The organism is Citrobacter sp. RHB20-C16 (assembly GCF_013890155.1).
GTDB classification, from domain to species: Bacteria; Pseudomonadota; Gammaproteobacteria; order Enterobacterales; family Enterobacteriaceae; genus Citrobacter_A; species Citrobacter_A amalonaticus.
The window spans coordinates 4,718,110-4,775,780 of the sequence record NZ_CP057630.1 but is presented as its reverse complement, the minus strand read 5'-3'; the positions used below and the strand labels follow the sequence as shown (position 1 = coordinate 4,775,780).

Below are 57,671 nucleotides of genomic sequence, written 5' to 3'. Positions count from 1 at the left end.
CCGCGCCATCTGCCGAAAAATATCGATGTTGATGATGTGAACCGTCTGTTGGATATCGACCTTAACGATCCGCTCGCCGTGCGCGACCGTGCGATGCTGGAGGTGATGTACGGTGCGGGTCTGCGTTTGTCGGAGCTGGTGGGGCTGGACATCAAACATCTGGATCTCGACAGCGGTGAAGTGTGGGTGATGGGGAAAGGCAGCAAAGAGCGTCGCCTGCCCATTGGTCGCAATGCGGTGGCGTGGATTGAGCACTGGCTGGATCTGCGCGGGTTGTTTGGCAGCGAGGAAGACGCGCTGTTCCTGTCGAAGCTGGGCAACCGTATTTCCGCGCGCAACGTGCAAAAGCGTTTTGCCGAGTGGGGCATTAAGCAGGGGTTAAACAGCCACGTGCATCCGCATAAGCTGCGCCACTCGTTTGCCACGCATATGCTGGAATCGAGCGGTGACCTGCGAGGCGTACAGGAACTGCTGGGACACGCCAACCTCTCGACCACGCAAATCTATACTCATCTTGATTTTCAACACCTGGCCTCGGTGTACGATGCGGCGCATCCACGCGCCAAACGGGGGAAATAATGCGTTTTTACCGGTCTCCAGGACCCATCTCGGCGATCACGTTCGATCTCGATGACACTCTTTACGATAACCGTCCGGTTATCCAGCGCACCGAACAGGAAGCGCTCGCCTTTGTGCAAAACTACCATCCGGCGCTACGCACGCTGCAAAATACTGATCTGCAACGCTTGCGTCAGGCGGTACGGGAAGCGGAGCCGGAAATTTACCACGATGTCACCCGCTGGCGTCATCGCGCCGTCGAGCGTGCCATGCTAAACGCCGGACTCTCCGCGCAGGAGGCGGTTGCGGGGGCGAATGCCGCGATGATGAACTTTGCGAAGTGGCGCAGTCAGGTCGATGTCCCGCAAGAGACGCACGACACGCTGAAAGCGTTAGCGAGAAAGTGGCCGCTGGTGGCGATCACCAACGGCAACGCGCAGCCGGAGCTGTTCGGCCTCGGCGACTATTTCGAATTTGTGCTGCGCGCCGGTCCGGACGGACGCTCAAAGCCGTTCAGTGATATGTACTTTCTGGCGGCGGAAAAGTTAACTGTGCCGATCGGCGAGATCCTGCACGTGGGCGACGATCTGACGACCGACGTTGCCGGGGCGATCCGCAGTGGGTTGCAGGCCTGCTGGATTAAACCGGAAAATGCCGACCTGATGCACACTTTTGACAGCCGCTTACTGCCACATATTGAGATTTCACAGTTGGCATCTCTGACCTCGCTGATATAATCACCAGCAGTTCTGTATAAATACACAGCTTTTTGGCGGATGGCGCGACGCTTATCCGCCCTACTTCTTTTAATGCGGCGGTGCCAATGGACGTTTCTTATCTGCTCGACAGCCTCAATGATAAACAGCGCGAAGCGGTGGCCGCGCCACGTAGCAACATGCTGGTTCTCGCGGGGGCAGGGAGCGGTAAGACACGCGTACTGGTACACCGTATCGCCTGGCTGCTGACGGTAGAAAATAACTCGCCGTATTCGATTATGGCGGTAACCTTTACCAATAAAGCGGCGGCGGAGATGCGTCATCGTATCGGCCAGATTATGGGCACCAGCCAGGGCGGCATGTGGGTCGGCACTTTCCACGGTCTGGCGCACCGACTGTTGCGCGCGCATCACATGGATGCGAATTTGCCGCAGGATTTTCAGATCCTCGACAGCGAAGACCAGTTGCGTCTGCTCAAGCGTCTGATTAAGGCGATGAACCTCGACGAGAAGCAGTGGCCGGCGCGTCAGGCGATGTGGTACATCAACGGACAGAAAGACGAAGGTCTGCGCCCACATCATATTCAGAGTTTCGGTAACCCGATTGAGCAGACCTGGCAGAAGGTGTATCAGGCCTATCAGGAAGCGTGCGATCGTGCGGGGCTGGTGGATTTTGCCGAACTACTGCTGCGCGCGCATGAGCTGTGGCTCAACAAACCGCATATTCTTCAGCACTACCGCGAACGTTTCACGAATATCCTGGTGGACGAATTCCAGGATACCAACAACATCCAGTATGCCTGGATCCGTCTGCTGGCTGGCGATACCGGCAAAGTGATGATCGTGGGCGATGACGACCAGTCGATCTACGGCTGGCGCGGCGCGCAGGTAGAAAACATCCAGCGCTTCCTGAACGACTTCCCCGGTGCGCAAACCATCCGTCTTGAGCAGAACTACCGCTCAACCAGTAATATTCTCAGCGCGGCGAACGCTCTGATCGAGAACAACAATGGGCGTCTGGGTAAAAAGCTGTGGACCGATGGCGTCGAAGGCGAGCCCATTTCACTCTACTGCGCGTTTAACGAGCTGGATGAAGCGCGCTTTGTCGTCAACCGGATCAAAACCTGGCAGGACAACGGTGGCGCGCTGGAACAGTGCGCTATTCTCTACCGCAGTAACGCCCAGTCGCGTGTGCTGGAAGAGACGCTGCTACAGGCCAGTATGCCGTACCGCATATACGGCGGCATGCGCTTCTTCGAGCGTCAGGAAATCAAAGATGCGCTCTCTTATCTGCGCCTGATTGCGAACCGCAATGATGACGCCGCCTTTGAACGCGTGGTGAATACCCCGACGCGCGGGATTGGCGATCGGACGCTGGACGTGGTGCGCCAGACGTCACGCGATCGCCAGCTCACGCTGTGGCAGGCGTGCCGCGAGCTGTTGCAGGAAAAAGCGCTGGCCGGTCGTGCCGCCAGTGCGCTGCAACGCTTTATGGAACTCATTGACGCACTGGCGCAGGAAACGGCAGATATGCCGCTGCACGTGCAGACTGACCGGGTGATTAAAGATTCCGGCCTGCGCATGATGTACGAGCAGGAGAAAGGCGAGAAAGGTCAGACCCGCATCGAGAACTTAGAGGAACTGGTGACGGCGACGCGCCAGTTCAGCTACAACGACGAAGACGAAGATCTGATGCCGTTGCAGGCCTTTCTCTCCCATGCGGCGCTGGAAGCGGGCGAAGGGCAGGCGGATACCTGGCAGGATGCGGTACAGCTCATGACGCTGCACTCGGCGAAAGGGCTGGAGTTCCCGCAGGTGTTTATCGTCGGGATGGAAGAGGGGATGTTCCCCAGCCAGATGTCACTGGATGAGGGCGGACGCCTTGAAGAAGAGCGTCGTCTGGCCTATGTCGGCGTGACCCGTGCGATGCAGAAACTGACCCTAACCTATGCCGAAACGCGTCGCTTGTATGGCAAAGAGGTGTATCACCGTCCGTCGCGCTTCATCGGTGAGTTGCCGGAAGCGTGCGTTGAAGAGGTCCGTCTGCGTGCAACGATCAGCCGTCCGGTGAGCCATCAGCGGATGGGGACGCCGATGGCGGAAAACGACACCGGTTACAAGCTGGGCCAGCGTGTGCGCCATGCTAAGTTCGGCGAGGGCACCATTGTGAATCTGGAGGGCAGCGGCGAACACAGCCGGTTGCAGGTGGCTTTCCAGGGACAGGGAATTAAATGGCTCGTTGCTGCGTATGCGAAGTTAGAAACGGTCTAACTTATAGATAATTATCACTTTAATTTCCCCCTCTGCTAACCTTTCTGCATAAGGGGAAATTATTACTTTTTCGCGTTTCGTTGCGTGTTGACGGCAAATTTTTGCTGGCGTAACATGCGCGCACGATTACGCTAAGAGGACATTCGCCTTGGACACACCCAGTAGATACTGGCTCATTATCCTGTCATCCAGGATCAACTCCTAAGGCTATCCCTTTTTGCTGATAGCCTTAGCGGTTGTCAGCGACCTTCTCTTTTTTCCCGTCGCGCTGAGTCAGGCTGTTTAATGGTCTGAAACCCAATTTGTTTCTGTGTGCCCACCGAACTGTCCGATATTTTTAAGCATTGGGAGTCCCGGTCATGCTGAGCGCATTTCAACTGGAAAATAACCGACTCACCCGGCTGGAAGTCGAAGAGTCACAAACCCTGATTGATGCCGTCTGGGTCGACCTGGTCGAGCCCGACGACGACGAGCGACTGCGCGTACAATCTGAGCTGGGCCAGAGCCTGGCGACCCGTCCTGAACTGGAAGACATCGAAGCATCCGCCCGTTTCTTCGAAGACGAAGACGGTCTGCACATCCACTCCTTTTTCTTCTTCGAAGATGCGGAAGACCACGCGGGTAACTCCACTGTGGCATTCACCATCCGCGATGGTCGCCTGTTTACCCTGCGTGAACGTGAACTGCCCGCGTTTCGTTTGTATCGTATGCGCGCCCGCAGCCAGGCCATGGTTGACGGTAACGCCTATGAACTGCTGCTGGATCTGTTCGAAACCAAAATCGAACAGCTGGCGGATGAAATCGAAAACATCTACAGCGATCTGGAAGAGCTGAGTCGGGTGATTATGGAAGGGCACCAGGGCGATGAGTACGATGAAGCCCTCTCGACGCTGGCAGAACTGGAAGATATCGGCTGGAAAGTCCGCCTGTGTCTGATGGATACCCAGCGTGCGCTGAACTTCCTGGTCCGCAAGGCGCGTTTACCGGGCGGACAACTGGAACAGGCGCGCGAGATCCTGCGAGATATCGAATCCCTGCTGCCGCACAATGAATCCCTGTTTCAGAAAGTGAACTTCCTGATGCAGGCGGCGATGGGCTTTATCAACATCGAGCAGAACCGCATCATCAAGATCTTCTCGGTGGTTTCCGTGGTTTTCCTGCCGCCGACGCTGGTGGCATCCAGCTATGGGATGAACTTTGAGTTTATGCCTGAACTGAAGTGGAGCTTTGGCTACCCGGGCGCGATTATCTTTATGCTGCTCGCCGGTCTGGCACCGTATCTGTACTTTAAACGGAAGAACTGGCTGTAATGGTTATGCCGGATGGCGCTTCGCTTATCCGGCTTACAGAAAGTACATCATCATAGGCCGGATAAGGCACAGCAGCCATCCGGCAACCCCCTAACTCCGACGTCCCCGTCTCTGCGTATAAATCGCATCCGTCACGAAGATCGCCAGCGCGACCCAGATAAAGGCAAATGTCACCATTTTATCCGCGCCCGGCACTTCACCGTAGAACGTGACGGCCAGCAGGAACATCAGCGTCGGGCCGATGTACTGGAAGAAGCCCAGCGTAGAAAGGCGCAGGCGCGTCGCCGCACCGGTAAAGCACAGCAGCGGAACCGTGGTCACCACCCCGGCGGCAATCAGCAGCAGGTTGAGCGACATCGGGTTCTGCCCCATATGGCTGGTTGCGCTGTCGGCGATACCGAACAGGTAGATGGCGGCAACAGGCAACAGCCACAAAGTTTCCACCAGCATCCCGGTTTGCGCTTCAACGGCGATTTTTTTGCGTACCAGACCGTAAAAGGCAAAGCTGAACGCCAGTCCCAGCGCGATGACGGGCAGTGAACCGAAGGTCCAGAGCTGCACCAGAACGCCACAGGTCGCCAGAATTACCGCCAGCCACTGCATCCGACGGAAGCGTTCACCGAGGAAAAGCATTCCCAGCACAATGTTCACCAGCGGGTTGATAAAATAACCCAGGCTGGCTTCCAGCATATGGTGGTTGTTTACCGCCCAGATAAACAACAGCCAGTTGCCTCCCACGAGTACCGCCGAGAGCGCCAACAGGAAGATCTTTTTCGGTGTTTTCAGCAGCGCTTTTACGCTCGACCACTGTCGGCTAATGCTGATCAGCGCCACCATAAAGAAAAACGACCAGATCACGCGATGGGTCAGGATTTCATCTGCGGGAACATAATAAATTAGCTTGAAGTACGCCGGAGCGATCCCCCAAATAAAATAGGCGGCAAGCGCGAGTAACACGCCCAGCCGCGTTTGTTTTGCATCCATCGGGAAAACTCATGTCTGAAATGTAACAACAGTTTACCTGTTTTTACCCCACCATATAAGTGGCGGTGGCGCTGGCAATATAAAGCTGCTCTTCGTTGTGTAATTCCACACGTGCGACGGCGACTTTATTCCCGGCGCGCAGCAGACTGCTGGTGGCGGTAAAGCGATTGCCCCGACCCGGACGCAGGTAGTCTACGCGCAGATCGATGGTCCCCATGCGAGACAGCCGCTGGCGCAGTTCGTCTTCACTGATGGTTTCATGGCGCGTCAGAGTACTGCCGACACACACCAGCCCGGCAGCCACGTCCAGCGCAGAGGCGATCACCCCGCCATGCAGTATGCTTTGCGCCCAGTTTCCCACCATCATCGGCTGATTATTAAACGCCAGTTGGGCAAACTCTTTCTCATAGCGTTCCAGTTCCAGGCCCAGCGCCCGGTTGAACGGCATGTGGTAGACAAACATTTCGCCCACAAGCTTCAGGACTTGTTCAGCAGTCAGTACGGCAGACATACGATTCCAACACTCCATTGGTTAATGAAATGTTGATGTTATGCTTCTTAAATGTTGTTTTCCACTTTAAGACGGGATAACTAACGAGGATGTGTGTAAATATGTAAAATGGTTGGCAGAATAATAGACAAATCAAAAATCTTTCGTTCAGGAGAACAACAAGAATGCGGGCGATTCTGGCTTGGTTGCTACCAGCAGCACTGCTGCCGCTGGCGGCGTATGCGCAAGAGGCGACGGTGAAAGAGGTTCATGATGCACCGGCGGTGCGGGGCAGTATTATCGCCAATATGTTGCAGGAGCATGATAATCCTTTTACGCTCTATCCCTACGATACGAACTATCTGATCTACACCAATACCAGCGACATGAACAAAGAAGCGATCAGTTCCTACAACTGGTCAGAAAATGCCCGCAAAGATGAAGTGAAGTTCCAGCTGAGCCTGGCGTTTCCGATCTGGCGTGGGATTATGGGGCCGAATTCGGTTCTGGGCGCCTCTTATACGCAGAAGTCCTGGTGGCAGTTATCCAATACAAAAGAGTCGTCACCATTTCGTGAAACCAACTATGAACCGCAGCTGTTCCTGGGTTTTGCTACCGATTACCGCGTTGCCGGATGGACGCTGCGCGACGTGGAAATGGGGTACAACCATGATTCGAACGGGCGTTCCGATCCGACATCACGTAGCTGGAACCGTCTTTACACGCGCCTGATGGCGGAAAATGGCAACTGGCTGGTAGAGGTTAAACCGTGGTACGTCATCGGCAGTACCGACGATAACCCGGATATCACCAAATACATGGGCTATTACCAGCTTAAGGTCGGCTATCACCTGGGCGATGCGGTCCTGAGCGCGAAGGGCCAGTACAACTGGAATACCGGTTACGGCGGCGCGGAGCTGGGGCTGAGTTATCCGATGACGAAGCATATTCGTCTCTATACCCAGGTATATAGCGGGTATGGCGAATCGCTGATCGACTATAACTTTAATCAGACGCGCGTCGGTGTGGGTGTGATGCTCAACGATATCTTCTGATCGATGATTGTGTTTTAAACATTGCAGTTTCTCCCTCAGGCGCTGAAAATAGCGCCTGTTTTGATTTAAGCGAACGGGGTTAATGTGGCGCAGGCGGAAGTGTTGAATCTGGAATCTGGAGCTAAGCAGGTTTTGCAAGAAACCTTTGGCTACCAGCAGTTTCGCCCGGGTCAGGAAGCGATCATCGACACCGTCGTTTCTGGGCGCGACTGCCTGGTCGTGATGCCGACCGGGGGCGGAAAATCCCTCTGCTATCAAATCCCTGCCTTACTGCTCAACGGCCTGACCGTGGTGGTTTCGCCGCTGATTTCCCTGATGAAAGATCAGGTCGACCAACTGCTGGCGAACGGCGTGGCGGCCGCTTGTCTGAATTCGACGCAAACCCGCGAGCAGCAGCTTGAAGTGATGACGGGGTGTCGTACCGGACAAATCCGTCTGCTGTATATCGCTCCTGAACGCCTGATGCTGGATAACTTCCTTGAGCACCTGGCGCACTGGAATCCGGTGTTACTGGCCGTGGACGAAGCGCACTGTATCTCGCAGTGGGGACATGATTTCCGCCCGGAATATGCCGCACTCGGCCAGCTCAGACAGCGTTTTCCCACACTGCCATTTGTCGCGCTGACCGCGACCGCTGATGAAACCACACGGCTGGATATTGTTCGTCTGCTGGGACTGAACGATCCCTTAATCCAGATCAGCAGTTTTGACCGTCCGAACATTCGCTACATGCTGATGGAGAAGTTTAAACCGCTCGATCAACTGATGCGTTACGTGCAGGAACAGCGTGGTAAATCCGGGATTATTTACTGTAACAGTCGTGCGAAAGTGGAGGACACCGCCGCGCGTCTGCAAAGCCGGGGCATTAGCGCCGCGGCATACCATGCAGGGCTGGAAAATCACATCCGCGCCGACGTGCAGGAGAAATTCCAGCGCGACGACCTGCAAATCGTGGTGGCGACCGTCGCTTTTGGCATGGGCATCAACAAACCTAACGTGCGTTTTGTGGTGCATTTCGATATTCCCCGCAACATTGAGTCCTACTACCAGGAGACCGGTCGTGCCGGGCGAGACGGCCTGCCCGCGGAGGCGATGCTGTTTTACGATCCGGCGGATATGGCGTGGCTGCGCCGCTGCCTGGAAGAAAAACCGCAGGGACAGCTACAGGATATCGAACGGCACAAGTTGAACGCGATGGGCGCGTTTGCCGAGGCGCAAACCTGTCGTCGTCTGGTGCTGCTTAACTACTTCGGTGAAGGGCGTCAGGAACCGTGCGGCAACTGCGATATCTGTCTTGATCCGCCAAAACAGTATGATGGCGTGAAGGACGCACAGATTGCGCTCTCGACCATTGGTCGGGTAAACCAGCGTTTTGGGATGGGTTACGTGGTGGAAGTGATACGCGGGGCTAACAGCCAGCGTATTCGCGAACTCGGCCACGACAAGCTCAAGGTGTACGGTATGGGGCGCGAACAGAGTCACGAGCACTGGGTGAGCGTGATCCGCCAGTTGATTCACCTGGGCTTCGTTACGCAAAATATCGCCCAGCATTCCGCGCTACAGCTCACCGATGCTTCACGTCCGCTGCTGCGCGGCGAGGTCGCCCTGCAACTCGCAGTGCCGCGTATTGTCGCCCTGAAACCGCGCGTCATGCAGAAATCTTTCGGCGGCAATTACGATCGCAAACTGTTCGCCAAACTGCGCAAGCTGCGTAAAGCTATTGCTGATGAAGAGAATATCCCGCCGTACGTCGTCTTCAACGACGCCACGCTGATTGAGATGGCGGAACAGATGCCGGTTTCCGCGAGCGAAATGCTCAGCGTCAACGGGGTGGGAATGCGCAAACTGGAACGCTTCGGTAAAGCGTTTATGGCGTTGATCCGCGCGCACGTTGATGGTGACGACGAAGAGTAGTCAGCCGGGCAAAAAAGTGCCAGGATGGTGACTCACTGAACTGTTTCCCCCGCGAGTATTTTCATCATGTTAATGTTATTTCTCACCGTGGCGATGGTGCACATTGTGGCACTGATGAGCCCAGGGCCGGATTTCTTTTTTGTCTCGCAGACGGCGGTCAGCCGCTCGCGCAAAGAAGCGATGATGGGCGTGCTGGGCATTACCTGTGGCGTCATGGTCTGGGCGGGCATCGCGCTGCTCGGCCTGCATCTGATCATTGAAAAAATGGCCTGGTTACACACTATTATCATGGTCGGCGGCGGCCTGTACCTGTGCTGGATGGGCTACCAGATGCTGCGTGGCGCGTTGAAAAAGCAGGATGTCGCGGCACCCACGCCGCAGGTTGAGCTGGCGCAAAGCGGTCGCAGTTTCCTGAAAGGGTTACTGACGAACCTGGCTAACCCGAAAGCCATCATCTACTTCGGTTCGGTCTTTTCTCTGTTTGTCGGCGACAGCGTCGGTACTGCCGCGCGTTGGGGGATTTTCGTGCTGATTATCGTTGAGACTTTCGCGTGGTTTACCGTGGTTGCCAGCCTGTTTGCGCTGCCGAAAATGCGTCGTGGCTACCAGCGTATGGCGAAATGGATCGACGGTTTTGCCGGGGCGTTGTTCGCGGGGTTCGGTATCCATCTGATCATTTCGCGCTAAGTCTTTGTGCCGGATACGTGCCAGTTGCTATCCGGCAACCGGTCAGGCGTGGCGCGCCGACGCCAGCAGTGCACCCACCAGCATAAACAGCGAACCGAAGATTTTATTCAACGCTTTCATCTGTTTCGGTCCTTTGATCCACAACGCGATACGCTGCGCCAGCGTGGCGTAGCCGATCATCACCACGATGTCGACTGCAATAGTGGTTACACCGAGCACGATGTACTGCATCAGTTGGGGTTCTTTTGGCATCACGAACTGTGGGAAAAGGGCCGCCAGGAAGACGATGCTTTTAGGGTTTGTCAGGTTCACGAATACGGCGCGTTTAAACAGGCGACCGCGCGACTGGGTCTGGGCCATAGCATTCAGATCAATCGCACCGGCGGCGCGCCATTGCTGGATGCCTAACCAAATCAGATAGGCCGCGCCCGCCCATTTCAGCACCTCAAAGGCGATGACGGAGCGTGAAAACAGCGTGCCCAGACCGACGCCGACCAGCACGATATGAATGCCCAGTCCGGCCTGTAACCCGGCAATCGACGCCACTGCGCCGCGATAGCCGTGATTAAGGGAAGTCGTCATGGTATTGATGGCGCCGGAACCGGGCGAAAGGCTCAAAATTATGGATGTCAGCAGGTAGGCGAACCACCATTCAAAAGTCATGAGAAACTCCCTGATTGCACTTTAAATACACTAAATAATTCGAGTTGCACAAAGGCGGCGACGCAGCGAAATCCCAGGCGCGTACAGGGAGTACATGACGGGGATGAGCGAGGAAAGCCAGCGCATCTGCAGCTTGAAGTATGACGGGTATATGCCACAATACGCTACTGTTGCGGTGTTGTGTCAGACATGATTAAAAAAACGATTTTTACCTGGTAAACGAGGCTGGATACCCGATGTTTCAGCAGCAAAAAGACTGGGAAACGAGAGAAAACGCGTTTGCGGCTTTTTCCATGGGGCCGCTGACAGACTTCTGGCGTCAGCGTGAGGAAGCGGAATTGACCGGCGTCGGTCGTGTGCCGGTGCGGTTTGTCCGGTTTCGCGCAGCGCATAACGATCGTGTCATTGTCATCTGTCCGGGGCGAATTGAAAGCTATGTAAAGTACGCTGAGCTGGCGTATGACCTGTTTCATCTGGGCTTTGATGTCCTCATTATTGACCATCGCGGTCAGGGGCGTTCCGGGCGTATGCTATCGGATCCTAATCGCGGACATGTCGACAATTTCAACGACTATGTTGATGATTTATCGGCGTTCTGGGGACAAGAAGTGCAGCCGGGACCGTGGCGTAAACGTTATATTCTGGCACACTCGATGGGCGGGGCGATTGCGACGCTGTTTTTGCAGCGCCATCCGCATCAGTGCGATGCGATCGCGCTCTGCGCGCCAATGTTTGGTATTGTGATGCGTTTGCCGGACTGGATGGTACGCCATATCCTCGACTGGGCCGAAGGTCATCAGCGTATCCGGGAAGGGTATGCGATCGGCACCGGACGCTGGCGGGCATTGCCCTTTGGCATGAATTTATTAACGCACAGTCGACAACGCTATCGGCGTAATTTACGTTTTTATGCCGATGAGCCGCAGCTGCGCGTCGGCGGCCCAACCTTTCACTGGGTACGGGAAGGCATCCTGGCGGCTGAACAGGTGCTGGCAGGCGCGGGCGATGACGCCACGCCAACTCTGCTGATTCAGGCTGAAGAAGAGCGTGTGGTGGATAACCGCATGCACGAACGTTTTTGTGAACTCCGCGCCGCAGCGGGCCATCCTGTCGAAGGGGGGCATCCGCTGGTCATTAAAGGCGCTTATCATGAGATCCTTTTTGAAAAGGACGCTATGCGCTCAGTTGCGCTTCAGGCTATCGTTGATTTTTTCAACAAGCATAACTCATCAGCGGAAACCGCTTTGCTCAGAGGTTGAATTTTTATATGTATCAGATTGTTGCGTCTGATTTAGATGGCACACTGCTTTCTCCCGACCATACCCTATCCCCCTACGCGAAAGAGACATTGAAGCTGCTGACCGCACGCGGCGTTAACTTTGTCTTTGCGACCGGTCGACATCATGTCGATGTGGGGCAGATTCGCGATAATCTGGAGATTAAGTGCTATATGATTACCTCCAACGGCGCGCGTGTGCATGATATGGATGGCAATCTGGTGTTTACCCATAATCTGGACCGCGATATTGCCAGCGATCTGTTTGGGGTGGTGAACGCGAACCCGGATATCATCACTAACGTCTATCGCGATGACGAATGGTTTATGAACCGCCATCGTCCGGATGAAATGCGATTTTTCAAAGAGGCGGTGTTCCATTACTCGCTGTTTGAACCGGGTTTACTGGAGCCGGAAGGCGTCAGCAAAGTGTTCTTCACCAGTCATTCTCATGACGTCCTGCTGCCGCTGGAACAGGCTATTAATGCGCGCTGGGGCGATCGGGTGAACGTGAGCTTCTCCACGCTCACCTGTCTGGAAGTGATGGCGGGCGGCGTGTCGAAAGGCCATGCGCTGGAGGCGGTCGCCAACGCGATGGGTTACAGCCTCAAAGACTGCATCGCCTTTGGCGACGGGATGAACGACGCTGAAATGCTGTCAATGGCAGGCAAAGGCTGCATTATGGCCGGGGCGCATCAACGCCTGAAGGATCTGCATCCGGAACTGGAAGTGATCGGCTCTAATATCGACGATGCGGTGCCGCATTATTTGCGCGATCTCTTCTTACGCTAAGATGAATGCTGATTAATTAATCAGTTGTCAACTTAACTCTCCGCTACAATGGATACTCCATATTCTACGAGATATCCATTGTGGCGTTACTGATCATTACCACGATCCTGTGGGCTTTCTCCTTCAGCCTGTTCGGGGAATACCTTGCCGGGCACGTCGATAGCTACTTTGCCGTGTTGGTTCGGGTCGGTCTGGCGGCGCTGGTATTCCTGCCTTTCCTGCGTACGCGCGGGCACAGCCTGAAAACTATCGGGCTTTATATGCTGGTGGGAGCCATGCAGCTTGGCATCATGTATATGCTGAGTTTCCACGCTTATCTCTATCTGACTGTCTCTGAACTGCTGTTGTTTACCGTGTTGACGCCGCTCTATATCACGCTGATTTACGATCTGATGAGTAAACGGCGGCTGCGCTGGGGGTATGCGTTTAGCGCGCTGCTGGCGGTGATTGGCGCAGGGATTATTCGTTATGACCAGGTGACCGATCACTTCTGGACTGGTCTGCTGCTGGTACAGCTTTCCAACATCAGTTTTGCCATCGGGATGGTGGGCTATAAACGCCTGATGGAGACGCGCCCGATGCCCCAGCATAACGCCTTTGCATGGTTTTACATCGGCGCGTTTCTGGTGGCGGTAGTTGCCTGGTTCATGTTGGGCAATGCGCAGAAAATGCCGGAAACCACGCTCCAGTGGGGAATTCTGGTGTTCCTGGGCGTGGCCGCTTCAGGCATCGGCTACTTTATGTGGAACTACGGCGCGACACAGGTTGATGCGGGGACGCTGGGTATTATGAACAATATGCATGTGCCCGCAGGGCTGCTGGTCAACCTGGCTATCTGGCACCAACAGCCTCACTGGCCAAGTTTTATTACAGGTGCGATGGTGATATTGGCTTCACTGTGGGTGCATCGAAAGTGGGTCGCTCCGCGCTCCGAACAAACGGCAGATGATCGCAGGCGTGATTGCGCGCCGATCGAATAAACGCCTCAGTCACCGGCTGGCGCTGCTCGCCATCACGCACGGCGGCGTACAGGCGGCTCCATAAGCCCTCTCCCAGGGTTCTGGTCACCACCAGACCCTGGCGTTCAAAACTCTCCACGACCCAGTGCGGCAGGGCAGCAATGCCCATGTTTGCCGCCACCATCTGAATCAACAGCAGCGTATTATCCACGCTTTTCAGTGACGGGCTGACCCCTGCGGGCTGAAGAAAATGACGCCAGACGTCCAGTCGACTGCGTTGTACCGGATAGATCAGCAGCGTTTCGCTGGCTAAATCTTCCGGGGTGATCTGCGTTTTGCTGGTCAGCGGATGCTCGGGTGCCAGCACCAGGCGAACTTCAAAATCAAACATCGGAGAATAATGCAGCCCGCTGCGCGGCAGAATGTCAGAGGTCATCACCAGATCCAGCTCGTCCTGCTGGAGCGCCGGTTGGGGGTCAAACGTCACGCCGGATTTAAAATCCATCTCCACCTGCGGCCATTTGGCGCGGAAGTTTTCCAGCGCCGGGGTCAACCACTGAATACAGCTATGGCACTCAATGGCGATACGCAGACGGGTTTGTTGTGGTTCGTTGCAGGCCTGCAACGCGCGGTTAATTTGTGGCAGAACCTGACTGGCCAGTTGCAACAGGATCTCACCCTGTGGGGTGAAACGCAGCGGCTGACTTTTACGTATGAATAGCCGAAAGCCAAGGCGCTGTTCCAGATCGCTGAACTGGTGAGACAGGGCGGATTGGGTCTGATGCAGCGTCGCCGCGGCGGCGGCCAGTGACCCGGTATTCCGCAACGCCTGGAGCGTTTTCAGGTGTTTAATCTCGATCATGAAAGTCCTTCACTTCGGCATGAACAAATTGCGCTTGAGGAATATACAGTAACTGTCAAATATGGATGTGTAAACATCCAGACGTCCAAAATCCTTCGTATTTTAAATTTATGGTGCGTTGGCTGCGTTTCCCCATCCTGGTCACTTACTGATGTAAGCTCCCGGGGATGAGCAAACTTGCCGCCTTCCCTGAATTAAAAATCCATTGGATTTACATATAATTAGAGGAAGTAAAATGGCAATACTGAATCACACTCTCGGTTTCCCTCGTGTTGGCCTGCGTCGCGAGCTGAAAAAAGCGCAAGAGGGCTACTGGGCGGGTAATGTGACCCGTGAAGAACTGCTGGCGGTGGGCCGTGAACTGCGGGCGCGTCACTGGGATCAGCAAAAGCAGGCCGGTATCGATCTACTGCCGGTCGGCGATTTTGCCTGGTACGACCATGTTCTGACCACCAGCCTGCTGCTCGGTAACGTCCCGGCGCGTCATCAGAACAAAGATGGTTCCGTCGATATCGACACCCTGTTCCGCATTGGTCGCGGTCGTGCGCCGACCGGCGAACCGGCTGCGGCGGCAGAAATGACCAAATGGTTTAACACCAACTATCACTATATGGTGCCGGAGTTCGTTAAGGGTCAGCAGTTCAAACTGACCTGGACACAACTGCTGGATGAAGTAGACGAAGCGCTGGCGCTGGGTCACAAGGTGAAACCTGTGCTGCTCGGCCCGGTCACTTATCTGTGGCTGGGCAAAGTAAAGGGCGAGTCGTTCGATCGCCTGAGCCTGCTGAAAGACATTCTGCCGGTTTACCAGCAGGTGCTGGCGGAACTGGCAAAACGCGGCATCGAGTGGGTGCAGATCGACGAACCCGCGCTGGTGCTGGAACTGCCGCAGACCTGGCTGAACGCCTTCAAACCGGCCTACGATGCGCTTTCCGGGCAGGTGAAACTGCTGCTGACCACCTACTTTGAAGGTGTGACGCCTAACCTTGATACCATTGCCGCGCTGCCGGTACAGGGACTCCACGTTGACCTGGTCCACGGTAAAGATGACGTGACAGCGCTGCACAAACGCCTGCCGACTGACTGGCTGCTGTCTGCCGGTCTGGTCAATGGACGCAACGTCTGGCGTGCCGATCTGACAGAAAAATATGCCCAGATTAAAGATATCGTAGGCCTTCGCGATCTGTGGGTGGCCTCGTCCTGCTCATTGCTGCACAGCCCGATCGACCTGAGCGTTGAAACGCGTCTGGATGCGGAAGTGAAGAGCTGGTTTGCCTTCGCCCTGCAAAAGTGTGGTGAACTGACGCTGCTGCGCGATGCGCTGAACAGCGGCGATACCGCCGCCATCGCCGAATGGAGCGCACCGATTCAGGCGCGTCGCCACTCGACCCGTGTGCACAATGCAGCAGTGGAAAAACGTCTGGCGGCCATCACCGCGCAGGACAGCCAGCGGGCGAACCCGTACGAAGTGCGCGCTGAAGCTCAGCGTGCGCGCTTCAACCTGCCTGCATGGCCGACGACCACTATCGGTTCTTTCCCGCAGACTACTGAAATCCGCGGCCTGCGTCTGGACTTCAAAAAAGGTCAGCTTGATGCTAACAACTATCGCACTGGCATCGCGGAGCATATTAAGCAAGCGATTGTTGAGCAGGAACGCTTAGGCCTGGACGTGCTGGTCCACGGTGAAGCCGAGCGTAACGACATGGTGGAATATTTCGGTGAGCACCTCGATGGTTTTGTTTTCACCCAGAATGGCTGGGTGCAGAGTTACGGCTCTCGCTGCGTGAAACCGCCGGTGGTGATCGGCGACGTCAGCCGTCCGGAAGCGATCACCGTAGAATGGGCGAAGTATGCTCAGTCGCTGACTGACAAACCGGTAAAAGGCATGCTGACCGGCCCGGTGACCATTCTCTGCTGGTCCTTCCCGCGTGAAGACGTCACCCGCGAAACCATCGCCAAACAGATCGCGCTGGCACTGCGTGATGAGGTGGCGGATCTGGAAGCGGCAGGCATTGGCATCATTCAGATTGATGAACCCGCACTACGCGAAGGGCTGCCGTTGCGTCGTAGCGACTGGGCGGCTTATCTGGCGTGGGGCGTGGAAGCGTTCCGTATCAACGCGGCGGTGGCGAAAGATGATACCCAGATCCACACCCACATGTGTTACTGCGAGTTTAACGACATCATGGATTCTATTGCCGCGCTGGATGCTGACGTGATCACCATTGAAACCTCACGTTCCGACATGGAGCTGCTGGAGTCGTTCGAAGAGTTCGACTATCCGAACGAAATCGGACCGGGCGTGTATGACATTCACTCGCCGAATGTCCCGAGCGTAGAGTGGATTGAGGCGCTGTTGCAAAAAGCGGCACAACGTATCCCGGCTGAACGCCTGTGGGTGAACCCGGACTGTGGCCTGAAAACCCGCGGTTGGCCGGAAACCCGCGCCGCGCTGGCGAACATGGTGAAAGCCGCGCAGAATCTGCGTCAGGCGTGATCTTCCTGGGCCCGGTAAGGCGAAGTCGCCACCGGGCCTGTTGTCGGGGGGCGGTTCAGACCTGCGTTATTTCTTACTTCCGTACTGTGCAAACCACGCCAGCATTCTTTGCCAGCCGTCTTTGGCAGATTCTTCGTGATAGCTCGAGCGGTAGTCGGCATTGAAGGCATGACCGGCATCAGGATAGACGACAATCTCCGTATTGGCGTTAGCGGCGCGTAAGGCCTGGCGCATGGTCTCCACGCTCTCCTGTGAAATACTGTTATCCTGACCGCCGTACAGACCCAGCACCGGGGCGTTCAGATCGGTCGCCACATCGACAGGATGTTTCGGCGAATTCAACGACTTATCGCCAACCAACTTCCCATACCAGGCTACAGCGGCTTTCAGTTGCGGGTTATGCGCCGCGTACAGCCACGTAATACGTCCGCCCCAACAAAAGCCAGTGATCATCAGACGATGAACATCGCCACCGTTGCGGGACGCCCAACTGGCGACGTGATCCAGATCGGCCAGAACCTGAGAATCCGGCACTTTCGCCACCAGACCGCTCAATAGCGTGGGAATATCGGCGAAATCATTGGGATCGCCCTCGCGGAAGTAGAGTTCTGGCGCGATAGCCAAATAGCCGTCCAGCGCCAGACGACGGCAGATGTCGCGGATATGTTCATGCACGCCAAAGATTTCCTGCACTACAATGACCACAGGCAGTGGGCCATTGCTCTTTTTCGGCCGGGCGTGAAACGCCGGCATCTCGTCCCCCTGAGAAGGGATTGACGTAAAACCCGCGACGATGGCGTCGTCCGGGGTATGCACTGAGGTAGAGGCAATAGGGGATGCTGCAGGTGCAAAACCGGTTTGTGGTGTTGATGTCATGGTATTCTCCGTACCCTTAGAAAAATAGCGCACTATTAACTATAGACAGCCTTTAACCATTCACACTGCCTCAAACGGCTCGCTTTTTGTGCAAAGAAAGAGAAAGTTGGGCTATTGATGTGATGTTGATCACTTTTTGTAGGTAAATTCATGCAAATGAATTGCATCATGGTGATAGCGGTCACGAAAATATCTTAAGTCCTTCGGTAAAGTGTCTTTTTGCTTCTTCTGACAAAAACCGAATCACAGAGGAGTTTTATATGTCCAGGTCTGACGTTTTTCATCTCGGCCTCACCAAGAACGATTTACAAGGGGCTACGCTGGCTATCGTCCCTGGCGATCCGGAACGTGTAGAAAAGATCGCCGCGCTGATGGAGAAGCCGGTTAAACTGGCATCTCACCGTGAATTCACTACCTGGCGCGCAGAGCTGGACGGTAAAGCCGTCATCGTCTGCTCGACCGGTATCGGCGGCCCATCAACTTCTATAGCGGTGGAAGAATTGGCTCAGTTGGGCATTCGTACTTTCCTGCGTATTGGCACCACGGGGGCCATTCAGCCGCATATCAATGTCGGCGATGTTCTGGTCACCACGGCGTCCGTTCGTCTGGATGGTGCGAGCCTGCACTTTGCGCCGATGGAGTATCCGGCAGTCGCTGACTTTGAATGCACCACCGCGCTGGTTGAAGCGGCAAAATCCATCGGTGCTACAACTCACGTGGGCGTAACTGCATCTTCTGACACCTTCTACCCAGGCCAGGAACGTTACGACACTTTCTCCGGTCGCGTAGTACGTCGTTTCAAAGGCTCCATGGAAGAGTGGCAGTCAATGGGCGTGATGAACTACGAAATGGAGTCCGCCACGCTGCTGACCATGTGTGCAAGCCAGGGCCTGCGCGCCGGGATGGTTGCGGGGGTAATCGTCAACCGCACCCAGCAAGAGATCCCGAATGCGGAGACGATGAAACAAACCGAAAGCCATGCGGTGAAAATCGTGGTGGAAGCGGCACGTCGTCTCATCTAATTCTCTTCTCTTCCGTAAAAAAGGCCGACGCGTTCGGCCTTTTGCTTTTACGCGATTATTTGCGTACCGCCTCGCAGGAAAGTTCTTTAAAACTGGACGTTTATACAGCACAATTCTATTTTGTGCGGGTGATGTATGGCGTCGGGAGGCATTTTGGATATCTCAATCATCATTTATGCGGTTATTGCGCTGGTGGGCATTGCGCTTGGCTGGCTGATAGCCAGCTATCAGCATGCGCAACAGAAAGCCGAACAATTCGCTGAACGTGAAGAGATGGTTGCGGCATTAAGTGCTGCCAAACAACAGCTTGCCCAAAGTGAACACTGGCGTGATGAGTGCGAGTTGCTCAATAACGAATTACGTAGCCTGCGCAGCATTAACACCTCGCTGGAAGCGGATCTGCGTGAAGTGACCACGCGAATGGAAGCCACACAGCAGCATGCGGAAGATAAAATTCGCCAGATGATCAACAGCGAGCAGCGTCTGAGCGAACAGTTTGAAAACCTGGCAAACCGAATCTTTGAGCAAAGCAATCGCCGGGTTGATGAGCAAAACCGACAGAGCCTGAATGGTCTGCTGACGCCGCTGCGTGAACAACTGGACGGTTTCCGTCGCCAGGTTCAGGACAGCTTTGGTCAGGAAGCGCGAGAACGTCACACCCTGGCGCATGAAATTCGCAATCTCCAACAGCTTAATGCACAAATGGCCCAGGAAGCGGTCAACCTGACGCGTGCACTAAAAGGCGATAATAAAACGCAGGGGAACTGGGGCGAAGTCGTACTCACTCGTGTGCTGGAAGCATCCGGACTGCGTGAAGGTTATGAGTACGAAACGCAGGTCAGTATCGAGAATGACGTTCGTTCCCGCATGCAGCCCGACGTAATTGTACGTTTACCGCAGGGAAAAGATGTGGTGATCGACGCCAAAATGACGCTGGTGGCCTATGAGCGCTATTTTAATGCGGAAGACGATTACACCTGCGAAAGTGCGCTTCAGGAACACATTGCTTCGGTGCGTAACCATATTCGCCTGTTGGGACGTAAGGACTACCAGCAGCTTCCGGGGCTGCGCACGCTGGATTACGTGCTGATGTTTATTCCGGTGGAGCCCGCGTTTCTGTTAGCGCTCGACCGACAGCCCGAACTGATTACTGAAGCGCTTAAAAATAATATTATGCTGGTCAGTCCCACGACATTACTGGTGGCGTTGCGAACCATTGCGAATCTATGGCGTTACGAACATCAAAGCCGTAATGCGCAACAGATTGCGGACCGTGCGAGTAAGCTCTATGACAAGATGCGGCTGTTTGTCGACGATATGTCCTCCATCGGACAGAGTCTGGACAAAGCGCAGGATAACTATCGTCAGGCAATGAAAAAGCTATCGTCGGGGCGCGGCAACGTGCTGGCACAGGCCGAAGCGTTTCGCGGCTTAGGGGTAGAAATTAAGCGCGAGATTAACCCTGAACTGGCGGAACAGGCCACAACGCAGGATGAAGAGTATCGGTTGCGATCGGTACCTGAAGAGCAGGAAGATGCATCTTATTCCGACGATGACGGGATAAAGCAGCAATCGAATTAGTCCGTTCGGAGTAACCCGGACGGGCAGAAGGGTAGGGCAATGCGCCCCAATCTGTTACACTTCTCGAACAATTTTTTGATGAGCAGGCACTGAGATGGTGGATAATTCACAAGAAACGACGCACTTTGGTTTTCAGACTGTCGCTAAAGAGCATAAAGCGGACATGGTGGCCCACGTTTTTCATTCTGTGGCATCAAAATATGATGTTATGAATGATTTGATGTCTTTTGGCATCCATCGTTTGTGGAAGCGCTTCACCATCGACTGTAGCGGCGTCCGCCGTGGTCAGACAGTACTGGATTTAGCCGGGGGAACCGGCGATCTGACGGCTAAATTCTCCCGTCTGGTCGGGGAGACCGGCAAGGTGATTCTGGCTGACATCAATGACTCAATGCTCAAAATGGGTCGTGAAAAGCTGCGCAATATCGGCGTGATTGGCAACGTAGAATATGTTCAGGCCAATGCGGAAGCGCTGCCGTTCCCGGACAATACGTTTGACTGCATCACTATTTCCTTCGGTTTGCGTAACGTCACGGACAAAGACAAAGCCCTGCGCTCGATGTTCCGTGTCCTGAAGCCAGGTGGTCGTCTGCTGGTGCTGGAATTCTCTAAACCGATTATCGAGCCACTGAGCAAAGCGTACGACGCCTACTCGTTCCATATCCTGCCGCGTATCGGTTCAATGGTCGCCAATGATGCCGATAGCTATCGTTATCTGGCGGAATCCATCCGTATGCATCCCGATCAGGACACCTTGAAAGCGATGATGCAGGACGCCGGGTTCGAAAGTGTCGACTATTACAACCTGACAGCGGGTGTGGTTGCGCTACATCGCGGCTATAAGTTCTGACAGGAGAACGGGGATGCCTTTTAAACCCTTAGTGACTGCTGGAATGGAAAGTTTGCTTAATTCATTCCTGTATCGTTCGCCGGCGTTGAAAACGGCGCGAGCGCGTCTGCTGGGAAAAGTGCTGCGTGTAGAGCTAAAAGGCTTTTCGACATCATTAATTCTGCTGTTCAGCGAACGCCAGGTTGACGTGCTGGGCGAGTGGGCTGGCGAGGCCGATTGTACGGTGATCACTCATGCCAGCGTATTGCCAAAATTACGTGACCGCCAGCAACTGGCTGCGCTGATTCGCAGTGGCGAACTGGAAGTGCAGGGTGATATTCAGGTTGTGCAAAATTTCGTTGCCCTTGCCGACCTGGCGGAATTCGATCCTGCTGAACTGCTGGCGCCTTATACCGGCGACATCGCGGCGGAAGGGATCAGCAAAGCCCTGCGCGGCGGGGCAAAATTTCTCCGTCACGGGATCCAACGTCAGCAACGTTATGTTGCCGAAGCTATTACGGAAGAGTGGCGAATGGCACCCGGACCGTTAGAGGTTGCCTGGTTCGCGGAAGAAACGGCAGCGGTGGAACGCGCTGTCGATGCGCTGACCCGGCGGCTGGAAAAACTGGAGGCTAAATGACGCCAGGTGAAGTACGGCGCCTGTATTTCATCATTCGCACTTTTTTAAGTTACGGACTTGATGAACTCATCCCCAAAATGCGGATCACGCTGCCGCTGCGGTTATGGCGTTACTGCCTGTTCTGGATGCCAAACCGGCATAAAGACAAATTATTGGGAGAGCGACTGAGACTGTCTCTGCAGGAGTTAGGGCCGGTGTGGATCAAGTTTGGTCAAATGCTCTCAACTCGCCGCGATCTCTTCCCTCCGCATATCGCCGATCAACTGGCGTTGTTACAGGACAAAGTCGCCCCCTTCGATGGCAAGCTGGCGAAAGCGCAAATCGAAGAAGCGATGGGCGGACTGCCCGTTGAAGCCTGGTTTGATGAATTCGAGATTCAGCCGCTGGCGTCGGCGTCAATTGCTCAGGTGCATACGGCGAGACTGAAATCGAACGGCAAAGAGGTCGTCATCAAAGTCATACGTCCTGACATCCTGCCGGTTATCAAAGCGGATCTACGACTGATTTATCGTCTTGCCCGCTGGGTGCCGCGCTTGCTACCGGACGGTCGCCGTCTGCGCCCGACGGAAGTGGTGCGGGAATATGAAAAAACACTGATTGATGAGCTGAACCTGCTGCGCGAATCGGCCAACGCCATTCAGCTACGGCGAAACTTTGAAGACAGCCCCATGCTCTACATCCCGGAAGTTTATTCTGACTACTGCAGTGAGAATATGATGGTGATGGAACGCATCTATGGCATCCCGGTTTCCGATGTGGTGACTCTGGAGAAAAACGGCACCAACATGAAGTTGCTGGCGGAGCGCGGCGTGCAGGTTTTCTTCACTCAGGTGTTTCGCGACAGCTTTTTCCACGCGGATATGCATCCCGGAAACATCTTTGTCAGTTATGAACACCCCGAAAACCCGAAATATATTGGCATTGATTGCGGCATTGTCGGCTCCTTAAACAAGGAAGATAAGCGTTACCTGGCGGAGAACTTTATCGCGTTCTTTAATCGTGATTACCGCAAGGTTGCGGAACTGCATGTTGATTCAGGCTGGGTTCCGCCGGATACCAACGTTGAAGAGTTTGAGTTTGCGATTCGTACCGTATGCGAGCCTATCTTCGAGAAACCGCTAGCAGAAATCTCGTTTGGTCACGTTTTGTTAAACCTTTTCAATACGGCGCGTCGATTTAACATGGAAGTGCAGCCTCAACTGGTATTGTTGCAGAAGACATTACTGTATGTTGAGGGCGTAGGACGTCAGCTGTATCCGCAGTTGGATCTCTGGAAAACGGCGAAGCCTTTTCTGGAATCATGGATTAAAGATCAGGTCGGTATTCCGGCGCTGGTCAGGGCATTTAAGGAAAAAGCGCCGTTCTGGGTCGAAAAAATGCCAGAACTCCCTGAACTGGTGTACGACAGTTTGCGCCAGGGCAAATATTTACAGCACAGTGTTGATAAGATTGCGCGCGAGCTTCAGGAGAATCATGTGCGTCAGGGCCAATCCCGTTACTTATTGGGAATTGGAGCCACGTTACTATTGAGTGGGACATTCCTGTTGATTAATCGTCCTGAATGGGGCTATATGCCCGGCTGGTTGATGGCAGGCGGTCTGGTCGCCTGGATTGTCGGCTGGCGCAAAACTCGCTGATTTTTTCATCGCTCAAGGCAGGCCGGGTAACGTATACTACGGCCTTATTAATTCATCATCTATCACAGAGGAACATGTATGGGTGGTATCAGTATTTGGCAGTTGGTGATCATTGCCGTCATCGTTGTACTGTTGTTTGGCACCAAGAAGCTCGGCTCCATCGGTTCCGATCTTGGCGCATCCATCAAAGGCTTCAAAAAAGCCATGAGTGATGATGATGCTAAACAGGATAAAGCCAGTCAGGACGCTGACTTTACCGCGAAGTCTATTACTGACAAACCGGCAGACGCTGCTAAAGAAACGGCGAAAAAAGAAGACGCGAAAAGCCACGATAAAGAGCAGGTGTAATTCGTGTTTGATATCGGCTTTAGCGAACTGTTACTGGTGTTTATTATCGGCCTCGTCGTACTGGGGCCGCAGCGATTGCCGGTAGCCGTCAAAACGATAGCTGGCTGGGTACGCGCATTGCGATCCCTTGCGACCACCGTTCAGAATGAACTGACCCAGGAGCTTAAGCTCCAGGAGTTTCAGGACAGCCTGAAAAAGGTTGAGAAAGCGAGCCTGGAAAATCTGACTCCCGAGCTGAAAGCCTCAATGGATGAACTGCGCCAGGCGGCGGAGTCAATGAAACGTTCCTATAGCGCGAACGAGCCCGAAAAAGCGAGCGACGAAGCGCACACCATCTATAACCCGGTGGTGAAAGGGAACGAAGAACAGCATGAAGGGGTCACGCCCGCTACTGCTGAAGTCCAGGCCAGCGCACCGGAACAGGCTCCTGAGATTGTCGGGGAGACGTCTCCTGCCGTCAACGTGAAGGACGCTGAACCGAAAACCGCTGCCCCTGTTGCTGGCTCCTCCCCTACGTCGAGTGATAAACCGTAAACATGGCTGTAGAAGATACTCAACCGCTTATCACGCACCTGATTGAGCTGCGTAAACGTCTGCTTAACTGCATTATTGCGGTTATCGTGATTTTTCTGGCATTGGTCTATTTTGCCAATGACATCTATCACCTGGTTTCCTCGCCGCTTATCAAACAGTTGCCGCAGGGCGCAACCATGATCGCGACGGATGTCGCATCACCGTTCTTCACCCCGATCAAATTAACCTTCATGGTGTCGCTGATCCTGTCAGCACCGGTGATCCTTTATCAGGTCTGGGCGTTTATCGCGCCAGCGCTGTATAAGCATGAACGCCGCATGGTGGTACCGTTACTGATCTCCAGCTCGTTACTGTTCTATATCGGCATGGCGTTTGCCTACTTTGTCGTGTTCCCGCTGGCGTTTGGCTTCCTTGCCAATACCGCGCCGGAAGGTGTGCAGGTCTCGACGGATATTGCCAGCTATCTGAGCTTTGTCATGGCGCTGTTTATGGCGTTCGGGGTCTCGTTTGAGGTGCCCGTTGCCATCGTGCTGCTTTGCTGGATGGGGGTGACGACACCGGAAGATTTGCGTAAAAAACGGCCTTATGTGTTAGTTGGCGCGTTTGTGGTAGGGATGTTGCTGACGCCGCCGGATGTTTTTTCGCAGACGTTACTGGCGATTCCGATGTACTTCCTGTTTGAGGTCGGCGTTTTCTTCTCACGTTTCTATGTCGGTAAGCGACAGACACGGGATGAAGATAACGAGGCGGAATCAGAAGCCGAAGCTGAGAAAGCCGAGAAAACAGAAGAGTAAATTCAACCGCCCGCCAGGGCGGTTGTCATATGGAGCGAAGCATGTTTGATATCGGCGTTAATTTAACCAGCTCGCAGTTTTTAAAAGACCGTGATGAGGTTGTGGCTCGCGCGAGGGCCGCTGGCGTGAAGGGCATGCTTCTCACCGGTACAAACCTGCATGAAAGCCAACAGGCGCAACGACTGGCGCACATTTATCCTCTCTGTTGGTCGACGGCCGGTGTTCACCCGCACGACAGTAGCCAGTGGCAGCCTGCCACAGAGGAGGCGATTGTGGCGCTGGCGTCAATGCCTGAGGTCGTGGCGATTGGCGAATGTGGCCTTGATTTCAATCGTAATTTTTCCACTCCGCAGGAACAAGAGCGGGCGTTTGATGCGCAGTTGCGTATCGCTGCAGAGTTACAGATGCCGGTTTTTATGCATTGTCGTGATGCGCATGCACGATTTCTGACGCTGCTGGATCCGTGGCTGGACAAACTCCCGGGTGCGGTGCTGCACTGCTTTACCGGCACGCGTGAAGAAATGCAGGACTGTATCGACAGAGGATTACATATCGGCATTACAGGCTGGGTCTGTGATGAGCGTCGTGGGCTGGAACTGCGCGAATTGCTACCGTTTATTCCGGCCGAACAGTTGCTGATTGAAACTGATGCGCCGTATCTGTTGCCGCGCGATCTCTCGCCGAAACCCGCATCGCGACGTAACGAACCGGCATATCTGCCACATATTCTTGAGCGTATCGCCCACTGGCGCGGAGACGATCCGCAGTGGCTTTCCGCCACAACGGATGCGAACGTCAGGACACTGTTTGGAATGTCGTTTTAAGTCGCCGTTAAAGCTTACGGAAACCGGTGTTTTTCACGCTCTGCTTCACCTCTTTATTCAACAGGTTGAGCAGCAGCATGGAACGCGCTTCACCGTCCGGTTCAGTGAAGATCGCCTGCAGGCCTTCAAAAGCCCCTTCCGTGATGACCACTCGGTCGCCGGGGTAAGGCGTTTCAGGGTCGACAATGCCTTCTGGCTTATAGACGGAGAGCTGGTGAATCACCGTAGCAGGGACAATTGCCGGTGATGCGCCAAAGCGGACAAAATGGCTGACGCCGCGCGTGGCATTGATCGTCGTGGTATGAATCACTTCCGGGTCAAATTCCACGAACAGATAGTTAGGGAACAGGGGTTCGCTGACTGCAGTACGTTTTCCACGCACCATTTTTTCCAGGGTGATCATCGGTGTCAGGCAGCTCACTGCCTGTCTTTCGAGGTGTTCCTGAGCACGCTGAAGTTGCCCGCGTTTGCAGTACAGTAAATACCAGGATTGCATAATGGCTCTTATCCGCTTATTCGGGGCGCAAGCATAGCAAATGTAAGGCGTGAAGTTAATTATAATCCCGGTGATGGCGGTGGGCTGCCAGAGTTCACGCTAATTTAACAAAAATACAGCATCACGATGATGAACGCCGTATAATGAGGCGCTTACGAAGAGGCCACAATGGACGCCATGAAATATCACGATTTACGCGACTTCCTGACGCTGCTTGAACAACAGGGTGAACTCAAACGCATTACGCTTGAAGTGGATCCATATCTGGAAATCACAGAAATTGCCGATCGCACGCTACGTGCCGGTGGCCCTGCGCTGCTGTTTGAAAACCCCAAAGGCTATTCAATGCCGGTGTTGTGTAACCTGTTTGGTACGCCAAAGCGTGTCGCGATGGGCATGGGGCAGGATGATGTCTCTGCGCTGCGGGAAGTAGGTAAATTACTGGCCTTTTTGAAAGAACCGGAGCCGCCGAAGGGCTTTCGCGATCTGTTTGATAAACTGCCGCAGTTTAAACAGGTGCTGAATATGCCGACGAAGCGACTGCGCGGTGCGCCTTGTCAGCAAAAAATCATCTCTGGCGATGACGTCGATTTAAACCGCATCCCCATTATGACCTGCTGGCCAGAAGATGCCGCGCCGCTCATCACCTGGGGGCTGACTGTCACGCGTGGCCCGCATAAAGAGCGGCAGAATCTGGGGATTTATCGCCAGCAGCTGATTGGCAAAAATAAATTGATCATGCGCTGGCTGTCCCATCGTGGCGGCGCGCTTGATTATCAGGAGTGGTGTGCGGCGCATCCGGGGGAACGGTTCCCGGTCTCCGTTGCGCTGGGTGCCGATCCGGCCACTATTCTTGGCGCGGTGACGCCGGTACCGGACACACTCTCAGAGTACGCCTTTGCCGGTCTGCTGCGCGGTACGAAAACCGAAGTGGTTAAATGCCTGTCTAACGATCTTGAAGTGCCTGCCAGTGCGGAAATTGTGTTGGAAGGGTATATCGATCCGGGTGAAATGGCACCGGAAGGCCCGTATGGCGACCATACGGGGTATTACAATGAAGTGGATAGCTTCCCGGTTTTTACCGTCACGCATATTACCCAGCGTGAAGATGCGATTTACCATTCGACCTACACCGGTCGTCCGCCGGATGAGCCTGCCGTACTTGGCGTTGCGCTAAATGAAGTGTTTGTGCCGATTCTGCAAAAACAGTTCCCGGAAATCGTCGATTTTTACCTGCCGCCGGAAGGGTGCTCTTATCGCCTTGCCGTCGTCACGATTAAAAAACAGTACGCGGGGCATGCGAAACGCGTCATGATGGGTGTCTGGTCATTTTTACGCCAGTTTATGTACACCAAATTTGTTATCGTCTGTGATGATGACGTCAATGCACGCGACTGGAACGATGTGATTTGGGCGATTACTACCCGTATGGACCCGGCCAGGGACACGGTGCTGGTAGAAAATACGCCAATTGATTATCTGGATTTTGCCTCGCCGGTCTCCGGTCTGGGTTCAAAAATGGGGCTGGATGCCACGAACAAATGGCCAGGTGAAACCCAACGCGAGTGGGGACGTCCAATTAAAAAAGACCCCGACGTGACCGCCCGCATTGATGCGATTTGGGATGAACTGGCCATCTTTAATGACGGTAAAGGCGCCTGAGGCGCTCGTTTTGCCCTACAGACCCATAGAGGGAGCGCATGACAACCTTAAGCTGTAAAGTGACCTCGGTAGAAGCTATCACTGATACCGTATACCGTGTTCGTTTAGTACCCGACGCGGCATTTTCCTTTCGTGCCGGTCAATATTTGATGGTCGTGATGGATGAGCGGGATAAACGCCCGTTCTCGATGGCCTCTACACCGGATGAGCAGGGTTTTATTGAGCTCCACATTGGCGCGTCAGAAATTAATCTCTATGCCAAAGCAGTGATGGATCGCATCCTGAAAGACCATGAGATAACGATAGATATCCCGCACGGCGACGCATGGCTGCGTGACGATGAAGAGCGTCCGCTGATCCTGATTGCTGGTGGTACGGGTTTTTCCTACGCCCGTTCCATTCTGCTGACGGCGCTGGCGCATAATCCCAATCGTGAGGTCACGATTTACTGGGGGGGACGTGAAGAGAAGCATCTCTACGATCTCTCTGAACTTGAAGCGCTCTCTGTCAACCATCCCAATCTGCGCGTTGAAGCCGTGGTGGAACAACCGGAAGCCGGCTGGCGTGGGCGTACAGGGACGGTCTTAACGGCGGTGATGCAGGATCACGGAACGCTGGCCGATCATGACATCTACATTGCCGGGCGTTTTGAGATGGCGAAAATCGCGCGTGACCTGTTCTGTAATGAGCGCAGCGCACGTGAAGATCGCCTGTTTGGCGATGCGTTCTCATTTATCTAAGAAGAGAAACGAAGAAGAAAAAACCCGCCCCTGACAGGCGGGAAGAACGGCAACTAAATGGTTATACCGTGACGTTTTCGTTGTAGGCCGGATGAGATGCTTTAGCGTCGCCATCCGGCAATCGAGCCGGGGGTACTTCGCTTACCTGGCCGACAATGAGTGAATATCTTTACACCCGCTCAAACACGGTCGCGATACCCTGACCCAACCCAATACACATCGTCGCCAGGCCGAACTGGACATCTTTGCGTTCCATCAGGTTCAACAACGTGGTGCTGATACGCGCGCCAGAACAACCCAACGGGTGACCGAGCGCGATCGCGCCGCCGTTAAGGTTGATCTTCTCGTCAATCTGCTCCATTAACCCCAGATCTTTAATACACGGCAGGATCTGCGCAGCAAACGCTTCGTTCATCTCAAACAAACCGATATCACTGGCCGAAAGCCCCGCTTTTTTCAGCGCCAGTTTCGACGCCGGAACCGGACCGTATCCCATGATGGAAGGATCACAACCGACCACCGCCATTGAGCGCACGCGGGCGCGTGGTTTCAGACCTAACTCGCGTGCACGACTCGCGCTCATCACCAGCATGGCGGCGGCACCATCGGAGAGTGCAGAAGAGGTTCCTGCGGTGACCGTGCCGCTGACCGGGTCAAACGCCGGACGCAGGGTAGATAACGCTTCAACCGTGGTTTCCGGACGGATCACTTCGTCGTAGTTAAACTGCTTCAGCACGCCATCGGAGTCATGCCCACCGGTTGGGATAATTTCGTTCTTAAACGCGCCGGACTGCGTGGCGGCCCAGGCGCGGGCGTGTGAACGTGCGGCAAAGGCATCCTGCATTTCACGGCTGATGCCGTGCATGCGTGAGAGCATCTCCGCCGTTAGTCCCATCATGCCCGCCGCTTTGGCGACGTTACGGCTCAGACCTGGGTGAAAATCGACGCCGTGGCTCATCGGCACATGGCCCATATGCTCCACGCCACCCACCAGACAGGCCTGTGCATCACCGGTCATAATCATTCGTGCGGCGTCATGCAATGCCTGCATGGAAGAGCCGCACAGACGGTTGACGGTCACCGCCGGAACGGAGTGTGGAACTTCCGCCAGCAGCGCCGCGTTACGGGCGATGTTAAAGCCCTGCTCCAGCGTCTGCTGCACGCAACCCCAGTAGATGTCATCAAGCGCCGCCGCTTCAAGCGCCGGATTACGCGCCAGAAGACTACGCATCAAATGTGCGGAGAGATCTTCCGCACGCACGTTGCGAAACGCGCCCCCTTTCGAACGGCCCATCGGGGTACGGATCGCATCAACAATTACAACCTGTTCCATTGTGACTCCTTAAGCCGTTTTCAGGTCGCCGACCGGACGGGCAGGCTCAACCGGGGGATAATACGGTTCGTTATGACGCGCTTTATTACGCAGACCTTCCGGAACGTCGTATAACGGACCGAGGTGCTGATACTGTTGCGCCATATCGAGATACTTCGCGCTGCCGAGCGTATCCAGCCAGCGGAACGCGCCGCCGTGGAACGGAGGGAAGCCCAGACCGTAAACCAGTGCCATATCGGCCTCTGCCGGACTGGCGATAATGCCTTCTTCGAGACAGCGCACCACTTCGTTGACCATCGGGATCATCATACGGGCGATAATTTCGTCTTCGCTGAAATCACGCTTCGCGTTACTGACGTCAGCCAGCAGGTCATCAACGGTGGCATCCTCTTCTTTCTTCGGCTTACCTTTATTGTCTTCTTTATAGCGCCAGAAGCCCAGACCGTTTTTCTGACCAAAACGACTGGCGTCAAACAGCGCATCGATCGCGTCGCGATAATCTTTTTGCATCCGCTGCGGGAAGCCTGCGGACATCACGGCCTGCGCGTGATGCGCTGTATCAATGCCGACAACATCAAGCAGGTATGCCGGGCCCATCGGCCAGCCGAACTGTTTTTCCATGACCTTGTCGACTTTGCGGAAGTCCGCTCCGTCGCGCAGCAACTGGCTGAATCCCGCGAAGTAAGGGAACAGTACGCGGTTTACAAAGAAGCCGGGGCAGTCGTTCACCACAATCGGTGTTTTGCCCATTTTGCTTGCCCAGGCGACTACTTTCGCGATGGTTTCATCGGCGCTTTTCTCGCCACGAATGATCTCAACCAGCGGCATCCGGTGAACCGGGTTAAAGAAATGCATCCCGCAGAAATTTTCCGGGCGTTTCAGCACGCTTGCCAGTTCACTGATGGGAATGGTGGAGGTGTTAGAGGCCAGCACGGTATCCGGGCGAACCTTGTCTTCCGTTTCGGACAGCACCGCTTTTTTGACTTTCGGGTTTTCAACCACGGCTTCGACCACGATGTCCACGCGATCAAAACCGGCATAGTCCAGCGTAGGGTGAATGGTCGAAATCACGCCCGCCATCTTCAGACCGTCAATTTTGCCGCGCTCAAGCTGTTTGTTCAGCAGCTTAGCCGCTTCGGTCATTCCGAGGGTCAGGGATTTGTCATTGATATCTTTCATGATAACCGGCACGCCTTTCCACGCCGACTGATACGCGATACCGCCGCCCATAATGCCTGCGCCCAGCACAGCAGCCTGTTTTGGCGTCTCAACGTCTTTGGTCAGCTTCTTCGCTTTGCCTTTCACATATTGGTCGTTAAGGAAGATACCGACCAACGCGCGGGCTTCATTGGTGTGCGCCAGCGGAACAAAACTTTTGTTTTCCAGATTAAGCGCTTCTTCACGGCCAAAACGCGCGGCGGCTTCAATGGTTTTCACTGCAGTCATCGGGGCCGGGTAATGTTTGCCTGCCGTTTGCGCGACCATGCCTTTGGCAATGGTGAAGCTCATGGCAGCTTCAATTTTGCTGAGCTTCAGCGGTTCCAGCTTCGGCTGACGCTTCGCTTTCCAGTCCAGATCGCCGCTGATGGCCTGACGTAAAACTGCTTTTGCGCCTTCAATCAGTTTTTCCGCTTTCACGACGCCATCGACCAGACCGATTTTCAGCGCCTGTTCAGCACCAACGTCTTTACCGGCAGCAATGATCTCCAGTGCGCTGTCCGCGCCTAACATGCGCGGCATACGTACGGAACCGCCAAAGCCTGGCATGATGCCCAGCTTTGTTTCTGGTAGACCGATACGCAGATCCGGCGTCGCCAGGCGGTAATCGGTCGCCAGTACGCATTCGCAGCCGCCACCTAACGCATAGCCGTTAACTGCAGAGAGCGTGGGGACCGGCAGATCTTCCAGACGGTTAAAGACGCTGTTGGCGAAATGCAACCACTGGCTGAGCTGTTCTTCGGGAACGAGAAACAGCGAAAGGAATTCGGTGATATCGGCACCGACGATAAAGGCTGCTTTATTCGAACGCAGCAGCAGCCCTTTTAAATCTGTTTGTTTTTCCAGTACGTCCAGCGCCTGGCCGAGGCTGGCGACGGTTGCCGTGTCGAGTTTGTTCACTGAGCCTGGGGCATCGAACACCAGTTCGGCGATGCCATCTTCCAGCCAGTCGAGGTACAGGTTGTCGCCTTTGTAAAGCATGTCAGTCTCCTGAATCCGCAAGGTGATCTGGTCATACCAGATGAAGCGAAGTGTGTATTTTATGTTAATAAAATGCAAATGACTGATTAAAAAAATGCCGATCCGATCACACCTGGTAGAAATCACGCTCTCGTGAATCGATGTGCTAAGATGCGGAGACTTGAGGTCGAAAAAAACAGAAGGATAGAAAATGGAATCACTGGCCGCACTCTATAAAAATCATATCGTTACCTTACAAGAACGGACGCGTGATGCGTTGGAACGCTTTAAGCTTGATGCGCTGCTTATTCACTCCGGCGAGCTGGTTAACGTTTTTCTCGACGATCATCCTTACCCGTTTAAGGTTAATCCGCAGTTTAAAGCCTGGGTGCCGGTGACTCAGGTTCCCAACTGCTGGTTGCTGGTTGATGGGGTGAACAAACCCAAACTGTGGTTTTACTTGCCGGTCGATTACTGGCACAACGTTGAACCGCTGCCGACCTCCTTCTGGACTGAAGAAGTTGAGGTGATTGCCCTGCCGAAGGCGGATGGCATTGGCAGTCAACTGCCTGCCGCGCGCGGCAATATTGGTTATATCGGCCCGGTTCCAGAGCGTGCGTTGCAACTGGAGATCGCCGCCAGCAATATCAACCCGAAAGGGGTGATCGACTATCTGCACTATTACCGCGCCTACAAAACGGACTACGAACTGGCCTGCATGCGCGAAGCGCAGAAAATGGCGGTGAATGGACACCGTGCGGCGGAAGAAGCCTTCCGTTCGGGGATGAGCGAGTTTGATATCAACCTGGCCTATCTGACTGCGACCGGTCACCGCGACACCGATGTGCCGTACAGCAATATCGTGGCGCTGAACGAGCATGCGTCGGTTTTGCATTATACGAAGCTGGATCATCAGGCACCGTCTGAAATCCGCAGCTTCTTGCTGGATGCCGGTGCGGAGTACAACGGTTATGCCGCAGACCTGACCCGTACCTGGTCGGCGAAAAGCGACAATGAGTATGCGCAGTTAGTGAAAGATGTGAATGACGAACAGTTGGCGCTGATTGCCACCATGAAAGCGGGTGTCAGCTATGTGGATTATCATGTTCAGTTCCATCAGCGTATTGCAAAACTGCTGCGTAAGCATCAGCTCGTCACCGACATGAGCGAAGAGGCGATGGTCGAAAACGATCTCACCGGACCGTTTATGCCGCACGGGATCGGCCATCCGCTGGGCCTGCAGGTGCATGATGTCGCGGGCTTTATGCAGGATGACACCGGTACGCATCTCGCCGCGCCGTCCAAATATCCGTATCTGCGCTGCACCCGTGTGCTCCAGCCGGGCATGGTGTTGACCATTGAACCGGGCTTTTACTTCATCGAATCGCTGCTCGCGCCGTGGCGTGAAGGGCAGTTCAGCAAACACTTCAACTGGCAGAAAATTGAAGCGCTGAAACCGTTTGGTGGTATTCGTATTGAAGATAACGTGGTGATCCACGAGAACAACGTTGAAAACATGACGCGGGATCTGAAACTGGCGTAATGGACAGTTGGTTAATCCCTGCGGCGCCGGTCACCGTTGTCGAAGAGATCAAAAAAAGCCGCTTCATTACGTTGTTGGCGCATACCGATGGCGTAGAGGCGGCAAAAGCGTTTGTGGAATCAGTCAGAGCGGAGCACCCGGACGCCCGTCACCATTGCGTGGCGTGGGTGGCGGGAGCGCCGGATGATTCGCAGCAATTGGGCTTTTCAGATGATGGTGAACCGGCGGGAACGGCAGGCAAGCCGATGCTCGCGCAGTTGATGGGCAGCGGCGTTGGGGAAATTACCGCCGTTGTGGTGCGCTATTACGGCGGGATCTTACTCGGCACCGGCGGACTGGTTAAAGCCTACGGCGGTGGCGTAAACCAGGCATTGCGTCAGTTAACGACACAGCGCAAGACGCCATTAACCGAATATACTTTGCAGTGTGAGTACGCGCAGTTGGTTGGCGTTGAAGCACTTCTGGGTCAATATGGCGGCAAAATCGTCACCAGTGATTACCAGGCATTCGTTCGGTTACGGGTGGCGCTTCCTTATGCGAAAGTGGATGAATTTTCAGCAAAGCTGGCGGATTTTAGTCGTGGTTCATTGCAATTATTAGCGATTGAAGAATAATCCCCACCTCATTTTGAAGAACTAAGGAAGCGGCAGAGATGCATTTTCGCGCCATTACCCGAATTGTAGGACTACTGGTTATCTTATTTTCGGGCACGATGATCCTCCCGGGGCTGGTAGCGCTTATCTATCGTGATGGGGCGGGACGCGCATTTACGCAAACCTTTTTTGTCGCACTGGTGATTGGCTCCATGTTGTGGTGGCCGAACCGTCGTGAGAAAGGCGAACTGAAATCCCGTGAAGGGTTTCTGATCGTGGTACTGTTCTGGACCGTGCTGGGTAGCGTGGGTGCGTTACCCTTCATTTTTTCTGAAAGCCCGAACCTCACGATTACCGATGCGTTTTTCGAATCATTCTCCGGACTGACCACGACCGGCGCTACCACGCTGGTGGGGCTGGATTCGCTGCCGCATGCGATCCTCTTTTATCGCCAGATGCTGCAATGGTTCGGTGGGATGGGAATCATTGTGCTGGCCGTCGCGATCTTGCCGATACTCGGCGTCGGTGGGATGCAGCTCTATCGCGCTGAAATGCCAGGGCCGCTGAAAGATAACAAGATGCGCCCGCGTATTGCCGAAACGGCAAAAACGCTGTGGCTGATCTACGTCCTGCTGACGGTCGCCTGCGCGCTGGCGCTGTGGTTTGCCGGCATGCCAGCGTTTGACGCCATCGGACACAGTTTCGCTACTATCGCGATCGGCGGGTTTTCTACCCATGATGCCAGCGTGGGTTATTTTGACAGCCCAACGATTAACACTATCATCGCTATCTTCTTATTAATCTCCGGCTGTAACTATGGTCTGCACTTCTCGTTACTGAGTGGCCGCAGCCTGAAGGTTTACTGGCGTGACCCCGAATTTCGCATGTTCATTGGCGTCCAACTGACGCTGGTGGTCATCTGCACATTAGTGCTCTGGTTTCATAACATCTATAACTCCGCACTGACGACGCTCAATCAGGCCTTTTTCCAGGTGGTGTCGATGGCGACTACGGCCGGATTTACCACCGACAGTATTGCGCGCTGGCCGCTTTTCCTGCCGGTATTGCTGCTATGTTCTGCGTTTATCGGCGGCTGTGCAGGGTCAACGGGCGGGGGACTGAAGGTTATCCGTATCCTCTTGCTGTTCAAACAGGGGAACCGCGAGCTGAAGCGCCTGGTGCATCCCAATGCGGTCTATAGCATCAAACTGGGGAATCGCGCGCTGCCGGAGCGTATTCTTGAAGCGGTCTGGGGATTTTTCTCGGCGTATGCGCTGGTTTTTATTGTCAGTATGCTGGCGATTATCGCGACTGGTGTGGACGATTTCTCGGCCTTTGCTTCCGTGGTGGCGACGTTGAACAACCTTGGGCCCGGACTGGGCGTCGTGGCGGACAACTTTGCCAGTATGAATCCAGTGGCAAAATGGATCCTGATTGCCAATATGCTGTTCGGTCGTCTGGAAGTCTTCACTTTGCTGGTACTTTTTACCCCGACCTTCTGGCGTGAATAATGGAGTAACACGTGAAAACACTGATTCTTTTCTCATCTCGCGATGGACAGACCCGGGAAATCGCCGCTTATCTGGCGTCAGAACTCAAAGAGCTTGGCGTTTGTACGGATGTCGTCAACCTGCATCGTACCGAAGAGCCTGACTGGGAACGCTATGACCGTGTGGTCATTGGCGCATCCATTCGTTATGGACACTATCATTCTGCATTTCTCGAGTTTGTGAAGAAACATGCGACGCGACTGAATCACATGCCAAGCGCGTTTTACTCCGTCAACCTGGTGGCGCGTAAACCGGAAAAGCGGACGCCGCAGACCAACAGCTACGCGCGCAAGTTTTTAATGAACTCACAGTGGCGGCCAGACCGTTCTGCGGTTATCGCCGGGGCGCTGCTGTACCCACGCTATCGCTGGTATGATCGCATGATGATTCAACTCATTATGAAAATGTCGGGCGGCGAAACGGATACGCGCAAAGAAGTTATCTATACCGACTGGGAGCAAGTGGCGAGTTTTGCCCGCGAAATCGCTCAGTTAACCCCCGATTCGGTGGTTAAATAAACGCAAAGAATAAAAAATGCGCACTCGGAAAATTATTTTAAATTTCCCCTTGTCAGCCCGAAATAACTCCCTATAATGCGCCTCCACTGACACGGAACAACGGCACGCAAGCCGCCGGGTCAGCGGGGTTCTCCGGTGAAAACCAGTGATGAACACCGACAGAGAAAAGCGAAATAAATGCTTGACTCTGAAGCGGGAAAGCGTATTATGCACACCCCGCGCCGCTGAGAAAAAGCGAAGCGGCACTGCTCTTTAACAATTTATCAGACAATCTGTGTGGGCACTCAGAGTGACATGGATTCTTAACGTCGCAAGACGAAAAATGAATACCAAGTCTCAAAGAGTGAACACGTAATTCATTACGACGTTTAATTCTAGGAGCATCAAACTTAAATTGAAGAGTTTGATCATGGCTCAGATTGAACGCTGGCGGCAGGCCTAACACATGCAAGTCGAACGGTAACAGGAAGCAGCTTGCTGCTTTGCTGACGAGTGGCGGACGGGTGAGTAATGTCTGGGAAACTGCCCGATGGAGGGGGATAACTACTGGAAACGGTAGCTAATACCGCATAATGTCGCAAGACCAAAGAGGGGGACCTTCGGGCCTCTTGCCATCGGATGTGCCCAGATGGGATTAGCTAGTTGGTGAGGTAACGGCTCACCAAGGCGACGATCCCTAGCTGGTCTGAGAGGATGACCAGCCACACTGGAACTGAGACACGGTCCAGACTCCTACGGGAGGCAGCAGTGGGGAATATTGCACAATGGGCGCAAGCCTGATGCAGCCATGCCGCGTGTATGAAGAAGGCCTTCGGGTTGTAAAGTACTTTCAGCGGGGAGGAAGGTGTTGTGGTTAATAACCGCAGCAATTGACGTTACCCGCAGAAGAAGCACCGGCTAACTCCGTGCCAGCAGCCGCGGTAATACGGAGGGTGCAAGCGTTAATCGGAATTACTGGGCGTAAAGCGCACGCAGGCGGTCTGTCAAGTCGGATGTGAAATCCCCGGGCTCAACCTGGGAACTGCATTCGAAACTGGCAGGCTTGAGTCTCGTAGAGGGGGGTAGAATTCCAGGTGTAGCGGTGAAATGCGTAGAGATCTGGAGGAATACCGGTGGCGAAGGCGGCCCCCTGGACGAAGACTGACGCTCAGGTGCGAAAGCGTGGGGAGCAAACAGGATTAGATACCCTGGTAGTCCACGCCGTAAACGATGTCTATTTGGAGGTTGTGCCCTTGAGGTGTGGCTTCCGGAGCTAACGCGTTAAATAGACCGCCTGGGGAGTACGGCCGCAAGGTTAAAACTCAAATGAATTGACGGGGGCCCGCACAAGCGGTGGAGCATGTGGTTTAATTCGATGCAACGCGAAGAACCTTACCTGGTCTTGACATCCACAGAACTTGGCAGAGATGCCTTGGTGCCTTCGGGAACTGTGAGACAGGTGCTGCATGGCTGTCGTCAGCTCGTGTTGTGAAATGTTGGGTTAAGTCCCGCAACGAGCGCAACCCTTATCCTTTGTTGCCAGCGGTTAGGCCGGGAACTCAAAGGAGACTGCCAGTGATAAACTGGAGGAAGGTGGGGATGACGTCAAGTCATCATGGCCCTTACGACCAGGGCTACACACGTGCTACAATGGCATATACAAAGAGAAGCGACCTCGCGAGAGCAAGCGGACCTCATAAAGTATGTCGTAGTCCGGATTGGAGTCTGCAACTCGACTCCATGAAGTCGGAATCGCTAGTAATCGTGGATCAGAATGCCACGGTGAATACGTTCCCGGGCCTTGTACACACCGCCCGTCACACCATGGGAGTGGGTTGCAAAAGAAGTAGGTAGCTTAACCTTCGGGAGGGCGCTTACCACTTTGTGATTCATGACTGGGGTGAAGTCGTAACAAGGTAACCGTAGGGGAACCTGCGGTTGGATCACCTCCTTACCTTAAAGAACCTGCCTTTGTAGTGCCCACACAGATTGTCTGATGAAAAACGAGCAGTAAAACCTCTACAGGCTTGTAGCTCAGGTGGTTAGAGCGCACCCCTGATAAGGGTGAGGTCGGTGGTTCAAGTCCACTCAGGCCTACCAAATTTTCCCTGAATACTGCGTTGTGAAACGACTCGCATACTTTAAGTATGCTTCGCCATTCCACGCCTTGTCTCAGGAAAAATTATCGGTACAGAGGTTCTGACTACACTGTATGGGGCTATAGCTCAGCTGGGAGAGCGCCTGCTTTGCACGCAGGAGGTCTGCGGTTCGATCCCGCATAGCTCCACCATACTGTAGAACGTAATCAAGAAAACTTCAGAGTGTACCTGAAAGGGTGCGCTGCGAAGTTTTGCTCTTTAAAAATCTGGATCAAGCTGAAAATTGAAACGACACACTGTTAATGGTGTGTTCGAGTCTCTCAAATTTTCGCAACACGATGATGAATCGAAAGAAACATCTTCGGGTTGTGAGGTTAAGCGACTAAGCGTACACGGTGGATGCCCTGGCAGTCAGAGGCGATGAAGGACGTGCTAATCTGCGAAAAGCGTCGGTAAGGTGATATGAACCGTTATAGCCGGCGATGTCCGAATGGGGAAACCCAGTGCAATTCGTTGCACTATCGTTAACTGAATCCATAGGTTAACGAGGCGAACCGGGGGAACTGAAACATCTAAGTACCCCGAGGAAAAGAAATCAACCGAGATTCCCCCAGTAGCGGCGAGCGAACGGGGAGCAGCCCAGAGCCTGAATCAGCATGTGTGGTAGTGGAACGGTCTGGAAAGGCCGGCGATACAGGGTGACAGCCCCGTACACAAAATTGCATGTGTTGTGAGCTCGATGAGTAGGGCGGGACACGTGGTATCCTGTCTGAATATGGGGGGACCATCCTCCAAGGCTAAATACTCCTGACTGACCGATAGTGAACCAGTACCGTGAGGGAAAGGCGAAAAGAACCCCGGCGAGGGGAGTGAAAAAGAACCTGAAACCGTGTACGTACAAGCAGTGGGAGCCTCTTTATGGGGTGACTGCGTACCTTTTGTATAATGGGTCAGCGACTTATATTCTGTAGCAAGGTTAACCGAATAGGGGAGCCGAAGGGAAACCGAGTCTTAACTGGGCGTTAAGTTGCAGGGTATAGACCCGAAACCCGGTGATCTAGCCATGGGCAGGTTGAAGGTTGGGTAACACTAACTGGAGGACCGAACCGACTAATGTTGAAAAATTAGCGGATGACTTGTGGCTGGGGGTGAAAGGCCAATCAAACCGGGAGATAGCTGGTTCTCCCCGAAAGCTATTTAGGTAGCGCCTCGTGAATTCATCTCCGGGGGTAGAGCACTGTTTCGGCTAGGGGGCCATCCCGGCTTACCAACCCGATGCAAACTGCGAATACCGGAGAATGTTATCACGGGAGACACACGGCGGGTGCTAACGTCCGTCGTGAAGAGGGAAACAACCCAGACCGCCAGCTAAGGTCCCAAAGTCATGGTTAAGTGGGAAACGATGTGGGAAGGCTCAGACAGCCAGGATGTTGGCTTAGAAGCAGCCATCATTTAAAGAAAGCGTAATAGCTCACTGGTCGAGTCGGCCTGCGCGGAAGATGTAACGGGGCTAAACCATGCACCGAAGCTGCGGCAGCGACACTAAGTGTTGTTGGGTAGGGGAGCGTTCTGTAAGCCTGTGAAGGTGTGCTGTGAGGCATGCTGGAGGTATCAGAAGTGCGAATGCTGACATAAGTAACGATAAAGCGGGTGAAAAGCCCGCTCGCCGGAAGACCAAGGGTTCCTGTCCAACGTTAATCGGGGCAGGGTGAGTCGACCCCTAAGGCGAGGCCGAAAGGCGTAGTCGATGGGAAACAGGTTAATATTCCTGTACCAGGTGTTACTGCGAAGGGGGGACGGAGAAGGCTATGTTGGCCGGGCGACGGTTGTCCCGGTTTAAGCGTGTAGGTGTGTGTTCCAGGTAAATCCGGTTCACTTTAACACTGAGGCGTGATGACGAGGCACTACGGTGCTGAAGCAACAAATGCCCTGCTTCCAGGAAAAGCCTCTAAGCATCAGGTAACATCAGATCGTACCCCAAACCGACACAGGTGGTCAGGTAGAGAATACCAAGGCGCTTGAGAGAACTCGGGTGAAGGAACTAGGCAAAATGGTGCCGTAACTTCGGGAGAAGGCACGCTGATATGTAGGTGAAGCGATTTACTCGTGGAGCTGAAATCAGTCGAAGATACCAGCTGGCTGCAACTGTTTATTAAAAACACAGCACTGTGCAAACACGAAAGTGGACGTATACGGTGTGACGCCTGCCCGGTGCCGGAAGGTTAATTGATGGGGTTATCCGTAAGGAGAAGCTCTTGATCGAAGCCCCGGTAAACGGCGGCCGTAACTATAACGGTCCTAAGGTAGCGAAATTCCTTGTCGGGTAAGTTCCGACCTGCACGAATGGCGTAATGATGGCCAGGCTGTCTCCACCCGAGACTCAGTGAAATTGAACTCGCTGTGAAGATGCAGTGTACCCGCGGCAAGACGGAAAGACCCCGTGAACCTTTACTATAGCTTGACACTGAACACTGGTCCTTGATGTGTAGGATAGGTGGGAGGCTTTGAAGCGCGGACGCCAGTTCGTGTGGAGCCGTCCTTGAAATACCACCCTTTAATGGCTGGTGTTCTAACGTGGGCCCGTAATCCGGGTTGCGGACAGTGTCTGGTGGGTAGTTTGACTGGGGCGGTCTCCTCCTAAAGAGTAACGGAGGAGCACGAAGGTTAGCTAATCCTGGTCGGACATCAGGAGGTTAGTGCAAAGGCATAAGCTAGCTTGACTGCGAGCGTGACGGCGCGAGCAGGTGCGAAAGCAGGTCTTAGTGATCCGGTGGTTCTGAATGGAAGGGCCATCGCTCAACGGATAAAAGGTACTCCGGGGATAACAGGCTGATACCGCCCAAGAGTTCATATCGACGGCGGTGTTTGGCACCTCGATGTCGGCTCATCACATCCTGGGGCTGAAGTAGGTCCCAAGGGTATGGCTGTTCGCCATTTAAAGTGGTACGCGAGCTGGGTTTAGAACGTCGTGAGACAGTTCGGTCCCTATCTGCCGTGGGCGCTGGAGAATTGAGGGGGGCTGCTCCTAGTACGAGAGGACCGGAGTGGACGCATCACTGGTGTTCGGGTTGTCATGCCAATGGCACTGCCCGGTAGCTAAATGCGGAAGAGATAAGTGCTGAAAGCATCTAAGCACGAAACTTGCCCCGAGATGAGTTCTCCCTGACCCTTTAAGGGTCCTGAAGGAACGTTGAAGACGACGACGTTGATAGGCCGGGTGTGTAAGCGCAGCGATGCGTTGAGCTAACCGGTACTAATGAACCGTGAGGCTTAACCTTACAACGCCGAAGCTGTTTCGGCGAAGAGATGACGCATTCAACTCAGCTTGATACAGATTAACAGAATTTGCCTGGCGGCTGTAGCGCGGTGGTCCCACCTGACCCCATGCCGAACTCAGAAGTGAAACGCCGTAGCGCCGATGGTAGTGTGGGGTCTCCCCATGCGAGAGTAGGGAACTGCCAGGCATCAATTAAGTGAAGAGCCCATCCTGACGGATGGGCTTTTTGCGTTTCTGGATCACCGAATTTTGTAGGCCGGGTAAGGCGAAACCGCCACCCGGCAAGTCGTCAGATCGCACTCCACTCCACAATAAACTTCGCAATCACATCCACATCATTTAAATCCAGCACCGGAACTTCAAGCGGCAATACAACATCACTGGCTACCGCAATCACATGCTCATCCAGCGTTAATTCGCTGAAATCATGCCCGGCATCGCTTCTGAACAGCAGGATCTTAGGCACGGCCTCATGCTTAAATCCCTCAATCAGCACCAGATCCAGCGTGGCATGATCCATCCTGCTGACCAGGTACGCCAGATTCAGTTCGGGTTCTTCAGGTGTCTCAGTCATTAATGCCCAACGTTGCTGACTGGCGACCAGCGTTTGCGCCGCTCCTGCTTTGCGTAGCTCGTAGCTGTCTTTGCCTGGCTTATCCACATCCATATCATGATGCGTATGTTTGATAAGTCCGGGGCGGATCCCGGCGGCGCACAGCGCCGGGATTAGCTTCCTGAGCAGCGTCGTTTTTCCCGTTCCGCTCCACGCGGCGATAGCCAGTAGAGGGATCATGGTTTTTCCTGCCATTTATCAAGCTCCTCAAGGGTATTCACATTCACAAACGCTTCCTTGCGGTCGCTGAAGTCAACGGCATGCCCACCTGCCTGACGCATAAAAACCATGACCCGTCGCTCGCCAGACTGTAAATAGCGCTGCAAAAATGGCTGGACTGAACGGTGAACCAGCGCAATGGTGGGATGATCGCGCTCTCCATCATGCACCCATACCACCGGTGCCTGATTGCACCGGGCACGTAAGCGGGCTGCCAGCGTCTGCGGGATAAAAGGGGTATCACAGGGGCAGAACAGAAACCAGTCGCCCGCCTCCTGTTGGAAAACAGAAAGCATGCCCGCCAACGGGCCGGGAAAATCCGCCATCACATCTGAAATGACTTTCAGGCCACCCGAGCGATAAATTTCCTGATGCCGATTGGCATTCACAACCACCGTTTCCAGTTGGGATAACAGCGTATCGGCGACATGTTTCCACAGCGGTTTCCCTTTAAGCTCAAGCAAGCCTTTATCAATGCCCCCCATTCGCCTGGCCTTTCCGCCAGCCAGTACAACCCCTGTTATTGCACTATCCTGATTCACTGATATCGCCTCTTTTATTGTGGGATTGACCCTGCTAACGTGTCTGTCTCAAGAGTAAGGAGCACGACCATGAAATGTAAACGCCTGAATGAAGTTATTGAACTCCTCCAGCCAGCCTGGCAAAAAGAGCCCGACCTTAACCTGATGCAATTTTTGCAGAAACTGGCGAAAGAGTCAGGTTTTGACGGTGAACTGGCGGATTTAACCGACGACATTCTGATCTATCACCTGAAAATGCGCGACTCTGCAAAAGACGCGGTTATTCCCGGTATTCAGAAAGATTACGAGGAAGATTTCAAGACGGCGCTGTTGCGCGCTCGTGGCGTAATTAAAGAGTAAAAGCTTGTAAGCGGGGCCACCGAAGCTGTTATGAAATGATATCCTGAATCATTCGACGTATTTTCCGGATGATGGGATGAATAACAACACTTTCAATTTCCAGACATTACACCCGGATACCATCATGGATGCGCTGTTTGAGCAGGGGATCCGGGTGGATTCTGGTCTTACCCCGCTTAACAGCTATGAAAACCGTGTCTATCAGTTCCAGGATGAAGACCGTCGGCGTTTTGTCGTTAAATTTTATCGCCCTGAGCGCTGGTCAGTTGATCAGATCCTGGAAGAGCATCAGTTTGCGATTGAGCTGCTTGAGGATGAAGTCCCGGTTGCTGCGCCGTTGGCTTTTAATGGTCAGACGCTATTATCGCATCAGGGGTTCCACTACGCGATTTTTCCAAGTGTAGGCGGTCGACAGTTCGAAGCGGACAATATCGATCAAATGGAAGCGGTGGGCCGTTATCTGGGGCGTCTTCATCAGACCGGCCGTAAGCAGCCATTTACCTGGCGACCGACCATCGGGCTGGACGAATACCTCGTCGAGCCGCGTAAACTCTTCGAGCATGCCCAACTCATTCCGTCCGCACAAAAGGCCGCATTTCTGAAAGCGACGGATACGCTGATTGCGGCCGTCATTGAGCGGTGGCATACAAATTTTGACAGCCTTCGTCTACATGGCGACTGCCACGCTGGAAATATCCTCTGGCGCGAGGGGCCGCTGTTTGTCGATTTAGATGATTCCCGCAACGGTCCTGCCATTCAGGATCTGTGGATGCTTCTTAATGGTGATAAAGCTGAGCAACGTATGCAGCTTGAAACGATTATTGAAGCTTATGAAGAAGTTAGTGAGTTCGAAACATCTGAAATTGAACTGATTGAACCTTTACGTGCTATGCGTTTGGTTTATTATCTTGCCTGGCTGATGCGTCGTTGGGACGATCCTGCGTTTCCTAAAAACTTCCCGTGGTTAACTGGGGAAGATTACTGGCAACGACAGACCGCGACATTTATCGAGCAGGCAAAAGTCCTGCAAGAACCCCCATTACAATTAACACCCATGTATTAATCGGAGACGTAATCATGAAAAAGATTTGGCTGGCGCTGGCTGGTATGGTTTTAGCTTTTAGCGCATCGGCAGCGCAATTCGAGGATGGTAAGCAGTATACCACCCTGGAAAAGCCCGTTGCCGGTGAACCGCAGGTGCTGGAGTTCTTCTCCTTCTATTGCCCACACTGCTACCAGTTTGAAGAAGTCCTTCATGTTTCTGAGAATGTGAAGAAAAAACTTCCTGAAGGCGTCAAAATGACCAAATACCACGTTGAGTTCCTGGGCCCGTTGGGCAAGGATCTGACGCAAGCGTGGGCCGTTGCGATGGCACTGGGCGTAGAAGATAAAGTGACTGTGCCGATGTTTGAAGGGGTACAGAAAACCCAGACCGTGCAGAGCGTTGCAGATATCCGTAAAGTGTTCGTGGATGCCGGTATTAAAGGCGAAGATTACGATGCCGCGTGGAACAGCTTTGTCGTGAAATCACTGGTTGCGCAGCAGGAAAAAGCTGCTGCCGATCTGCAACTGCAGGGCGTGCCGGCGATGTTTGTTAACGGTAAATATCAGGTGAATCCGCAGGGCATGGATACCAGCAGCATGGATATCTTTGTTCAGCAATATGCTGACACGGTGAAATACCTGGTCGGTAAGAAATAAAAGCAGCGCCGGTCAGTGACCGGCGTTTTTAGTTGTCGCTTTAATCTCTTCTATTAACACGTCTTTTTCGCTCCATAGCGTATTCAGCCATAGCTGGAAACGACGCTTAAATCCTTTATCGTTAACGTAGTCGCCGTGCAGTTCTTCCTGAATGGGTTGCATGTCCACGCGAACCACTATGCGCGTTAGTTTCCCGCTCAGCATATCGAAGAAGGGCGTACGGTCGTTTTCCGGATAGCACAGCGTAACATTAAGTAATTTATCGAACTGCGAACCTAACACATTCAGCGCCATCGCAATGCCCGCCGCCTTTGGTGGCAACAGGTGTTGATACGGCGAGCGGGTCTGCTGACGTTTTTCTTCGGTAAAGCGGGAGCCCTCGACGAAATTAACGATCGTGGTGGGATGCGCGCGGAATTTCTCGCAGGACCGACGGGTAGTCTCGACATCTTTACCGCGGCGTTCCGGGTGGCGCAGGAGATAAGCGCGCGAATAGCGCTTCATAAATGGCATATCCAGTGCCCAGCAGGCGAGGCCGATAAAAGGTACCCAGGCCAACTGTTGCTTAAGGAAGTACTTGTTCATAGGAATGTGCTTGCGAAAGAGTACGCACAGTACCACGATGTCCGCCCAGCTGTGATGATTACACACCAGCAGATACCAGTTTTTCTTGCTCAGTCCTTCCAGGCCCTGCACATCCCATTTCAGCCATGGATTGAGATGCAACAGCAGGGCGAGGCCTTCACACCAGCAATACATCATGAAATTACAAAACAGAGATACCTTGCGCCAGACGAACGGAACGGGCAGCAGGAGCTTTACCAGTCCGGCCAGAATGATCGGTACGGAGCACAAAATTGTGACCACAATGGTCAATGCAATGCTCAGCAACAGGGTGACTGTAGCGAGTAATCTCGCCATGATTAAATTATTCAAAGGATTAGCCATAAACAGTACGCTAAAGTCGCGCAAGGGGGCTGATTTTATCAGAAAATGACTCAAATGACGGTTCTTCGCGACAGAGAAAAACACGCCATATCTATCCACATTCAGTAATTCAATGAAAACATAAAGGGTTTATTCTGTCGTTTTTATAATTAATTGAATTTAAAGAATATTATAAATGATGGTTAACGCATCGTTTTGAAATTAATGCGATGAAAATTAATTATTCACAAAGTTATCCACAGGCGGCTTTGCGAGCGATCCAGAAGATCTGCAAAAGAATTACGACAAATGTGGTGAAAAACTCATGTTTTCATCCTGTCTGTGGCATCCTTTATCCATAATCTGATAAACAGGCACGGACATTATGGTTCAGATCCCAGAAAACCCACTTATCCTTGTAGATGGCTCCTCTTATCTCTATCGCGCATACCATGCGTTTCCGCCGCTGACCAACAGCGCAGGCGAACCGACAGGCGCGATGTACGGTGTCCTCAATATGCTGCGCAGCCTGATCATGCAATATCAGCCAACGCATGCCGCAGTGGTATTTGATGCCAAGGGTAAAACCTTCCGTGACGAATTATTCGAGCATTACAAATCGCATCGCCCGCCGATGCCGGACGATCTGCGGGCGCAGATCGAACCGCTGCATGCCATGGTGAAGGCGATGGGGCTACCGCTGCTGGCTGTATCTGGCGTGGAGGCGGACGATGTTATTGGTACCCTGGCGCGTGAGGCAGAAAAAATGGGGCGCCCGGTGCTGATCAGTACCGGCGATAAAGACATGGCCCAACTGGTCACGCCAAATATCACACTCATCAATACCATGACCAACACCATTCTTGGTCCAGATGAGGTGGTGACAAAATACGGCGTGCCGCCGGAACTGATCATCGATTTCCTGGCGCTAATGGGCGATTCCTCCGATAACATTCCGGGCGTACCGGGGGTCGGGGAAAAGACCGCGCAGGCATTGCTACAGGGGCTGGGCGGCCTGGATACTCTTTATGCTGAGTCCGATAAAATTGCCGGGTTGACGTTCCGTGGTGCGAAAACTATGGCGGGTAAACTTGAGCAAAACAAAGAGGTGGCATACCTCTCCTATAAACTGGCGACGATCAAAACAGACGTTGAGCTGGAACTGACCTGCGAACAACTGGAAGTGCAACAACCCCAGGCTGACGAACTGGTTGGGCTGTTTAAAAAGTATGAATTCAAGCGCTGGACCGCTGATGTCGAAGCGGGCAAGTGGTTACAAGCAAAAGGGGCAAAACCGGCGGTAAAACCGCAGGAAACGATTGTCATTGATGAAGCCCCGGAAGAAGCCGCTGTCGTACTTTCTTATGAGAATTACGTGACCATTCTCGATGAAGCGACGCTGGAAACGTGGATTGCGAAGCTGAAAAAAGCGCCAGTGTTTGCCTTCGATACCGAAACCGACAGTCTGGATAACATCTCCGCCAACCTGGTAGGGCTCTCATTCGCTATTGAGCCGGGAGTGGCGGCTTATGTGCCAGTGGCGCATGACTATCTGGATGCGCCGGATCAAATCTCCCGCGACCGTGCGCTGGCGATGCTCAAGCCGCTCCTGGAAGATGAAAACGCGCGTAAGGTCGGACAAAATCTCAAGTACGATCGCGGCATTCTGGCGAATTATGGTATCGAACTGCGCGGCATCGCTTTTGATACCATGCTCGAGTCGTACATTCTGAACAGCGTTGCCGGACGTCACGATATGGACAGTTTGTCCGATCGCTGGCTGAAACATAAAACCATCACTTTTGAAGAGATTGCGGGTAAAGGGAAGAACCAACTAACCTTTAATCAGATTGCGCTGGAAGAGGCGGGACGTTACGCGGCAGAAGATGCCGATGTCACCTTACAGCTGCATCTGAAAATGTGGCCAGAGCTGCAGCAGCACAAAGGGCCGCTGAACGTCTTTGAAAACATCGAAATGCCACTGGTACCGGTGTTATCTCGTGTAGAGCGTAACGGTGTGAAGATCGACCCCGCGGTGCTGCACAAGCACTCCGAGGAGATCACGCTCCGTCTGGCGGAGCTGGAACAGAAAGCCCATGAGATTGCAGGAGAAGTATTTAACCTTTCTTCAACCAAGCAGTTGCAGACGATCCTGTTCGAAAAACAGGGCATTAAGCCGCTGAAGAAAACCCCAGGCGGCGCGCCGTCAACCTCTGAAGAAGTGCTGGAAGAACTGGCGCTGGATTACCCGCTACCTAAAGTGATTCTTGAGTATCGCGGTCTGGCGAAGCTGAAATCGACCTACACCGACAAACTCCCGCTGATGATTAACCCGAAAACCGGGCGTGTGCACACCTCTTATCATCAGGCCGTGACCGCGACGGGCCGTTTGTCATCGACCGATCCGAACCTGCAAAACATTCCGGTACGTAATGAAGAAGGGCGTCGTATCCGCCAGGCATTTATCCCGCCGAAGGATTACCTGATTGTTTCTGCGGACTATTCGCAGATTGAATTGCGTATTATGGCGCACCTTTCACGCGACAAAGGGCTGCTGACGGCGTTTGCCGAAGGGAAGGACATTCACCGCGCCACCGCCGCCGAAGTGTTTGGTCTGCCGCTGGAGACCGTGACCAGCGAACAGCGTCGCAGCGCGAAAGCGATCAACTTTGGTCTGATCTACGGTATGAGTGCGTTCGGTCTGGCGCGCCAGTTGAACATACCGCGTAAAGAAGCGCAGAAATACATGGACCTCTATTTTGAACGTTATCCCGGCGTGCTGGAGTATATGGAACGCACTCGCGCTCAGGCGAAAGAGCAGGGCTACGTTGAAACGCTGGAAGGCCGTCGTCTCTATCTGCCGGATATTAAATCCAGCAACGGCGCGCGTCGAGCGGGTGCGGAGCGTGCGGCGATTAACGCCCCGATGCAAGGAACCGCTGCCGATATTATCAAACGGGCGATGATTGCGGTCGATGGCTGGCTGGAAATGGAAAAACCGCGCGTGCGTATGATCATGCAGGTACACGATGAACTGGTGTTTGAAGTACACAAAGACGACCTGGACACGGTAGCGAAAAAGATCCATCAGTTGATGGAGAACTGCACACGCATTGATGTACCGCTGCTGGTGGAAGTTGGAAGTGGTGAAAACTGGGATCAGGCGCACTAAGTGCTCGCGAGATAACGCGCTTTTTTCGTAATTAAGCAACATAAGTGCGCGATTTTTGTGATGGGTATTGGAATTCCCTATGTAAAGAATGAAAAAAAATTACAAAAAGTGCTTTCTGAGCTGCTCAAAAAAGAGTAAAGTTATTCGCGTAGGGTACAGAGGTAAGATGTTCTATCTTTCAGACCTTTTACTTCACGTAATCGGATTTGGCTGAATATTTTAGCCGCCCCAGTCAGTTTCTGACTGGGGCGTTTTTTATGGGCGAAAGAAAGATAGGGTCGGCGTGCCAGACCGGATAAGACGCACCGCGTCGCTATCCGGCGTCGCGATGAATTACTCCCCGCCCTGATCCTCTTCCACCGGCGCCAGTTCGTTAAACCAACTGTCCAGCTTCTGCCGTAATTTATCCACGCCCTGCTTTTTCAGCGATGAGAAGGTCTCAACCTGCACATCGCCGTTAAAGGCTAATACCGCTTCACGGACCATATTCAGTTGGGCCTTACGCGCCCCGCTCGCCAGTTTGTCCGCTTTCGTCAGCAGCACCAGAACCTGGATGTTGCTCTCGACGGCCCACTGGACCATCTGCTGGTCGAGATCTTTTAGCGGGTGGCGAATATCCATCAGCACCACCAGTCCCTGCAGGCTCTGGCGTTTTTCCAGATATTCACCCAGCGCGCGTTGCCACTTGCGCTTCATCTCTTCCGGCACTTCGGCGTAACCATAGCCGGGCAGGTCAACAAGGCGTTTGCCGTCGACCACTTCAAACAGGTTAATCAATTGAGTGCGGCCAGGCGTTTTCGAAGTCCGCGCCAGGCTCTTCTGATTGGTCAGCGTATTCAGCGCGCTGGACTTACCTGCGTTGGAACGGCCAGCAAATGCCACTTCAATCCCCGTATCGGAAGGTAAATGGCGAATATCAGGCGCGCTCATCACAAAGTGCGTCTGTTGATAATTCAGGTTAATCAAAGCGGTCGTCTCCGTCAGTCAAAGCTTTGCCGCGATTATACCTGAACAGGAGCAAAAGACTGATTTTTCGACATGGGTCTGTTGTGAGTAAAAACCCTGCATATTGTGAGACATTGCCGATTGTTCTTATACGAAATTTCAGAGTAATTGCAGAGAAAATAATTAAATAAATCAACTAAATCATACTATTAAAAGGTATGTAATATTCTGAAAATGGCTGAACTGTGCGGCCAACGACTTGTTACTTTACTCCAAAAGAGTAGAGTAACCCCCATAGCGAGGATAGCTGTACAGGAAGACGACTCAGGATGAGGGTCAGGAGCGCCAGGAGGCGAAGACACAGGATTGTCAGGATGACAGACGTTCGGAGACGTTGGTATACGGAAACGGAAAAGACACGGAATGTTCCAGGCTGACGGAAAAACAGGGTGCGTTGATAGCCGACAGGGAATGTAGGACCCGTTCAGGGTTGTGAGTAAGGTGAAAAGGCGACAGAGCAATCTGTCGCCTTTTTTCTTTATTTCTGCTAGATTCCGGCGCAATTATATACTGAATAAAACAGCCAAAGACGAATCACTATGAAATCCACTTCTACACCACGCGGCAAAGGCCCTGCAAAGGCACGCCGTAAAACCCGCGAAGAGCTGAATCAGGAAGCTCGTGACCGCAAGCGTCAGAAAAAACACCGTGGACACGCGGCGGGTAGCCGTGCGACCGGTGGTGACGCGGCGTCAGGCGGTAAAAACAAGAACCAACAGAAAGATCCACGCATCGGCAGTAAAACCCCTATTCCATTGGGCGTGACCGAAAAAGTCACCAAACAGCACAAACCGAAGAGCGAGAAACCTATGCTTTCACCGCAGGCTGAGTTGGATTTACTGGAAACAGATGAGCGCCTGGATGCGCTGTTAGAACGTCTTGAAGCAGGCGAAACCTTGAGCGCGGAAGATCAGTCCTGGGTGGATGCCAAACTGGATCGCATCGATGAACTGATGCAGAAGCTGGGCCTCTCCTACGATGATGACGAAGAAGAGGAAGATGATGAGAAGCAGGAAGATATGATGCGCCTGCTGCGTGGCGGTAACTAACGGTTTACACCGTGGGCCTGCCCGTCCTGCTTATAACCCTTCCGGTTATATGTTATCTGGTGTGGTTATTCGTTAAACTACAGCGGTTGTCGCGGCGACAGAAGTGGCTGCGCAGCCGGCTTAGTACTCGAAATGGAGTGCGGCCGGTACGCCGTACCCGCCAGAGACGCCATCGGAAGGAGTGAGCATGTCAGAACAACAAATAGACTGGGATCAGGCCCTGATCCAGAAATATAACTATTCCGGGCCGCGCTATACCTCGTACCCGACCGCGCTGGAATTTTCTGATGCGTTTGGCGAACCGGCATTTTTACAGGCTGTCGCGCGCTATCCTGAGCGTCCGCTCTCGCTTTACGTCCATATCCCGTTTTGCCACAAGCTCTGCTACTTCTGCGGCTGCAATAAGATTGTGACCCGTCAGCAGCATAAGGCCGATCAGTATCTGGATGCACTCGAACAGGAAATTCTGCACCGTGCGCCGCTGTTTGCCGGACGCAAGGTCAGCCAACTGCACTGGGGCGGCGGCACGCCGACTTACCTGAATAAAGCGCAAATCAGTCGCCTGATGGCGCTGCTGCGAAATCATTTCCACTTCAATGCGGATGCGGAGATTTCGATCGAAGTCGATCCCCGTGAGATTGAGCTGGATGTGCTCGATCATTTACGCGCGGAAGGCTTTAATCGTCTCAGCATGGGCGTGCAGGACTTCAACAAAGAGGTCCAGCGACTGGTTAACCGTGAGCAGGATGAGGAGTTTATTTTTGCGCTGCTCAATCACGCACGTGACATTGGCTTTACGTCGACCAATATCGATCTGATCTACGGTTTACCTAAACAGACGCCGGAAAGTTTCGCCTTTACCCTGAAGCGGGTTGCGGAATTAAGCCCCGATCGTCTGAGCGTCTTTAACTATGCGCATTTGCCGACGCTGTTTGCCGCGCAGCGCAAAATAAAAGATGCCGATCTGCCCAGCGCGCAGCAGAAGCTGGATATTTTGCAGGAAACCATCTCCTCGCTGACAGAGACCGGCTATCAGTTTATTGGTATGGACCATTTTGCCCGCCCGGATGACGAACTGGCGATTGCCCAGCGCGAAGGCGTTCTCCACCGTAATTTTCAGGGATATACCACCCAGGGTGACACCGATCTGCTGGGGATGGGCGTTTCTGCCATCAGTATGATTGGCGATTGCTATGCCCAGAACCAGAAAGAGCTGAAACTCTACTATCAGCAGGTGGATGAGCAGGGAAATGCCTTATGGCGCGGTATCGCGCTGACTCGCGATGACTGTATCCGTCGTGACGTCATCAAGTCGCTTATCTGCAATTTCCGTCTCGACACTGCCGCAGTTGAGCAGCAGTGGGATCTGAACTTCGCGGATTATTTTGCCGAAGACCTGAAGCTGTTGGCGCCGCTGGCGAAAGATGGGCTGGTGGATGTGACAACGAAGGGGATTCAGGTCACGCCGAAAGGGCGTCTGCTGATTCGCAACATTTGCATGTGCTTTGATGCGTATCTGCGCCAAAAAGCGCGGATGCAGCAGTTCTCACGCGTGATATAAAAACGTTGCCCGGTGGCGCTAACGCTTACCGGGCCTACGATTGATGTTACCTGTAAGCCAGATAAGCATAGCGCCATCCGGCACAGTGTTAGCTGAACAGCCCAACCAGCGCGGCGCACAGTACTGCGGCAACCGCAGTTTGTGGCGTATGGCTGTCGACCGCTCCGCTTGATAGCAGATTTATAATCGATTCCAGCATGTTTTGTCCCCCGTTTGCCGGGCACGATCATACTGAACTCATCGGAACAGTAAAGTGCAAAATAACGGCAATTTGCGCTCAATTATTAATCTTTACACAACCGTGTGACGTTACTCCATTCCCAGCTCTTTCAACTTACGCGTCAGGGTATTACGCCCCCATCCGAGCAAGCGTGCCGCTTCCTGTTTATGGCCCTGTGTATGGCGTAGTGCTGTGGTCAGCAACGTGCGCTCCATTTCAGGTTGTGCTTCCGACAGCAGGTTTTGATGACCGGATCGCAGCGCCCGATCCGCCCACTGCGCCAGAAGCGTGGCCCAACTGTCCGGCTGGAGATGCGAAGGGCTTTCGGGCGCGGTGGCTTCGAACAGTTCAGCGGGGAGATCCTGAATTAATACCTCTTGTCCGGCCGCCATTACGGTTAACCAGCGACAGGTGTTTTCCAGTTGGCGAACGTTGCCCGGCCATGCCAGCCGCGTCAGCGCCGCTTCGGTTTCCGGGTGCAATAACTTAGCTTCTACGCCCAGTTCACGCGCTGCAACCTGCAGGAAGTGGCGCGCCAGGCGCGGAATATCCTCCCGGCGCTCGCGCAACGGCGGCAGGTGTACGCGGATGACGTTCAGACGATGGAATAAATCCTCACGAAACTTGCCTTCCTGCACACGCAGTTCCAGGTTCTGGTGAGTCGCGGCGATGATTCGCACGTCCACCTTCACCGGCGCATAGCCGCCAACGCGATAAAACTGTCCGTCGGCTAATACGCGCAAAAGACGGGTCTGCACATCCAGCGGCATATCGCCAATCTCATCAAGAAACAGCGTGCCGCCATCGGCCTGTTCGAAGCGTCCCTGACGAATGGTATTCGCTCCGGTAAATGCCCCTTTTTCATGACCAAACAGCTCGGATTCGATCAAATCTTTCGGAATCGCCGCCATGTTGAGCGCGATAAACGGCGCTTTGGCGCGTGGGCTGTGGCGGTGCAGGGCATGGGCGACCAGTTCTTTACCCGTCCCGGACTCCCCGTTAATCAACACGCTGATGGAGGAACGCGAGAGCCGCCCGATAATACGAAATACATCCTGCATGGCCGGCGCTTCACCGATGATGTCGGTTGTCGGGCCGTTGATCTGAATATTACGCGGCTGCTGCTGTTCCTGATAATGGCTGATGGCGCGTTCAACCAGCGCTACTGCTTCATCGATATCAAAGGGTTTCGGCAGATAATCAAACGCCCCTTGCTGATAGGCGCTGACGGCAGCATCCAGATCGGAATGCGCAGTCATTATGATGACCGGCAGCATTGGATGACGCTGTTTAATCTGTTTTAACAGCGCCAGCCCGTCCATTCCAGGCATGCGAATGTCGGACAACAGCACGTCCGGCGTTTTGCTCGCCAGCGCGCCCAGCACGTCGTTGCCGTTTTCAAAGGTCGTACAACTCAGACCCGCCCCGGCGAGAGCACGTTCAAGCACCCAACGGATGGAACTATCGTCATCGACTACCCAGACTATCCCTCGTTGCATAAGCACCTCTATTTCCGAATCGGCAGATAAACCGAGAACTCGGTATGACCTGGCCAACTGGTAAATTCAATTTTGCCGGAATGCTGATCGATCAAATTACGGGCGATGGATAATCCTAACCCGGTGCCGCCTTCGCGGCCGCTGACCATGGGGTAAAACAGCGTATCCTGTAAGTGGGAAGGAATCCCCGGCCCGTTATCTTCGACGTCGATACGCGCCGCCAGGCGATAGCGCTCGCCGTGCAGCGTGAGCTGGAACGCGGTACGGGTACGTAGCACGATCTCCCCACCGTCTGATCCCAGAGCCTGCAATGCATTACGGACAATATTCAACAACACCTGCTCGATCTGTTCCGGGTCGTGCGGCAATTCCGGCAGGCTGGGATCGTAATCGCGGACCAGCGTGACGTTGGCCGGTAATTCCATAGAAACCAGCGCCACCACGCGCTCTGCCACCTTATGAATACTTTCCGTGACATGCGTTCCCGGCATCTGCGGGCCCAACAGCCTGTCGACCAGATTACGCAGTCGATCAGCCTGTTCAATAATGACTTTTGTGTATTCCAGCAGCGCCGGGTCGGGCAGGGCTTTACTTAATAGCTGTGCAGCGCCGCGTAAGCCACCGAGCGGGTTTTTAATCTCGTGTGCCAGTCCTCGCACCAGATCGCGCGCAGCGACCTGCTGAGCGTGCTGTAGCTGCTCCTGGCTCAGGCGGCGCTGATTATCCATCGGCGCCATTTCGAGCAGGATCTGGCCGTCTGGCAAACGCTGCGCGGTGAGCGAAAGAATGTGTGAACGCCCATCAATCACCAACGTGACCTCATTGTCGGTAAACCCTTGTCCCGCCTCTAAGCTTTCACGCATCAGTTCGATATTCAAAGAAAAATAGCTCAGGAGTTCAGGAAGCGGCGTACCAAACAGTTTGCGGGAGCTTTGGGCGAGTAACTGCTGCGCGGCCGGGTTGGCGTAATGCACCGCCAGCTCATCGTCGACCAGTAAGATGCTGTTGATTAAAGAATTGAGGATCTGCCCAGCATCGGGCAGCGTGCCTGTTGCCATACAGCAGTCTCCTGAAAAATTTGCACCAATTTAGTGCATTATAGCTTTTTATGTAGAAAAAGCGCGAAGGATCAGATTGTTGACGGTGAAAAAAGCCCATCGTGAGATGGGCTAAAAGTTTCCACGGCAACTAAAAAACACCTGACGCCTTTCACGCCGCTGCTGCGTTGGCTACCTTCGCTCCCCCAGTCACATCGTTATCTCTGCTCCTGGGGATTCGCTCCGTTGCCGCCTTGCCGCAACGCGAAATTCGTCGGGCTTTTAAGATACAGTTAAACGCTGTAGTACAGCTCAAACTCTACCGGGTGCGGCGTCATGCGTACGCGGTCGTTTTCTTCAATACGCAGCGCGATGTAAGCATCGATAGCTTCATCAGTGAACACGCCGCCCGCTTTCAGGAACTCGCGATCCAGGTTCAGCTCGTTCAGTGCTTCTTCCAGAGAACCTGCAACCTGTGGGATCTCTTTCGCTTCTTCCGGCGGCAGGTCGTACAGGTTTTTGTCCATGGCTTCGCCAGGGTGGATCTTGTTCTTAATGCCGTCAAGACCGGCCATCAGCAGTGCTGCAAAGCACAGGTACGGGTTCGCTGCCGGATCCGGGAAACGGACTTCGATACGACGTGCTTTTGGAGACGCGACCACTGGAATACGGATAGAGGCAGAACGGTTACGGGCAGAGTAAGCCAGCATAACCGGTGCTTCGTAGCCCGGGACCAGACGCTTGTATGAGTTGGTGGTCGGGTTCGCAAGGGCGTTAATCGCTTTAGCGTGTTTGATTACGCCGCCGATGTAGTACAGCGCTTGCTCAGACAGGCCCGCATATTTGTCGCCAGAGAACAGGTTGGTACCGTTCTTGGACAGGGACATGTGGCAGTGCATACCGGAACCGTTATCGCCGAACATCGGTTTTGGCATAAAGGTCGCGGTTTTGCCGAAACGGTGAGCGACGTTGTGTACCACATATTTGTAGATCTGAATTTCGTCCGCTTTTTTGGTCATGGTGTTGAAACGGGTTGCCACTTCGTTCTGACCCGCAGTGGCCACTTCATGGTGGTGAGCTTCAACGACCAGGCCCATTTGCTCCATCACCAGACACATTTCAGAACGGATGTCCTGAGCAGAGTCTACTGGTGGAACCGGGAAGTAGCCGCCTTTTACTGCCGGACGGTGACCTTTGTTACCACCTTCGTACTGGGTGGAGGAGTTCCAGGCACCTTCGATGTCATCGATAGCCACGTGAGAACCGGAAATTGACGCGCCGAAACGGATGTCGTCAAACAGGAAGAATTCTGGTTCTGGCCCAAACAGAACGGTATCCGCGATGCCGGTGGAGCGCAGGTATTCTTCAGCACGCTTGGCGATAGAGCGCGGGTCGCGGTCATAGCCTTGCAGGGTGCCAGGTTCCAGGATGTCACAACGGATGATCAGCGTAGAATCCGCGAAGAACGGGTCGATGACTGCGGTAGAAGCATCCGGCATCAGCACCATGTCGGATTCGTTGATGCCTTTCCAGCCACCAATCGAAGAGCCGTCAAACATTTTGCCTTCTTCGAAGAATTCGGCATTTACCTGATGAGCAGGAATCGTGACGTGCTGTTCTTTACCTTTGGTATCAGTGAAGCGCAAATCAACAAACTTCACTTCGTGCTCATTCAGCATCGTCAAAACGTGTTCAGCGGAC

General features: G+C 53.8%; 49 protein-coding genes, 2 tRNA genes, 3 rRNA genes and 1 pseudogene (2 of these 55 only partly in view). 39 read left to right on the top strand and 16 right to left on the bottom strand.

From position 1 onward, the window contains the following. The 5 genes from xerC to corA form a co-directional block, all read left to right on the top strand. On the top strand, positions 1–579 hold the 3' portion of the coding sequence (gene xerC / locus HVX64_RS22815; protein WP_181825197.1) for a tyrosine recombinase XerC. The gene continues 318 nt to the left of window position 1, outside the view; the window shows 579 of its 897 coding nt (coding positions 319–897); the start codon falls outside the window, past its left edge; the stop codon is at positions 577–579. Then, positions 579–1,295, top strand: coding sequence for a 5-amino-6-(5-phospho-D-ribitylamino)uracil phosphatase YigB (gene yigB, locus HVX64_RS22810; RefSeq protein WP_042998810.1), 717 nt, complete (start codon positions 579–581; stop codon positions 1,293–1,295). Before xerC ends, yigB begins: the two co-directional genes overlap by 1 nt. 86 nt (positions 1,296–1,381) lie before the next feature. Then, complete coding sequence (gene uvrD / locus HVX64_RS22805; RefSeq protein ID WP_181825196.1) at positions 1,382–3,544, top strand: DNA helicase II; 2,163 nt, start codon at positions 1,382–1,384, stop codon at positions 3,542–3,544. A gap of 148 nt (positions 3,545–3,692) precedes the next feature. After that, the gene (gene ysgD, locus HVX64_RS24020) at positions 3,693–3,749 is read left to right on the top strand and encodes a YsgD/CorL family protein (protein WP_212723238.1); all 57 of its coding nucleotides are present in this window, start codon (positions 3,693–3,695) and stop codon (positions 3,747–3,749) included. A gap of 154 nt (positions 3,750–3,903) precedes the next feature. Beyond that, positions 3,904–4,854 carry a magnesium/cobalt transporter CorA gene (gene corA, locus HVX64_RS22800; protein ID WP_042326126.1) on the top strand — a complete coding sequence of 317 codons (951 nt, stop codon included), beginning with the start codon at positions 3,904–3,906 and terminating at the stop codon, positions 4,852–4,854. 90 nt (positions 4,855–4,944) lie between these two features. On the opposite strand, the gene rarD is transcribed toward corA, so the two are convergent. Together rarD and yigI are read right to left on the bottom strand one after the other, a co-directional pair. Beyond that, complete coding sequence (rarD, locus tag HVX64_RS22795; protein ID WP_044258301.1) at positions 4,945–5,838, bottom strand: EamA family transporter RarD; 894 nt, start codon at positions 5,836–5,838, stop codon at positions 4,945–4,947. Positions 5,839–5,881: 43 nt separating this feature from the next. Next, on the bottom strand, positions 5,882–6,349 hold the full coding sequence (gene yigI, locus HVX64_RS22790) for an acyl-CoA thioesterase YigI (protein ID WP_042998813.1): 468 nt from the start codon (positions 6,347–6,349) through the stop codon (positions 5,882–5,884). A gap of 164 nt (positions 6,350–6,513) precedes the next feature. On the opposite strand from yigI, the gene pldA reads away from it, so the two are divergent. From pldA to rhtC, 3 genes are all read left to right on the top strand, one after another. Next, positions 6,514–7,383: a phospholipase A gene (gene pldA / locus HVX64_RS22785; protein ID WP_042998814.1), complete on the top strand. Its 870-nt coding sequence runs from the start codon at positions 6,514–6,516 to the stop codon at positions 7,381–7,383. Between the two features lie 84 nt (positions 7,384–7,467). After that, positions 7,468–9,297: an ATP-dependent DNA helicase RecQ gene (gene recQ, locus HVX64_RS22780; RefSeq protein ID WP_044258305.1), complete on the top strand. Its 1,830-nt coding sequence runs from the start codon at positions 7,468–7,470 to the stop codon at positions 9,295–9,297. 66 nt (positions 9,298–9,363) lie between these two features. After that, a complete protein-coding gene (gene rhtC / locus HVX64_RS22775) occupies positions 9,364–9,984 on the top strand; it encodes a threonine export protein RhtC (RefSeq protein ID WP_042998816.1) in 621 nt (206 codons plus the stop codon). A 42-nt stretch (positions 9,985–10,026) separates the two neighbouring features. Here the strand turns inward: rhtC and rhtB are convergent, their stop codons facing one another. Next, positions 10,027–10,647 carry a homoserine/homoserine lactone efflux protein gene (gene rhtB / locus HVX64_RS22770; RefSeq protein ID WP_042998817.1) on the bottom strand — a complete coding sequence of 207 codons (621 nt, stop codon included), beginning with the start codon at positions 10,645–10,647 and terminating at the stop codon, positions 10,027–10,029. A gap of 236 nt (positions 10,648–10,883) precedes the next feature. Here rhtB and pldB point away from each other — a divergent pair, with 236 nt between their 5' ends. The 3 genes from pldB (at position 10,884) to bioP (ending at position 13,695) form a co-directional block, all read left to right on the top strand. Beyond that, positions 10,884–11,906 (top strand): lysophospholipase L2, encoded by a 1,023-nt coding sequence (pldB, locus tag HVX64_RS22765; RefSeq protein WP_042998818.1) that lies wholly within the window; start codon positions 10,884–10,886, stop codon positions 11,904–11,906. Positions 11,907–11,914: 8 nt separating this feature from the next. Beyond that, a complete protein-coding gene (yigL, locus tag HVX64_RS22760) occupies positions 11,915–12,715 on the top strand; it encodes a sugar/pyridoxal phosphate phosphatase YigL (RefSeq protein WP_042998819.1) in 801 nt (266 codons plus the stop codon). Positions 12,716–12,795: 80 nt separating this feature from the next. Then, positions 12,796–13,695 carry a biotin transporter gene (gene bioP, locus HVX64_RS22755; protein WP_042998820.1) on the top strand — a complete coding sequence of 300 codons (900 nt, stop codon included), beginning with the start codon at positions 12,796–12,798 and terminating at the stop codon, positions 13,693–13,695. Here bioP and metR read toward each other — a convergent pair. Further along, on the bottom strand, positions 13,583–14,536 hold the full coding sequence (metR, locus tag HVX64_RS22750; protein WP_042998821.1) for an HTH-type transcriptional regulator MetR: 954 nt from the start codon (positions 14,534–14,536) through the stop codon (positions 13,583–13,585). The two genes, bioP and metR, sit on opposite strands and share 113 nt — an antisense overlap. Positions 14,537–14,771: 235 nt before the next feature. Here metR and metE point away from each other — a divergent pair, with 235 nt between their 5' ends. Then, entirely contained in the window at positions 14,772–17,033 is a 2,262-nt protein-coding gene (metE, locus tag HVX64_RS22745; protein ID WP_044258308.1) for a 5-methyltetrahydropteroyltriglutamate--homocysteine S-methyltransferase, read from the top strand. 66 nt (positions 17,034–17,099) lie between these two features. Here the strand turns inward: metE and HVX64_RS22740 are convergent, their stop codons facing one another. Further along, positions 17,100–17,909, bottom strand: coding sequence for a dienelactone hydrolase family protein (locus HVX64_RS22740; protein ID WP_042998823.1), 810 nt, complete (start codon positions 17,907–17,909; stop codon positions 17,100–17,102). Between the two features lie 260 nt (positions 17,910–18,169). Between HVX64_RS22740 and udp the strand changes: the two genes are divergently transcribed. The 9 genes from udp to tatD all read left to right on the top strand — a co-directional run bounded on the left by udp (position 18,170) and on the right by tatD (position 26,118). Further along, the gene (gene udp, locus HVX64_RS22735; protein ID WP_042998824.1) at positions 18,170–18,931 is read left to right on the top strand and encodes a uridine phosphorylase; all 762 of its coding nucleotides are present in this window, start codon (positions 18,170–18,172) and stop codon (positions 18,929–18,931) included. A gap of 153 nt (positions 18,932–19,084) precedes the next feature. Beyond that, positions 19,085–20,512 carry a DNA recombination protein RmuC gene (rmuC, locus tag HVX64_RS22730; protein WP_044258325.1) on the top strand — a complete coding sequence of 476 codons (1,428 nt, stop codon included), beginning with the start codon at positions 19,085–19,087 and terminating at the stop codon, positions 20,510–20,512. Between the two features lie 94 nt (positions 20,513–20,606). Further along, positions 20,607–21,362, top strand: a complete 756-nt coding sequence (ubiE, locus tag HVX64_RS22725) for a bifunctional demethylmenaquinone methyltransferase/2-methoxy-6-polyprenyl-1,4-benzoquinol methylase UbiE (RefSeq protein WP_042326162.1) — start codon at positions 20,607–20,609, stop codon at positions 21,360–21,362. 13 nt (positions 21,363–21,375) lie between these two features. Continuing rightward, positions 21,376–21,981, top strand: coding sequence for a ubiquinone biosynthesis protein UbiJ (gene ubiJ, locus HVX64_RS22720; RefSeq protein ID WP_042998825.1), 606 nt, complete (start codon positions 21,376–21,378; stop codon positions 21,979–21,981). Beyond that, positions 21,978–23,618 carry a ubiquinone biosynthesis regulatory protein kinase UbiB gene (gene ubiB, locus HVX64_RS22715; protein WP_181825195.1) on the top strand — a complete coding sequence of 547 codons (1,641 nt, stop codon included), beginning with the start codon at positions 21,978–21,980 and terminating at the stop codon, positions 23,616–23,618. Before ubiJ ends, ubiB begins: the two co-directional genes overlap by 4 nt. 78 nt (positions 23,619–23,696) lie before the next feature. Beyond that, positions 23,697–23,966 (top strand): Sec-independent protein translocase subunit TatA, encoded by a 270-nt coding sequence (gene tatA / locus HVX64_RS22710; protein WP_042998827.1) that lies wholly within the window; start codon positions 23,697–23,699, stop codon positions 23,964–23,966. A gap of 3 nt (positions 23,967–23,969) precedes the next feature. Continuing rightward, a complete protein-coding gene (gene tatB, locus HVX64_RS22705; RefSeq protein ID WP_044258312.1) occupies positions 23,970–24,500 on the top strand; it encodes a Sec-independent protein translocase protein TatB in 531 nt (176 codons plus the stop codon). A gap of 2 nt (positions 24,501–24,502) precedes the next feature. Beyond that, positions 24,503–25,294: a Sec-independent protein translocase subunit TatC gene (tatC, locus tag HVX64_RS22700; RefSeq protein WP_042998829.1), complete on the top strand. Its 792-nt coding sequence runs from the start codon at positions 24,503–24,505 to the stop codon at positions 25,292–25,294. Positions 25,295–25,335: 41 nt separating this feature from the next. Continuing rightward, the gene (gene tatD, locus HVX64_RS22695) at positions 25,336–26,118 is read left to right on the top strand and encodes a 3'-5' ssDNA/RNA exonuclease TatD (RefSeq protein ID WP_044258313.1); all 783 of its coding nucleotides are present in this window, start codon (positions 25,336–25,338) and stop codon (positions 26,116–26,118) included. A gap of 7 nt (positions 26,119–26,125) precedes the next feature. Here tatD and rfaH read toward each other — a convergent pair whose 3' ends face one another. Next, on the bottom strand, positions 26,126–26,614 hold the full coding sequence (rfaH, locus tag HVX64_RS22690) for a transcription/translation regulatory transformer protein RfaH (RefSeq protein WP_042998831.1): 489 nt from the start codon (positions 26,612–26,614) through the stop codon (positions 26,126–26,128). Between the two features lie 168 nt (positions 26,615–26,782). Between rfaH and ubiD the strand changes: the two genes are divergently transcribed. Both ubiD and fre read left to right on the top strand, forming a co-directional pair. Then, complete coding sequence (ubiD, locus tag HVX64_RS22685) at positions 26,783–28,276, top strand: 4-hydroxy-3-polyprenylbenzoate decarboxylase (RefSeq protein ID WP_044327658.1); 1,494 nt, start codon at positions 26,783–26,785, stop codon at positions 28,274–28,276. Between the two features lie 38 nt (positions 28,277–28,314). Then, positions 28,315–29,016 (top strand): NAD(P)H-flavin reductase, encoded by a 702-nt coding sequence (gene fre / locus HVX64_RS22680; protein WP_044258316.1) that lies wholly within the window; start codon positions 28,315–28,317, stop codon positions 29,014–29,016. 169 nt (positions 29,017–29,185) lie between these two features. On the opposite strand, the gene fadA is transcribed toward fre, so the two are convergent. Next, positions 29,186–30,349, bottom strand: a complete 1,164-nt coding sequence (gene fadA, locus HVX64_RS22675) for an acetyl-CoA C-acyltransferase FadA (RefSeq protein ID WP_042998833.1) — start codon at positions 30,347–30,349, stop codon at positions 29,186–29,188. Between the two features lie 9 nt (positions 30,350–30,358). Further along, positions 30,359–32,548, bottom strand: coding sequence for a fatty acid oxidation complex subunit alpha FadB (fadB, locus tag HVX64_RS22670; RefSeq protein WP_044258318.1), 2,190 nt, complete (start codon positions 32,546–32,548; stop codon positions 30,359–30,361). Between the two features lie 190 nt (positions 32,549–32,738). Between fadB and pepQ the strand changes: the two genes are divergently transcribed. From pepQ to rrf, 9 genes are all read left to right on the top strand, one after another. Beyond that, complete coding sequence (pepQ, locus tag HVX64_RS22665) at positions 32,739–34,070, top strand: Xaa-Pro dipeptidase (RefSeq protein ID WP_042998835.1); 1,332 nt, start codon at positions 32,739–32,741, stop codon at positions 34,068–34,070. Then, positions 34,070–34,684, top strand: coding sequence for an IMPACT family protein (locus HVX64_RS22660; protein ID WP_181825194.1), 615 nt, complete (start codon positions 34,070–34,072; stop codon positions 34,682–34,684). The genes pepQ and HVX64_RS22660 overlap by 1 nt, the downstream gene beginning before the upstream one ends. Before the next feature lie 38 nt (positions 34,685–34,722). Beyond that, complete coding sequence (gene trkH / locus HVX64_RS22655; protein ID WP_042998837.1) at positions 34,723–36,174, top strand: Trk system potassium transporter TrkH; 1,452 nt, start codon at positions 34,723–34,725, stop codon at positions 36,172–36,174. Positions 36,175–36,185: 11 nt separating this feature from the next. Continuing rightward, positions 36,186–36,731: a menaquinone-dependent protoporphyrinogen IX dehydrogenase gene (gene hemG / locus HVX64_RS22650; protein ID WP_042998838.1), complete on the top strand. Its 546-nt coding sequence runs from the start codon at positions 36,186–36,188 to the stop codon at positions 36,729–36,731. Between the two features lie 391 nt (positions 36,732–37,122). Beyond that, a 16S ribosomal RNA gene (locus HVX64_RS22645) occupies positions 37,123–38,664 on the top strand. Positions 38,665–38,733: 69 nt separating this feature from the next. Then, positions 38,734–38,810: transfer RNA gene (locus HVX64_RS22640), tRNA-Ile, on the top strand. 114 nt (positions 38,811–38,924) lie between these two features. Beyond that, positions 38,925–39,000: transfer RNA gene (locus tag HVX64_RS22635), tRNA-Ala, on the top strand. 181 nt (positions 39,001–39,181) lie between these two features. After that, a 23S ribosomal RNA gene (locus HVX64_RS22630) occupies positions 39,182–42,087 on the top strand. A gap of 70 nt (positions 42,088–42,157) precedes the next feature. Continuing rightward, positions 42,158–42,273: ribosomal RNA gene (gene rrf / locus HVX64_RS22625) — 5S ribosomal RNA — on the top strand. Together the 16S, 23S and 5S rRNA genes with 2 tRNA genes alongside form the textbook arrangement of a ribosomal RNA operon. A gap of 102 nt (positions 42,274–42,375) precedes the next feature. Here the strand turns inward: rrf and mobB are convergent. Beyond that, positions 42,376–42,879, bottom strand: a complete 504-nt coding sequence (gene mobB, locus HVX64_RS22620; RefSeq protein ID WP_072040083.1) for a molybdopterin-guanine dinucleotide biosynthesis protein MobB — start codon at positions 42,877–42,879, stop codon at positions 42,376–42,378. Next, entirely contained in the window at positions 42,876–43,460 is a 585-nt protein-coding gene (mobA, locus tag HVX64_RS22615; protein ID WP_072040084.1) for a molybdenum cofactor guanylyltransferase MobA, read from the bottom strand. The genes mobB and mobA overlap by 4 nt, the downstream gene beginning before the upstream one ends. 69 nt (positions 43,461–43,529) lie before the next feature. Here mobA and HVX64_RS22610 point away from each other — a divergent pair, with 69 nt between their 5' ends. The 3 genes from HVX64_RS22610 (at position 43,530) to dsbA (ending at position 45,500) form a co-directional block, all read left to right on the top strand. After that, a complete protein-coding gene (locus HVX64_RS22610) occupies positions 43,530–43,799 on the top strand; it encodes a YihD family protein (RefSeq protein ID WP_042325406.1) in 270 nt (89 codons plus the stop codon). A gap of 76 nt (positions 43,800–43,875) precedes the next feature. After that, positions 43,876–44,862, top strand: a complete 987-nt coding sequence (locus HVX64_RS22605; protein WP_044257145.1) for a serine/threonine protein kinase — start codon at positions 43,876–43,878, stop codon at positions 44,860–44,862. A gap of 14 nt (positions 44,863–44,876) precedes the next feature. Then, positions 44,877–45,500, top strand: a complete 624-nt coding sequence (dsbA, locus tag HVX64_RS22600; protein WP_042325410.1) for a thiol:disulfide interchange protein DsbA — start codon at positions 44,877–44,879, stop codon at positions 45,498–45,500. A gap of 12 nt (positions 45,501–45,512) precedes the next feature. Here dsbA and HVX64_RS22595 read toward each other — a convergent pair whose 3' ends face one another. After that, positions 45,513–46,448 carry an acyltransferase gene (locus HVX64_RS22595; protein ID WP_043001789.1) on the bottom strand — a complete coding sequence of 312 codons (936 nt, stop codon included), beginning with the start codon at positions 46,446–46,448 and terminating at the stop codon, positions 45,513–45,515. 364 nt (positions 46,449–46,812) lie between these two features. Here HVX64_RS22595 and polA point away from each other — a divergent pair, with 364 nt between their 5' ends. Then, positions 46,813–49,599, top strand: a complete 2,787-nt coding sequence (gene polA, locus HVX64_RS22590; protein ID WP_042998842.1) for a DNA polymerase I — start codon at positions 46,813–46,815, stop codon at positions 49,597–49,599. Between the two features lie 333 nt (positions 49,600–49,932). Here the strand turns inward: polA and yihA are convergent, their stop codons facing one another. Then, positions 49,933–50,565: a ribosome biogenesis GTP-binding protein YihA/YsxC gene (gene yihA / locus HVX64_RS22585; protein ID WP_042998843.1), complete on the bottom strand. Its 633-nt coding sequence runs from the start codon at positions 50,563–50,565 to the stop codon at positions 49,933–49,935. A gap of 213 nt (positions 50,566–50,778) precedes the next feature. Here yihA and HVX64_RS24310 point away from each other — a divergent pair. From HVX64_RS24310 to hemN, 3 genes and pseudogenes are all read left to right on the top strand, one after another. After that, a pseudogene (locus HVX64_RS24310) lies at positions 50,779–51,040 on the top strand (hypothetical protein). Positions 51,041–51,143: 103 nt separating this feature from the next. Further along, a complete protein-coding gene (gene yihI, locus HVX64_RS22580) occupies positions 51,144–51,653 on the top strand; it encodes a Der GTPase-activating protein YihI (protein ID WP_042998845.1) in 510 nt (169 codons plus the stop codon). 187 nt (positions 51,654–51,840) lie between these two features. Continuing rightward, a complete protein-coding gene (hemN, locus tag HVX64_RS22575; protein WP_044257149.1) occupies positions 51,841–53,214 on the top strand; it encodes an oxygen-independent coproporphyrinogen III oxidase in 1,374 nt (457 codons plus the stop codon). Between the two features lie 88 nt (positions 53,215–53,302). Here hemN and HVX64_RS22570 read toward each other — a convergent pair whose 3' ends face one another. From HVX64_RS22570 to glnA, 4 genes are all read right to left on the bottom strand, one after another. Next, positions 53,303–53,413, bottom strand: coding sequence for a YshB family small membrane protein (locus HVX64_RS22570; protein WP_090050632.1), 111 nt, complete (start codon positions 53,411–53,413; stop codon positions 53,303–53,305). Positions 53,414–53,523: 110 nt separating this feature from the next. Beyond that, a complete protein-coding gene (glnG, locus tag HVX64_RS22565) occupies positions 53,524–54,933 on the bottom strand; it encodes a nitrogen regulation protein NR(I) (protein ID WP_042998847.1) in 1,410 nt (469 codons plus the stop codon). An 8-nt stretch (positions 54,934–54,941) separates the two neighbouring features. Then, on the bottom strand, positions 54,942–55,991 hold the full coding sequence (gene glnL, locus HVX64_RS22560) for a nitrogen regulation protein NR(II) (RefSeq protein WP_044257151.1): 1,050 nt from the start codon (positions 55,989–55,991) through the stop codon (positions 54,942–54,944). A gap of 272 nt (positions 55,992–56,263) precedes the next feature. After that, a protein-coding gene (glnA, locus tag HVX64_RS22555; protein ID WP_042325425.1) for a glutamate--ammonia ligase crosses the window boundary here: on the bottom strand, positions 56,264–57,671 show its 3' portion. The gene runs 2 nt beyond the window's last position; 1,408 of the gene's 1,410 nt are visible here — the last part of the coding sequence; its start codon straddles the right edge of the window (only 1 of its three bases is visible, at position 57,671); the stop codon is at positions 56,264–56,266.

Coding starts and splice junctions, on each gene's coding strand:
- HVX64_RS22740 (WP_042998823.1), bottom strand. CDS start 17,909: ATGACATCAACACCACAAACCGGTTTTGCACCTGCAGCATCCCCTATT.
- yigB (WP_042998810.1), top strand. CDS start 579: ATGCGTTTTTACCGGTCTCCAGGACCCATCTCGGCGATCACGTTCGAT.
- yigI (WP_042998813.1), bottom strand. CDS start 6,349: ATGTCTGCCGTACTGACTGCTGAACAAGTCCTGAAGCTTGTGGGCGAA.
- metE (WP_044258308.1), top strand. CDS start 14,772: ATGGCAATACTGAATCACACTCTCGGTTTCCCTCGTGTTGGCCTGCGT.
- HVX64_RS22610 (WP_042325406.1), top strand. CDS start 43,530: ATGAAATGTAAACGCCTGAATGAAGTTATTGAACTCCTCCAGCCAGCC.
- dsbA (WP_042325410.1), top strand. CDS start 44,877: ATGAAAAAGATTTGGCTGGCGCTGGCTGGTATGGTTTTAGCTTTTAGC.
- HVX64_RS22605 (WP_044257145.1), top strand. CDS start 43,876: ATGAATAACAACACTTTCAATTTCCAGACATTACACCCGGATACCATC.
- polA (WP_042998842.1), top strand. CDS start 46,813: ATGGTTCAGATCCCAGAAAACCCACTTATCCTTGTAGATGGCTCCTCT.
- uvrD (WP_181825196.1), top strand. CDS start 1,382: ATGGACGTTTCTTATCTGCTCGACAGCCTCAATGATAAACAGCGCGAA.
- pldA (WP_042998814.1), top strand. CDS start 6,514: ATGCGGGCGATTCTGGCTTGGTTGCTACCAGCAGCACTGCTGCCGCTG.
- HVX64_RS22570 (WP_090050632.1), bottom strand. CDS start 53,413: ATGCTGGAATCGATTATAAATCTGCTATCAAGCGGAGCGGTCGACAGC.
- HVX64_RS22595 (WP_043001789.1), bottom strand. CDS start 46,448: ATGGCTAATCCTTTGAATAATTTAATCATGGCGAGATTACTCGCTACA.
- rhtB (WP_042998817.1), bottom strand. CDS start 10,647: ATGACTTTTGAATGGTGGTTCGCCTACCTGCTGACATCCATAATTTTG.
- udp (WP_042998824.1), top strand. CDS start 18,170: ATGTCCAGGTCTGACGTTTTTCATCTCGGCCTCACCAAGAACGATTTA.
- fadA (WP_042998833.1), bottom strand. CDS start 30,349: ATGGAACAGGTTGTAATTGTTGATGCGATCCGTACCCCGATGGGCCGT.
- glnL (WP_044257151.1), bottom strand. CDS start 55,991: ATGGCAACAGGCACGCTGCCCGATGCTGGGCAGATCCTCAATTCTTTA.
- pepQ (WP_042998835.1), top strand. CDS start 32,739: ATGGAATCACTGGCCGCACTCTATAAAAATCATATCGTTACCTTACAA.
- rhtC (WP_042998816.1), top strand. CDS start 9,364: ATGTTAATGTTATTTCTCACCGTGGCGATGGTGCACATTGTGGCACTG.
- hemN (WP_044257149.1), top strand. CDS start 51,841: ATGTCAGAACAACAAATAGACTGGGATCAGGCCCTGATCCAGAAATAT.
- tatD (WP_044258313.1), top strand. CDS start 25,336: ATGTTTGATATCGGCGTTAATTTAACCAGCTCGCAGTTTTTAAAAGAC.
- trkH (WP_042998837.1), top strand. CDS start 34,723: ATGCATTTTCGCGCCATTACCCGAATTGTAGGACTACTGGTTATCTTA.
- fadB (WP_044258318.1), bottom strand. CDS start 32,548: ATGCTTTACAAAGGCGACAACCTGTACCTCGACTGGCTGGAAGATGGC.
- ubiD (WP_044327658.1), top strand. CDS start 26,783: ATGGACGCCATGAAATATCACGATTTACGCGACTTCCTGACGCTGCTT.
- rarD (WP_044258301.1), bottom strand. CDS start 5,838: ATGGATGCAAAACAAACGCGGCTGGGCGTGTTACTCGCGCTTGCCGCC.
- fre (WP_044258316.1), top strand. CDS start 28,315: ATGACAACCTTAAGCTGTAAAGTGACCTCGGTAGAAGCTATCACTGAT.
- pldB (WP_042998818.1), top strand. CDS start 10,884: ATGTTTCAGCAGCAAAAAGACTGGGAAACGAGAGAAAACGCGTTTGCG.
- tatC (WP_042998829.1), top strand. CDS start 24,503: ATGGCTGTAGAAGATACTCAACCGCTTATCACGCACCTGATTGAGCTG.
- tatA (WP_042998827.1), top strand. CDS start 23,697: ATGGGTGGTATCAGTATTTGGCAGTTGGTGATCATTGCCGTCATCGTT.
- rfaH (WP_042998831.1), bottom strand. CDS start 26,614: ATGCAATCCTGGTATTTACTGTACTGCAAACGCGGGCAACTTCAGCGT.
- yigL (WP_042998819.1), top strand. CDS start 11,915: ATGTATCAGATTGTTGCGTCTGATTTAGATGGCACACTGCTTTCTCCC.
- yihI (WP_042998845.1), top strand. CDS start 51,144: ATGAAATCCACTTCTACACCACGCGGCAAAGGCCCTGCAAAGGCACGC.
- ubiB (WP_181825195.1), top strand. CDS start 21,978: ATGACGCCAGGTGAAGTACGGCGCCTGTATTTCATCATTCGCACTTTT.
- HVX64_RS22660 (WP_181825194.1), top strand. CDS start 34,070: ATGGACAGTTGGTTAATCCCTGCGGCGCCGGTCACCGTTGTCGAAGAG.
- corA (WP_042326126.1), top strand. CDS start 3,904: ATGCTGAGCGCATTTCAACTGGAAAATAACCGACTCACCCGGCTGGAA.
- metR (WP_042998821.1), bottom strand. CDS start 14,536: ATGATCGAGATTAAACACCTGAAAACGCTCCAGGCGTTGCGGAATACC.
- mobB (WP_072040083.1), bottom strand. CDS start 42,879: ATGATCCCTCTACTGGCTATCGCCGCGTGGAGCGGAACGGGAAAAACG.
- glnG (WP_042998847.1), bottom strand. CDS start 54,933: ATGCAACGAGGGATAGTCTGGGTAGTCGATGACGATAGTTCCATCCGT.
- ubiJ (WP_042998825.1), top strand. CDS start 21,376: ATGCCTTTTAAACCCTTAGTGACTGCTGGAATGGAAAGTTTGCTTAAT.
- ubiE (WP_042326162.1), top strand. CDS start 20,607: ATGGTGGATAATTCACAAGAAACGACGCACTTTGGTTTTCAGACTGTC.